We start from the raw sequence: 55,333 nt of genomic DNA, 5'->3' as shown, positions 1-55,333 counted from the left end.
CCAGAACACCAGCGTCAAGAGCATGTCGACCAGCACCACGACGACGATGCTGCAGCGGATGGCCCGGCCGGTCGCCTCACCGACACCCTGTGGTCCCGCGCTGGCCCGGAAGCCGAACCAGCAGTGGATCAGCGCGACCAGGGTGGCGAAGACGACGATCTTGACGATGGAGAGGAAGACGTCACGTCCGTCGATGAACGAGAAGAAGTAGTGCTCGTAGGTGCCGCGCGACTGGTTGAAGATCAGGACGACGGAGGCCTCCGAGGCGGCGTACGCACCGAGCAGGCCGATCAGGTAGAGCGGCAGGATCGCGAACATGCAGGCCAGCACCCGGGTGGTGACCAGGTAGCGCATCGGCTCCACGGCCATCACCTCGAGGGCGTCGATCTCCTCGGAGATGCGCATCGAACCAATCTGGGCGGTGAAGCGGCAGCCCACCTGGCCCCCGAGGGCGAGGGCGGCTACCAGCGGTGCGAGCTCGCGGGTGTTGACGCCGGCGCTGACGAACCCGGTGAGCGGCGCCAGACCCATGATCTCGAGGCCGTTGAAGCCCTCGATGCCGAGCGAGGTGCCCGCGGAGAGCGACAGCAGGATCATCACGCCGACGGTGCCGCCGCCGACGAGCAGGGCGCCGGAGCCCCAGCTGATGTCGGCGAGCTGGCGGAGCACTTCCTTGTAGTAGCGCTGGAGTGTGAAGCGGGTTCCCCTGAACGTCGTCCAGGTGAACCAGATGAAGTCGCTGAACCGGGCGAGGGCGCTTTGCACTCCGGTCATCGTGCCCGCCTCACGCGATCCTGGCCGGGGCCAACATGACGTAGGCCTGGGTCAGCGCGACGTTGACCACGGCCAGTGAGATGACGCTGATGACGACGGCCTCGTTCACCGCATCGGCCACGCCCTTGGCGCCGCCACTGGCGGTGAGCCCCTTGTGACAGGCCACGATCGTGGCGATGAACCCGAAGATGAGGGCCTTGAAGCTGGCGAGGAAGAGGTCGGTCGGTTGCGCGAAGGAGACGAACGCGGCGATGTAGGTGCCCGAGCTGACCTGACCACCGCCGACGTTGAGGATGTAGCCGGTGATGATCGAGGTCGAGGCGACGATGATGTTGAGGAAGAAGGCGACCACGAGTGCGGCCACGACGCGGGGCGCGACGAGGCGCTGCACCGGGTTGATGCCCATGACCTTGAGCGCGTCGACCTCTTCGCGGATCGTGCGGGCACCGAGGTCGGAGGTGATCGCGGCACCGACCGCGCCGGCGATCATGATCGAGGTGACCAGGGGTGCGCCCTGGCGGAGCACGCCGATGCCGTTGACCGCGCCACTGAACGACTGGGCGCCGATCTGGGCCGCGACGCCGCCGACCTGGATCGAGACGATGATGCCGAACGGGATCGCCACCAGGATGGTCGGCAGCACCGACACGCGGGCCATGAACCAAGCCTGGAGGAGGAACTCCGACCACGAGAACTTCCGGCTGACGATGTCCACGGCGGCGCTGACCGACGCCTCGATGGCGAGCACGATCATCGCTCCGGCGGTCTCGATCCCCTTACGGATTCGACCACCCAGGTCACTGGCGATTCGTGCCGGCAATGTGCCAGCCACCCAGCCACCCGCCTGCGAAGCCATGGATTCCCGCTCTCTGAAGTCACCGTTGTTGAACCAAACGCGTGGTGCGGCCACGAAGTTACGCCAAGGTGGACACGAGGTCTACTTGAGTCTCACTACTTGACAGCATGGCTATCCAGGTAAATGGGTGCGAGGAGCCATTCGCGGTCCACGTCGCGGTCGACGGATCGCGTCGAGCCCGAGAAGTGCCTGCACACGGTAGCGATGCCCGGGCCAGTTCTGAAGGATCTCGGCGAGCCCCGTGTCGTCGACGGGCTGACCGGTCAGGGCCCAGCCGACGTCCTTGGCCACGTGGTAGTCGCCGAAGCTCACCGCGTCGGGGTCGCCGTGCGCGCGCACCCGGGTCTCGGCACTCGTCCAGACGCCGACCCCCGGCAACGACCGCAGGCGACGGTCGGCCTCGGGATGGTCGACCCCAGTGGTGCGCTCCAGGGAGCCCGCCACACGCGCGGCGCCGACGAGGGTGCGGGACCGGGCACCGTCGATACGCATGGCCAGCCACTCCCACGACGGCACGGTGGTCAGGGTTGCCGCGTCGGGCTGCACCCAGAGGTCGGGGTGCGGGCCGGGCGCACGCTCGCCGTACCGCCGTACGAGTCGCCGGAACCCGAGGAAGGCCTCCTGGCCGGTGACCTTCTGCTCGATGACGGCCGGCACCAACGCCTCGAGCACCAGTCCCGTGCGGCCGATGCGCCAGTGCGGGTGGTTGCGCCACGCTTGCTCCACGACGGGATGGCGTGCCTCGAAGCCGGTCCAGTCGTCGTCGGCGCCGAGCATCGCGGGCAGGCGCTCCAGGAGCCAGCCGGCGCCGGGCCCCCACGCCGTGGCCTCGACCTCACCGGCCGCGGCACGTGTGACGACGCGGAGCGCGCCGACACCTTCCGGCGTACGGATGCCGCGCCAGTGCGAGCCGTCGTCGTCGACGCGGTACGTCGGATCGCCCGGGCCGCGCCGGTTGGCACCGAGGATCTGCCCGACCGGGCACGGCCAGTCGGGCCGCCAGAGACGTTGCTGCACGGGCTCAACGTATCGCGCGGTCCCGACACCGACGGCGTACGCCGACCGACGAAACGAGACATCCGTCAACAGAGTGTGCGACAGGGAGTTACACCTACGTCTAGACTCATCCCATGAGCGACGGAAAGACCAAGCAGGCCGAGCCACGACGTACGGCGGCGGCAACCCGACGGCGCCGTCGCGAGGCGGAGATCCTGGCCGCCACCCGAGCGCTGTTCGACGAGCGCGGCGTCCGCGACGTGCACATCGACGAGATCGCCAAGACCGTCGGCACCAACCGGGCCATCCTCTACCGCCACTTCTCCGGCAAGGAGGAGCTCTTCGCGCTGACCCTGGTCGGCTACCTCGACGAGCTGCGTGACCGGATGCAGGCGGTGATGGACGCCGGCGGCACCCCGCGTGACCGCCTCGTGGCCCTGGTCGAGGCGTTCGTCGACTACGGCATCGAGTACCCCGCGTTCGTCGACTGCGCGCAGGCGCTGATGCGCCGCCCCGGCCCCGAGCTCCTCGACGAGATCAGCGAGTCGGCCCTGTTCCGGCTCGGGCGCGGCATCGCGGCGTGCCTGGCCATGCTCAGCTCGACCCTCGACGAGGGCGTCGCCGAGGGCACCTTCGCGGTCGAGGACACCAGCCTGCTGGCCAACCACATGTACGCGACCGGCTTCGGCGCCCTCCAGCTGGCCCGCGTGGGCATGCTGATCAAGGAACTGGCCCCCGGCATCCCCACCATCGCGCCGATCTCGGTCGTGCAGGTGCGCCAGTACCTCGTCGACACCAGCCTGGCACTGGCCGGCTGCCCCACTCGCTGACCCGTCGCCAGTTCCGGTCGACCCGTCGCCAGTTCCGGTCGACCTGTCGCCAGTTCCGGTCGACCTGTCGCCAGTTCGGGTCGGCCCTCCGAACAAACGACGGGTCACCTCGAACAAACGACGGGTCGATGACAACGGGCGCCGACCTCCGAGGAGGTCGGCGCCCGTTGCGCGTGACGAGTGGTGCGATCAGGGGCGCTCGAGGATCGCCACGACGCCCTGACCGCCCGCGGCGCAGATCGAGATCAGGCCGCGGCCCGAGCCCTTCTGGGCCAGGAGCTTGGCCAACACGGGCACGATGCGACCACCGGTCGCGGCGAACGGGTGCGCCGCCGCCAGCGAGGAGCCGTTGACGTTGAGCTTGCTGCGGTCGATGGCACCGAGGGGCTTGTCGCGACCGAGGCGCTCCTTGCAGAACACCGGGTCCTCCCAGGCCTTCAGCGTCGAGAGCACCTGGGCCGCGAAGGCCTCGTGGATCTCGTAGTAGTCGAAGTCCTGGAGGGTCAGGCCCTCGCGCTCGAGCATGTCGGAGACGGCGTACGCCGGCGCCATCAGCAGGCCCTCGTCGCCGCCGACGTAGTCGACCGCCGAGGTCTCGTAGGCGGTGATGTAGGCCAGCACCGGGAGGTCGTGCTCCTTGGCCCAGTCCTCCGAGGCCAGAAGCACGGCGGAGGCGCCGTCGCTGAGCGGGGTCGAGTTGCCGGCGGTCATCGTGGCGGCCTCGCCCTTGCCGAACACCGGCTTGAGCTTGGCCAGCTTCTCGACCGTCGAGTCGGGGCGCATGTGGTTGTCGCGCTCGACACCGCGGAACGGGGTGACCAGGTCGTCCATGAAGCCTTCGTCCCAGGCCCGGGCGAGGTTCTGGTGCGAGGCGGCGGCCAGCTCGTCCTGGGCCTCGCGGGTGACGCCCCACTCGAGGGCGGTGATCGCCTGGTGGTCGCCCATCGACAGGCCCGTGCGCGGCTCGATGTTGGCCGGCGGCAGGATGCCGATGTCGCCGGGACGGATCGCGAGCAGCTTCTTGAGCTTGTCCTTGGTGTCGCGCTGCTGGTTGACCTGGATCAGCTTCTTGCGCAGCTTCTCGCTGATCGCGATCGGGGCGTCGGACGTGGTGTCCGAGCCGCCGGCGATGGCGGAGTCGATCTGGCCCAGGGCGATCAGGTTCGCCACGGTGATCACGGCCTGGAGGCCGGTGCCGCAGGCGATCTGCATGTCGACGGCCGGCGTACGGGCGCTGAGCTTCGAGCCGAGCACCACCTCGCGCACGAGGTTGAAGTCGCGCGAGTGCTTGATCACGGCGCCACCGACGACCATGCCGAGCTGCTCGCCCTCGAGGCCGAAGCGCTCGACCAGGCCGTCGACGGCCGCCGTCAGCATCTCCTGGTTGGAGGCCTCGGCGTAGACCGTGTTGGAGCGGGCGAAGGGGATGCGATTGCCACCGATGATGGCCACGCGGCGGGTCTTGGCCTGCATGTGTCTCTCCTGGATTGGTTCGGGTGCCTTCATCCTTGCCTTTGCCGGCTCCGGAGGGAAAGCATTGAGTCGGAGATCACGAAAAGTGGACTCCGAGTTACACCTCTAGTTACATAGAATGACATCAGGCCCTTCCGCGGGCCGCCCCGACCCCAACGTCGACAAGGACAACACCACCCATGAGCGACCGCTACCAGTCCTTCACCAAGTCCGCCATCGGGAAGCTGCTGGTCAAGAACCTCGGCCTGCCCAACCCGGTCGAGCTCGACCGCTGGACCGAGGGTGCTCCCCTGGTCGACGGCACCGTCGTCGTCGGCGGCGCCGGCCGGCTGGCGCTGACCGAGGCGCTCGACCGCCTCGGCATCTCGAACACCGCGGAGTCGGCCGACGGCCAGAAGTACAAGGGCCTGGTCTTCGACGCCACCGGCCTGAAGTCCTCGGCCGACCTGATCGCGCTGCAGCAGTTCTTCACGCCCCTGATGCGCAGCCTCGCGCCGTGCGCCCGCCTGGTCGTCCTCGGCACCGCCCCCGAGCTGGTCGAGGGTGGGGAGAAGGTCGCCCAGCGCGCCCTCGAGGGCTTCACCCGCTCGCTCGGCAAGGAGGTCGGCAAGGGCTCGACCGCCCAGCTGGTCTACGTCGCCCCGGGCGCCGAGAAGGCCATCGACTCCACCCTGGCGTTCCTGCTCTCCCCCAAGTCGGCGTACGTCTCGGGCCAGGTCGTGCGCATCGGCACGCAGGGTGAGAAGAAGGCCGTCGCCATCAGCGACTGGGAGCGCCCGCTGGCCGGCAAGATCGCGATCGTCACCGGCGCCAGCCGCGGCATCGGCGAGCAGATCGCCCGCGTGCTGCACCGCGACGGCGCCACCGTGCTCGGCATCGACGTTCCCCAGGCGGCCAGCGAGCTGCAGGCCGTGATGAAGGAGCTCAACGGCGACAGCCTGACCCTCGACATCACGCACACCGACGCGCCGCAGCGCATCGCGCACTACGTGAAGGAGAACCACGGCGGCGTCGACGTCGTCGTGCACAACGCCGGCATCACCCGCGACAAGAAGCTCGCGAACATGGCCGAGGACCGCTGGTCGTCGGTCATCGCGGTGAACCTGACTGCTCCCGAGCTGATCACCCGCGCCCTGCTCGAGGCCGGCGCGATCAACAAGAACGGCCGCATCATCGGCGTCGCGTCGATCGCCGGCATCGCCGGCAACGTGGGCCAGACCAACTACGCCGCCTCCAAGGCCGGCGTGATCGGCTTCGTGGACTCCCTCGCCGGTGAGCTCAAGGACGGCATCACCATCAACGCGGTGGCTCCGGGCTTCATCATCACCGCGATGACCGCGGCGGTGCCCTTCGCCACCCGCGAGGTGGGCCAGCGGCTCAACGCCATGAGCCAGGGCGGCCTGCCGGTCGACGTGGCCGAGACCATCGCCTGGTACGCCAACCCCGCCTCCACCGCCGTCAACGGCAACGTGGTCCGGGTCTGCGGCCAGATGATGCTCGGTGCCTGACATGGCCACCGAAGTGCGCACGCTCAGCGGCTCCGGCGGCGGCGTGGCCGGCCTGCTCAAGGCGGCGCTGCCGACCCTGCCCGTGGTCAACCAGCTCCCCGGCGTCAAGAAGACCGGGCGCGACCTGCCCGACCTCGCCGTACGCCGCGAGGACGTGCTGATCGAGCGCGACCAGGTCTCGGCGTACGCAGCGGTCTGTGGGTTCCCCACCAAGGACACCGTGCCGGTGCCCTACCTTCACATGGTCGCGTTCCCGCTGCACATGGCGATCATGACCGACCAGGCGTTCCCGTTCCCCGCGATCGGCACCGTGCACCTCGAGAACCGCATCCTCTCCCACCGGCCGGTGGCCATCGGCGAGACGGTGTCGGCGGTGGCGAAGGCCGAGAACCTCCGCACCCACAGCAAGGGCCGGGTCTTCGACATGAACGTCACCGTCGAGGCCGACGGCGAGACCGTGTGGGAGAGCACCTCGACGTACCTCCGCATCGGCAAGGGCGACAAGGAGAACGGCGAGAGGGGCACGGAGTTCGCCCCGGTCACCGGCGGTGCGGCCACCTGGCGGCTCGGCGGCGACCTGGGCCGCCGCTACGCCGCGGTGTCGGGTGACAGCAACCCGATCCACCTCTACCCGCTGACCGCCAAGGCCTTCGGCTTCCCGCGGCACATCGCCCACGGCATGTGGACCAAGGCGCGGGCGATCGCCGCGATCGAGAACAAGCTGCCGTCGGCCGTGCAGATCGAGGTCGGCTTCAAGAAGCCGATCTTCCTGCCCGGCACCGTGACCTTCGGCGCCCGCACCAACGATCACGGACTCGACTTCGCGGTCAACAGCGCCAAGTCCGGCGCACCGCACCTCCTGGGGCGCACCACCGCACTCTGAAGCACGAGGAGAGGGGACGGAACCGCATGGCGGTTCCGTCCCCTCTTCCGTTGCTCAGCGTCGGTTGCCGAACCGCACCGTGGTCAGTGAACGCGCCTTCGCCGTCGTGGCGCTGGTGGCGAAGCGTTGGGTGAAGGTCGCGGTCGTCGGGGTCCAGACGCCCAGGTCCGTGCGACCGTCACCGTCCCAGTCCCCCGCCACCGGCAGGTCTCCGGCCGAACCGAACCGGATCGTCCCGAGCCAGACCGTGCCCTCCTCGTCGACCTTGCGCAACGTGAACGTGGACGTGGTCTGGTCGTAGACGCCGAGGTCGCTCGCCCCGTCACCGTCCCAGTCGCCGATCACCGGCAGGTCGTTCGCGTCGCCCAGGCGCACACTCCTGGTCACACCCGTCGCGGAGCGCATGAGGAACGTCGAGGTCGACGGTCGGCGCAGGCCGACCTCCCAGGCTCCGTCACCGTCCCAGTCGCCGGCGACCGGCTTGTCCGTGGTCGCGCCGTAGACGATCGAGGTGCGCCTGGTGCCGATCTGGAGGCTGAAGGTGCGCGTCGCGGGCGACCACACGCCCGGGTTCGCGACGCCGTTGCCCTCCCAGTCGCCGACCACGGGCTCGTCGGTGGAGGTGCCGAGTCGCTTGACCAGCGTGCTTCCGTCGGGCCTGCGGATGCGGTACTCGGCGACGGTGTTGCGGCGGTAGACACTCAGGGCCGCCGTACGCCGGCTCAGCCACTTCGCGGCCACCGGGACGTCGACACAGTTCGCCGAGGTCGGGGAGCTCCCGAACACGAACTTGACGCCGTGCAGGTACGGCGCCACGACGGTGCGCGACGTGCGCTCCTCGAAGTGCAGGTGGGGTCCGGTGGAGTTGCCCGTCGAGCCGACGGTGCCGATCTGCATGCCCTGGTCGACCCGCTGGCCGACCTTCACCGCGACGGTCTGCATGTGCGCGTAGAGCGAGTCCGTGCCGTTGCCGTGGTCGATGACGACATAACGGCCGTAGCCGCTGTTGTCGACCGTGTCGGCGGTCGTGACCACGCCCGGGGCACTCGCCACCACGGGATCCCCGACGTCGTCGACCCGGTTCCAGTCGATCGCCTTGCTGCTGGGGCTGTGGTTGGCACGCGTGGTGCCCTTCCACACCTGACCGCACGGGAAGGGCATCTCGTAGTCGGTGGCGGCCACGGCGGAGGTCGCGCCGCCGGGCACCATCACCAGGGCCGCGGCGAACAGGCCACCGACCGCCGTCGTCCTGACAGCCGTCGCCATCCCGGGCAGATGCATTTCGGTGACCTTCCGCGAAGTGAGCGTGGCTGGTCACAGAGATCACAAGAGCAACATCAGGTGTCCCCAGCCACAGGAGCGCTCAAAGATAACCGGCGTACGGCGTGTCTGTCTCGAACTACATCGTTGTAATGCTATTGGGGCTCGCCGTGGTAGCGGATCAGGCCCTCCTGGGCGACCGTCGCCACCAGCTCACCGGACTCGGTAAACACCCGGGCCAGCGCCAGCCCGCGGCCTCCCGAGGCCGACGGCGAGTGCTGGTCGTATAGCCACCACTCGTCAGCCCGGAACGGCCGGTGGAACCAGATCGTGTGGTCGAGGGAGGCGACCTGCATGCCCGGCGAGCTGACGTACTTGTCGTGCGGGATCAGGGCCGCCCCGATCAGGGTCATGTCGCTGGCGTAGGTGAACGCGGCCCGGTGCACGAGCGGGTCGTCGGAGAGTTCTCCCCCGATGCGGACCCACAACTGCGCCCGCGCCGGTCGGCTGTCGTCGTCGACGACTCCGCCGACCCTGGTGTTGCCGATGTAGCGCACGTCGATGGCAGCCCACTCGCGCTCCCACTCCTCGCGGTGGCCGACCCCCTGCGTCGTGAACATCTCTGCCAGTCGGCGGCCGTGTTCGGGACCGGGCACGTCGGGCATGGCGTCCTGGTGCTCGAGCCCCTCCTCCTCGACCTGGAAGTTGACCGACATGAGGTAGATCGGGCGCCCGTGCTGGCGACCGACCACACGTCGCGTGGCGAACGAACGGCCATCGCGGAGGTTCTCGACGTCATAGACGATCGGAACGGCGGTGTCGCCGGGGCGCAGGAAGTAGGAGTGCAGCGAGTGGGCGCTGAAGCCCTCCGGCACGGTGCGGGCACCGGCGATCAACGCCTGGGCCGCAACCTGGCCGCCGAAGACACGCTGCAGCTCGGTCTCGGGCTGACGCCCGCGGAACAGGTTGACGTCGATGGTCTCGATGTCGAGGAGCTCACTGAGCTCCTCCGCGGATCTGGGCACCGGCGCTCCTGGGTCAGTTGGTGGGTTCGGGGCCCTCGAGGCCCGCGAGGAACTGTTCGAACTGCGCGCCGATCTCGTCTCCGCTCGGGAGCTCTCCGTCCTCGGCCAGCAGGCTCTGCCCGGCCTCCTCGGAACGAGCGAACGCGTCGTACTGCTGCTCCAGGCCGGCCACGATCTCCGCCACCTCGGGGTTCTCCTCGAGGTAGGTCGTGATCTCACTGGCCTTCTCCTCGGCCGCCACCTTGAGCGCGTCAAGGTCGAAGGAGAGGCCCGTCGACTCCTCCACGCCTTCCAGGAGCCGCTGGGCGGCCAACGGGTAGTCGAACTGCGCGAGGTAGTGCGGCACGTGCGCGACGTACCCGGTCATGTCGTGGCCGTGCTCTGCGAGGCGCAGCTCCAGCAGCGCCTGGGCCGAGGCCGGGACCCGGATCTCGCCGAGCCACGGGTTGCGCCGCATCATCAGCTCGGTGCGGTTGGCGTGCTGGGTGATCGCGAGCGGGCGCGAGTGCGGCGCGGCCATCGGCACCGACCCCATCGCGACGACCAGGTCGACGTCGAACCGCTCGACCACCACACGCACCGCCTCGGCGAACCCCTCCCACCGGGTGTCGGGCTCGGGACCGCTGAGCAGCAGGTAGGGCTGGTCGACGGCGTCGCGCATCAGCCGGACCACCAGCCGCGGGGCGTCGTAGTCCTCGTAGTGGTCGCGCACGAACGTGACCGCCGGACGGCGGGCCCGGTAGTCGTGGAACACGTCCACGTCGAACGTCGCCACCACAGGGCCGGACGAGTGGCTGCCCAGGTGGTCGGAGGCGACCACACTTCCGTTGCCGGCGTCGAGGAATCCGTGGAGGGCCAGCAGCATGGGCAGGCGGACGCCGGGTTCGAGATCGGGCACCTCGTCCACAACGTGTACGAAATTCACGGTTTTCCTTCCCACATCAGCGGTCTTCACGGAGCCTAGTGCCGCAACCTCTCATGCGGGTCATGTGTTCCCCGATCCGCACGTGCCCAGTGCCACACGTCACGCCACGAGTCCGGTCGCCGAATCTGACGAGAAGCGTGCCGAACCATTCTCGCGGCCCGCCTCGTCTGTAAGGGTGTGCCGGACACCAGCACCGGGCCGGCACATGACGAAAGGACCCTCGTGAGCAAGCGAGACAAGGCGTTCGCCGAGTTCGCGCAGTCGCGCGGCGCGGCCCTCCACCGGGCGGCCTACCTGATGGTCGGTGACTCCCAGCTGGCCCAGGACCTGGTGCAGGAGGCGCTCACCAAGACGTACGTCGCGTGGCCGCGCCTGCGCGACACGTCGCGTGCCGAGGCGTACACCCGCAAGGCGATCACCACCACGGCGATCACCTGGTTCCGGCGCAAGGGCTGGAACAACGAGAGACCCACCGACGTGTTGCACGACCGGCGCGACGACGGCGACTCCCACGCGATCACCGACCGGTTGGCGATCTGGCAGGAGGTGCAGGCCTTGCCGCCACGGCAACGCGCCGCACTCGTGCTGCGTTACTACGAGGACCTCACCGAGGCACAGACCGCCGAGGCGATGTCGTGTGCGATCGGCACGGTCAAGAGCCAGGTGTCCGCCGGGCTCCGCAAGCTACGGGAACGACTGGGCAACGACATCGAGCTGGTGTCGCCCGAGGAAGCGGTGATGACCCGATGACGGAAGAACTGAAGACCATGATGACCCGACAGGCCGACGAGCTCGAGCCCTTCTCCCCCGACATCGACGCGATCACCGGGGCCGGTCGGCGGCGTCTCCGGAGTCGTCGCTTCGGCGCGGCGGGCGCGGGTGTGGCCGTCGTGCTCGCGGTGGGGCTCGGCGTGCCGCAGCTCGTGGGCGGCGGCTCGCCGGACGACTCGCGGGACACCAACGTCGCGGTCACCGAGTCTGCCCCGTCCACGTGGGCGCAGGGCTCGGTGATCCACGTCGGTGACGCCACCGTCGACGTGGGACACCCGGTCCACTCGTTCGTCGTGACCACGGCGGGGTTCGTGAGCACCGACCCGGACGGCAAGGTCTGGTCCACCCGGGACGGCAGGACCGAGCAGGTCGGCGAGGGCACCCCCGAATACGGCCGGCAGCTCGTCGCCGACGGCTCATGGGCCGGCTGGATCGAAAGCCAACCGGGGCAGCCGGCGCGGTTCAGCTTCATGGACCAGGCCGGCGACGAGAAGGTCGAGTACAGCGACGGTGTGACACCTGATTCAGCTGGCGAGGACTCCGGGAGCCAGGCCGAGCTGTTCGCGCTGGACGGCGACGGCGCCTACCTGCGAGACAGCAACGGCCTCGTGCGCCTGGATCTCGGCACGCGGACCCCGGAGACCCTTCTCGCCGACCCGGGGATCAGGGACCGGATCGACGACGTCGAGCAGGGCCTGGTGCTGCACACGTTCGACGCCGAGGCGGAGCGTGGTCCGACCGTTGCCAGCGAAGAGGTGACGGAGCGTGAGCCGGCCCTGGCCGTCGACGGTGGCGACCTCTCCCCCGACAAGCGCTTCGTGATGAGCGAGAACAGCGCGGACAGCTCCGACGACTTCACCCTCATCGAGGTCGGCACGGGCGCCGATCTCACGCCGCCGGCCAAGGGCGACTACGCGTTCTTCACCGGTTATGCCTGGATCGACGACTCCTCCTACATGGCGTTCGGGATCAAGGAGCTGCCGCAGGGCGACGGCACCGGAAAGGCGGCCCCGCCCATGCCGACCGACCTGCTGCGGTGCGACGCCGCCGCCCGCACCTGCGACGTCGTGCAGCCCGGCCTGGACTTCTCGAAGGTCGAGCTGCCGGTCGGCGAGAACATCGGCGACTGATCCACGCAACCTTTTGCCCTGATCGAGCGTCACAAGGGGTGTCCGGACTTCCACCGGGCACCCCTTCGACGTCTCCGGGAGTACGCACATGAAGCAGCTCTTCGCCGTACTGGCACTCGTTGTCCTGGCCGGCTTCGTCGGTCCGACGCCCGCCTCCAGCGGCGCTGCCCTGACCGCCACGGAGCGCGCCCAACGCCAGCTCAACTCGCTCGGCTGCAACGCCGGCCCCGTGGACGGCAACGCCGGCAGCTGGACGAAGTCAGCAGTGGTCCGTTTCCAGTCGCGGCACGGCCTGGCCCAGACCGGCACCCTGAACCCGGCCACCAGGACCCGGCTGTACGCCGACAGTGCCCGACGGTGCGACGTACGACCGGTTCCCGCACGCTCGGGCACGGGGCGCCGTATCGTGATCAGCCAGGCGCAGAACTGGGTCTGGCTGGTCGGTCCGGCCGGCCGCACCATCGCCCAGGGCGGCATGATCGACAACGCGGGTGAGCTGGCCCACGGCTCCTACGGCACCGGCTCCTACTGCGGGCGCGCGGCCCGCGTCCGGTTGAACCGGAGCGGCTCGGTCTGGCTCGACAACTTCGTCCGGTTCGCGCCGTGTGGCTTCGGCTTCCACCAGATCCCCCGGTCGATGTCGAGCGGCGCGCAGATCCACGCCGACTGGCTGCTCGGCACCAACATGGCGGCCTCGCACGGCTGCATCCGGCTCAGCCGGGCGATGTCGTTCAAGGTCTGGGACTTCACCGCTGCCGGCCGTACACCGGTGCGCGTGGTCTGACCCCTGACGCACGACGCGCCCCGGTCCGCAGGTGTGCGGGCCGGGGCGCGTTCGTGGGTCTCGGACTGGATCCGGTCTCAGAGGTTCTCAGGTGCCGGGACCGGCGCCGTCTCGCCCTTCGCGACACGGCTGTTGCGGGCGCCGTACGCGAAGTAGACGACCAGGCCGATCAGCATCCAGACCCCGAACCGGACCCACGTGCCGCCGGTCAGGTTGAGCATCAGGTAGAGGCAGAGCAGCACGGCCAGGGTGGCCACGACAGTCACCGCCGGCGTGCGGAAGACACGCGGCAGGTCGGGCCGCTGGCGACGGAGCACGACCACACCGATGCTGACCAGGATGAACGCGAACAGCGTGCCGATGCTGACCAGGTGGCCCAGCGTCTCGAAGGAGACGAAGCCGGACATGCCGGCCACCAGGACGCCGGTGATCATCGTGACGCGGTACGGCGTGCCGTAGGTCGGGTGCACCTTGGCCAGTCCCTGGGGCAGCAGCCCGTCGCGGGCCATCGCGAACGCGACCCGGGTCTGGCCCAGCATCAGGATCAGCACGACGACGGTGAGGCCGATGCAGGCACCGACCGCGATCAGGTCGCCCATCCACGACATGTCGACCGCGTCGAAGGCGGTCGCGAGAGGCGCGGCGTCGGTCGGGTCGATCTCGGTGTAGGGCTGCATGCCGGTGATCACCAGGCTGACCGCGATGTAGAGCCCGGTCACGATGGCGAGCGAGCCGAGGATGCCGATTGGCACGTCGCGCTGCGGGTTCTTGGTCTCCTCCGCGGTGGTGGCCACGACGTCGAAGCCGATGAAGGCGAAGAACACGATCGAGGCACCGGCGATCATGCCGGCCACCCCGAAGACGGCCGGCTCGAGGTTGAACACGCTGGTCACCAGCGGCAGGTCCATGAAGCCGCCCTTGCTGTCACCGGGGTCCTGGGACGCCGGGATGAACGGCGTGTAGTTCGAGACCTTGATGAAGCCGATGCCGACGATGATCACCGCGGCCACCACGACCAGCTTGATGGCCACGACCACCTGGTTGATCCGGCTGGACAGCTTGATGCCCATGATCAGCACCCAGGCCACCAGCAGCGAGATGACCACGGCGGGCAGGTTGACCACGCCGGCGTCGGCGCTGGCGATCTGCTCCGGGATCGCGAACGGGGTGTCGGACAGGACGTTCTGGAGGTAGCCCGAGAAGCCGACCGCCAGCGCGGAGGCCCCGACCGTGAACTCCAGCACGAGGTCCCAGCCGATGATCCAGGCGACCAACTCCCCCAGCGTGGCGTAGGAGAACGTGTAGGCGCTGCCGGCGACCGGCACGGTCGAGGCGAACTCGGCGTAGCAGAGTGCGGCGAGCGCGCAGGCGACACCTGCGATCAGGAACGAGAGCGCGATCGCCGGGCCGGCGTTCGACGCGGCCACCTGCCCCGTGTAGACGAAGATGCCCGCGCCGATGATGACGCCGACACCGAAAACCACGAGGTCAAGGGCACCGAGATTCTTCTTGAGCCGGTGCTCGGGTTCGTCTGTTTCGGCGATCGACTGCTCGACGGACTTGGTACGGAAGACGTTCATGCGGACAAACTATGCGGTGACGGGCGTCACGTCGATTTTGACAGCCGCAGCGGGTCAGCCGAACGTGCTGACGATCTTCTGGCCGGCTCCCCTGGCCAACTCGTGGGAGTCGATGCCGAGCACGGAGCGGAGCACGGCGTCCTGGCCGGCCTCGGCGGTGCCGTTGCCGTGGCGCATCGCGTCGAAGAGTCGCCACAGCGCCTCCTCGCCGTACGTCGCCGCGATGTACTCGCAGGCGTACCACGCGATTCCGTAGTTGGCCCCGGACTCCGCACCGTTGAAGGTGGCGTCGGTGGGCAGGGCTTCCAGGCCGCGGCCAGCCGCGTCGACTGCCTCACGCGAGATCATCCGGTCATAGGTGGCGATCGGTTGCACCGAGACGTATTCGGCGATCCCCTCGGAGAGCCAGGTCGGCACCGAGTCGTCGCGTCGCCCGATGGCCACGTGCGTCAGCTCGTGCCGGATCAGCCGGTCACGGGTGGCGTCGTTGCGGTAGATCATGCGCGGATGCAGCATGAACCGCGTGCCGGCCAGCTTGCGCGATCCCGGGCCGGCGCGCACGGGGAAGGCGACACCGTCGAGACGGTCCGGATCGCCGCCGGGCAGGTTGTCGAGCTCGCGGAGCACGTCGATGTCGGAGAGGGCGTAGACCACGACCTTGCCGGACCACTTCAACGGGACCTCCTGGTCGACCACCGCGATGCCGTCCTCGACCGAGTCCATGATCTGGTAGGCCGCGTCGACGCTGTCCGGGTCGAAGATCCCGAGCACGTGGGGTGTCGACTCCACTTCGATCCGGCCGAGGTCCCAGGGCGCCGGGTCGACGTTGTTCTGCTTCTCCCAGGCACGATCGCGGACGGCGGTGAGCACGAGGCGGCCGTCGTCGGTGTGCCGGAACGAGTAGTGCGCCGGTGTCTCGACCGGCACCGCGTCGAACCCCTCGAGCTCGAGGCTCAGGGCGACGGTTGCCCGGAGCCTGCCCCCGGACGCGTTCGTGACGCCGCCGGCCGGCAGCGCGTAGGCGAAGCGCTCGAGCGGCAGCTCCCGCAGGTTGTCGAAGTAGCGGGACTGCGTGCGCTGGAACGCCTTGCGCCCCGGGTCGACGTCGGCCAGGAACGCCGAACGGTCGCCGGCGTCGACTGCGGCAGCGCGACGGTGCAGCAGCTGCTTGATCTGGGTGACCTGGTCGGCGACCTGCTCGGTCGCTCCGCCCGGCTCCGGTTCGTCCCCTCCCGAGGAACATGCGGCCAGTCCCGCGAACAGGACGACCACCGTAATGATCTGCGCGATTCCCTCCCGGAACGCGCTAGAGACTCCGGTCCGCATCGACCAATGCCCTGCCATGAGTGACCGCGGTGATGTCTTCGACGATCCCGAGGGCCAGCGCCTGTGGAGTGAGACCTATGCGTTCGAGGATCGCGGTGCGTTTCGCATGGTCGAGGAACTCCTGCGGGATGCCGCGCAGCCGGAACGGGGTCTCCACACCGGCGTCGTTGAGCGTCTGCAGCAACACCGCACCGCATCCGCCCACCACACCGTTGTCCTCCACGCTGACGACGAGCCGGTGCTCCCGGGCCAGCTCGACGATCGCCGGATCGACCGGCTTGACCCAGCGTGGGTCGACGACGGTGACGCCGATCCCCTGTGCCACAAGGCGATCCGCAACCTCGACGGCCGTCGCGCACATGGAGCCGACGGCGACGACCAAGACGTCCTTGGTGCCGTTGCGGACCAGGATGTCGGCCCCGCCGGCCCTGCCCACGGCGGGGATGTCATCGGGTGGCGGGCCCTTCGGGAACCGCACCACGGTGGGTGCATCGGTGACCTCGATCGCCTCGTTCAGCAGGTCGCGAAGCCTGGCAGCGTCACGCGGTGCGGCCAGGCGCAGGCCCGGCACCACCTGCAGGATCGACATGTCCCACATGCCGTTGTGGCTGGCGCCGTCGTCGCCGGTGACACCGGAGCGGTCGAGCACGAACGTCACGCCGCACTTGTGCAGCGCGACGTCCATCAGCACCTGGTCGAAGGCCCGGTTGAGGAAGGTCGCGTAGAGCGCCACCACCGGGTGCAGGCCGCCCATGGCCAGGCCCGCAGCAGAGGTCGCGGCGTGCTGCTCCGCGATGCCGACGTCGAAGGTGCGCTCGGGGAAGCGGTCGGCGAAGTGGTGCAGCCCGACCGGGTGCATCATCGCCGCCGTGATCGCGACGACCTCCTTGTGGCGCGCGCCGATCTCGACGATCTCGTCGGCGAACACGTCGGTCCAGATGCGGCCCTTGGGGCGCTCCTCGCCGGACTCGATGTCGAAGGGGCCGGGTGAGTGGAACTGGTCGGCCTCGTGCTGCTCCGCCGCGTCGTAGCCGTAGCCCTTGCGGGTCAGGGCATGGACGATGACCGGTCCGCCGAAGCGCTTGGCCTGGCTCAGTGCCTGTTCCATTGCCGTGAGGTCGTGGCCGTCGACCGGACCGACGTACTTCAGGCCGAGGTCCTCGAAGAGGCCCTGCGGGGCGAGGGCGTCCTTCATCCCCTTCTTGATCGCGTGCAGGGCGTCGTACGCCGCGGGGCCGACGCCGGGGACCGCGGTGAGTCGGCGCTTGACCTGGTCGAGCACGGCCTCGTAGCGGGGGTTGGTGCGCAGCGAGGTCAGCGCGGTGGCCAGCCCGCCGATGGTGGGCGTGTAGGAACGCTCGTTGTCGTTGACCACGATCACCAGACGACTGCTCCTGGCGATCGCGATGTTGTTCAGCGCCTCCCAGGCCATGCCTCCGGTCAGGGCGCCGTCACCGATCACGGCGACCACGTGACGGTTGTCGCCGCGGATCGCGTAGGCCTTGGCCAACCCGTCGGCGTACGAGAGGGCCGTGGAGGCATGGGAGTTCTCGACGATGTCGTGGTCGGACTCGGACTGGCTGGGGTAGCCCGAGAGGCCACCCTCCTGGCGCAGGGTGTCGAACCGCGGGTGACGACCGGTCAGCAGCTTGTGCACGTAGGTCTGGTGCCCGGTGTCGAAGACGATGCGGTCGCGCGGGGACTCGAAGACCCGGTGGATCGCCATGGTCAGCTCGACCACACCGAGGTTGGGGCCCAGGTGTCCCCCGGTGCGGGAGCAGACGCCGACGAGCGTGTCCCGGATCTCCGAGGCCAGCTGCTCGAGCTGTTCGGGGGTGAGGGCACGCAGGTCACTCGGGGTCGTGATCGACTCCAGGTATCCCATGCGGGGGTCCTTACGTCTGTCGGCGATGTGGGCGCGGCACCCGGATGACCGGGTGCCCCCGACGAGTCTAGTCGTGTGCCGTCCCATGTGTGAGTCGGTCGGACTCGGGTAGTTTGACCCGGCCGGGGTGGTGCGCATGACCACCGACCCCACCGACGCCGCGAACTCTCGGAGGAACCATGCAGAAGCGCACCGTGGGCCTGATCGCCGGCGGCGCCGGACTCGCAGTCGTGGGTGGCGGCGTGCTGGCAGTCGTGCTGCTCACCGGCTCCGGTGGTGTCGACGCGGCCCTCGAGGTGCTGCCCGCGGACACGACCAACCTCACGTACGTCGACCGGGACGGGTTCGCGGAGCGGGCCGGAGTCGGCGACATCGGGCACGACGCGTCGGAGAAGGACCTCGACCGCTACCTCGAGGCGACCAGGGACAGTGCGGCCGCGACGCCCCTGTCCCGGTACCTCGTCCCGATGAAGGACGCCGCGATCAACGAGCTCGACGTCGACTGGTACGTCGTCGGGCGCAACAACGACGACGGCTACGGGAACGTCTACCGACTCGACGACGACGTCGACTTCGGCGACCTCGGTGACGACCTCGAGGACGCCGGCTACGACAAGGACGAGGTCTCCGGACACCCCCGCTACACCGCCGACATGGCGGTCGTGGACACCGCGACGGGCATGATCGGCGGGCGCTACCCGCAGGACCTGCGTGACGTGACCTTGCTCGAGGACGAGCACCTGATGATCGCCACGGGCAGCCCCGAGGAGTTCATCGAGGTGATCGACGGTGACGCCGACTCGCTCTCCGACAGTGACGACGTCGCTGACCTGCTCGACCAGGCCGACTCCCCGGAGTTCGCCGAGATCTCGGTCGGTGACGGGGTCCGGTGCGGCCCCGGGCTCGGTCGCAACCTGTCCCCCGAGCAGTTGGAGCAGGTCGCCCGGGAGTCCGGCACGGACGGGCTGGGTCACCCCGAGGCCACCGGCATCTTCGTCGTGGCAGACGGCGACGACGCGACCGCGGTCTCCGCCCTGGTCTTCGGCTCGGACGAGGACGCGGAGGACGACGCGGACGCCCGCAAGGACTGGCTGGAGCACGGCACGGACCCGTTCAGCCTTCGGCCGAACAAGGACTACTTCGATCTCGGCTCGGTCTCCGCCGACGGGAGCATCGTGGTCGTCGAGGGCGACTACGAGAACGGGGCCGCGACGGCGGTCCAGATGGCCGCCCAGGGTTCCGGCCCGGGAGCCTGTTCCGACTGAGCCTCAGGTCGGGCCGGGCCCCGCGTCCGGTCAGAGGTCGACGAACGCCACCGCGGGCTCGTGCAGGCTGCCCAGCCAGACCCGGCCGTCGTGCTCGCGGACCCCGGTGACCATGTGGAAGTCCGGCGTCTCCACGTCCACGTCGTGCACCAGCGCTCCACTGTCGTCGTACGCCTGCACCCGAACGGTGCGCTTCGGCTTGGGCTGCAGCGCCTCGGGCAGTCTGGTCGCCGCGCGACGCAGCATCATCGGCCCGGTCTGCAGTCGCTCGACCAGAGGGTCTGTCGGTGAGGCGATGGTGACCCAGATCAGGCCGTCGCTGCCTCGGGCGATGTTGTCGGGGTAGCCGGGCAGGTCTTGCACCAGGAAGTCGCGCTGCCCGGCCCGCTCCCCCGTCAGCCAGTGGCGTACGACGGTGCGCGCGCCGGTCTCCGCGACCGCGACGAACGACCCGTCGCCGGCCAGGGCGACGCCGTTGGCGAAGGCGAGACCGTCGAGCACCACCTCGAGCGCACCGTCCGCGGAGAGTCGCAGCAGCCGCCCGGTGCGGGTGTCCTGGACGAAGTCGTCCTTCCACCGTTCGACGCCGAAGAGCGTCGAGCTGTCGGAGAACCAGATGTCCCCGTCTGTCGCGACCGCCGCGTTGTTGCAGAAGACGAACGGGAGCCCCTCGACCGAGTCGGCCAGGGTCTCGAGCCCGCCGGTGCGTGGGTCGACCCGCAACAGCCCGGCGTGGGCGTCGCAGACCAGCAGCCGACCGTCGGGCAGCAGCTCGATGCCCAGGGGCCGGCCGCCGGTGTCGGCGACACGGGTGATCTGCCTGCCGTCGTGGGAGATCCGGAAGATCATGCCGTCCTCGGTGCCGGTGAACACGGCTCCCTCGTCCGGACCGGTGGTGCCGACGACGACGTCCTCGGCGCCCGGGCCCGGAACCTGGATCACAGTGATGCTCGTTGGGGTGCTCATGCGGGCTCCTTCGCCGCGGCGGCCAGACGCGCGTGGTCGGGTGAGGCCAGGAAGTCGGGCAGGGACAGGGACGTGGCCGCGGTGAGGGGAAGGTCCGGCACCCGGGTCGGGTCGACGAAGACGATGCGGCGGCCCTCGGCGCAGGTGATGTCGGCGTCGGTCAGCGTGGTGGCGCCGACGAACAGGTGCATGACGTCGTCGCTGGCAGTGGCGGAGTGGAACACCTCGACGTCACGCCAGAGCGCGAGGTCGGCGGCGTCGAGCTGGACGCCGGTCTCCTCGTCGAACTCCCGCAGTGCTCCGGCGAGAGGCTCCTCGTCGCCCTCCATGCCCCCGCCCGGGAAGCCCCAGCACTCCGGGTCGATCACCGGATGCTCGTCGCGCTCCTGCATCAGGATCCAGCCGCGGGCATCGACCAACAGGACGCTCGAGAACTCAGTCATGCAGGCGAGGCTACTGGCCGGTGTCGACCCGACATCGCAGCGATCGGTCACAGGCGGGCCACGAACCGCCTGCCCCGCAGGGCGTCCTCCACGAGCGCCACCTCACGGCGCAGGCGCATCAGTCGCGCGGACTCACGGTGCCAGGTCTCGATGGCGGCCTCGACGACGTCGACGTCCGCGACGTCGCGAAGTTCTGCCCGGGCCTCGCTCAGCCCCCTGTCGCAGGCCAGCTGCGCTCCCGCGACGTGGAGTACGGCGAAGCGGGCGAGCACGACGATGTGGCGGCGCAACGTCGGGTAGCCGCGGTACTCGGGCGGGGAGATGTCGAGCAGCCAGTTCTCCGCGCTGCGCTCCCAGAGTGGGGCATCGGGCGGCCGGACCCGGGCCGGCCAACCCGGTGGTGGAACGTGTGCGGCCATGCGACCAGACTACGCCTGTTCGATCACATGTTCGAACGAGTCCGGACGATTGAGTCGGTCGGATGCGTCACGTCGATCAGGCGCCGGTGCCGTCGTCCTCGAACTTCTCGACGCCGCCGTGGCAGCTCGCCATCGGCTCGGGCGACGTGCTGCCGTCGCCGTACTGCTCGACGAAGAGGGCCAGCCGCGGGTCGTCGACGCCGTCGAGGGCCAGCTGGGCGTTCCAGACGGTCACCACCACGGCCGCCTCCTGCTCGTCGTACGGCGACAGGATGCCCTCGTCAGGCAGCGCGTCCTCGAGCTGGCCGACCTCGTCGTCGGAGAGGTCGGACGTGTAGGTGATCCAGACCGTGCCGTGCTCGAGCGCGTGCACGGCGTTCTCCTCACGCACCTCCCGGTCGTAGACCCCGCACTCGAGCCAGACCTGGTCGTGGGGGCCACCGATCGGCGGCGACTCGTCGTAGTCGATCTCGCCGGTCTCGTGGATCAGCCCCTTGGCCTTGAACGTCTTCACCGCGGAGAGGTTCGCGGACTCCTCCTCGAAGTCCTCGTCGTGGACGCCGTTCGGCGGTCCCATCACCCCGGCGAGGTCGTCACCGGACGCGGAGGAGTCGTCGGCCACGACCAACGGGACCGCGACGGCGCCGAAGACCACCAGGACGGCCACGATCGCGGCCAGCAGCAGGCGGGCAGCCATCACTGGCCCTCGGCCAGGGCCCGCTCGACCCGCTCCACCTTGGCGGTGAGCTGGCCGTCGTAGCCGGGACGAATGTCGGCCTTGAGGACCAGCCCGACCCGCGGGGACACCTCGGCAACGACGTCTACGGCCCGCTTGACCACGGCCATCACCTCGTCCCACTCCCCCGAGTGGCTACTCTGTGACATGAGGGACGGCTCGCATACGGAAGGACTCACACCATGAGGGTAATCGGCTACGCGCGGATCTCGCGGGCGATGGATGACTCGACCTCGCTTGCGAAACAACGGCAGATCATCGAGCGGGCCGCCGAGTCACGCGGATGGGCGCTGGTCGGCATCGCTGAAGACGAGGACGTCTCCGCCACGAAGTCCCGGCTAAACCGTCCCGGGCTGACCGAGGCCCGCGACGCGATCGCCTCGGGCAAGGCCGATGCGGTCCTCTGCTGGCGGCTCGACCGTGTCGCGCGCTCCGTGGTCGACATGGGCCAACTCCTCGATGAAGGCATCGAGATCGTCTCGGCGACCGAGCCTCTCGACACAACTTCTCCCATGGGCCGCGCCATGGTCCAGATCATCCAAGTCTTCGCCGAACTCGAATCGTCGACGACTGGCGAACGGGCCCGCGCAACGAAGGCGTACCTTCGTTCGATGCGTCGTTGGGGAGGCGGGCCGCGCCCGTACGGCTACCGCCCGGAGCCGTCGCCGGACGGCGTCGGCAAGGTGCTCCGCGTCGACGAGGACGAAGCGGCCGTGATCCGTCGTATCTTCTCTGATCTCCTCGAAGGGGTCCCGGCGAACCGCCTCGCTCGGACGCTCAACGCCGAGGGAGTTCCGACCGCGACCGGCCGCGAATGGAAACCCGCGAGTGTGCTCAACATCGCCCGCGCGCTTCACGTCTCCGGATACCTCACCGAGCGTGTTGCCGAGGGGTCTCGCTCCCGGCGCCCCGTCGTCGACGAGAGCGGCTCGCCCGTCATCGCGTGGACTCCGCTCGTCGACGCGGCAACCGCTGACGCCGTCCGCGCTCTCGTGACCTCGGAGGCCCTCGACGAGGCGCGCTCGGCTGCTACGAAGGCCGGACTAGAGGGCCCGCGCTCGCTGCTGTATGGCCTCGCATTCTGCCCGTGTGGCGAGGCGCTGATTCGCCGCGTCCGGAAGGGTACGGCGTACTACGGCTGCCGTGGGATCGGCGAGGGCTCTCACGTCCTCGTCGACGCCGAGAAGGTCGACGCGGAGGCCGTGACTCAATTCCTCGCATCGTTCTCCGGCGTGGAGGTCGTCGAGCGTGTCGTCGAGGTCTCCGTCTCGGAGGCCCTCGCCGAGATCGAAACGGCGCTCGCTGCGGCGTCCGCTGAGACGACCTCGACGGCGACGGCGGATCTCCCGACCCTCTTCGAGCGGATCGCCGCTCTGAGCGCCGAGAAGGACCGCCTGACGGCGTCGGAAGACCGCGTCACCACCCGACGCACGCACACGGCCTACGGCGAGGCATGGGAGGGCTGGACGGTCGAAGAGCGCCGCGAGCACATGGCCGCGCTCGGCGTCCGTGTGGACGTACTGCCCGCTCGGCGTCGCGGCGCGTGGGACCCGGAGCGGGTCCGCGTCGAAGCGGATGCCGACTACCTCACCGGGCAGACCGACTAAACCGTTTACACGCCCCCTCGAAAGCCCCCGCGCCGTACTGGCCGGGGGCTTTCGGCGTTCCTGAGGTGTAGAGGGTGCAGGAATGTAGGCGTTTCTCTGTTACCTCTCAAGGTTTGGTTTCTTGAGGGGTAATAGAGGACTGCCTACAACTTCTACACCCTCTACACCCGGCCGGGCGTTCGCCGAGGAAGCGCCGAGGAGAGGCCGAAAGGGTGCTCTACAGAGTGACGGGTGTAGAAAACCCGTCTTCCTCTATTACCTCTCAAGGTTTTGGTTCTCGAACACAAACAACAGAGGAAGACGGTTTTTCTACATCGTCACTCTGTAGAGCACCTTTCCGCACCGAGCAAAGGCGGGCCGGTAGGCGGACTTCTCCCTCGGGCCGTGAGCAACTCCGCTCGCTATGGCCCCCTCCCCCGATCTGAAGACCCGGCGCGTTCTTGGCGGTCCGTGCCGGGTCTTCACCTTTCGACCGCCAAAACGACCGCCAACGAAAGAGGACCGCCAACCATGCCCCCGACAATCACCCTCAACGCCGACGGGCTCGCGACCATCCGCGCCCGCCTCGGCGCGAGCACCTCGAAGGCAGCGCGCCCGGTCAACTACCGCGCCGACTCCGACGGCACCCCGCTCGCCGTCTCGTTGCCCGGCCCGGCCCGCCTCGCAACGCGGATCCGGCTCGACGACGTCGACGCGTACCGCTCCGGCAGGGCCCTCCTGACGCGCCCTACGGGCTCCGACGAGACTCCGGAGCCCGTGAGCCTCGTCGACGTCGCCGCCGCGCTTACCGACGCGCTCCGCGCCCTCCCGGAGCGCCCGGACGCCGAACAGGCGTATCAGGATCTTTGTCTCGCTGCCGCTTCCGGTGGCGGACTCTTCGCCGGGTACGTCACCGACGTCATCCGGGCCTACGTGAAGGCCCTTTCCCCGTTGCCGAAGGCGGGGGCCGTTCGTGAAGGGCCGAAGGCCGCGCAGACCGGCGCGGAGCGCATGAAAGCGCTTCGGGAACGGCAAAAGGTAAACGCCTTCGCCTCGGTCGCCGACTGGCTAGAGGTGATACTCCTCGACGCGGACACCGCGCGCGGCTGGCGCTCTGGCGACGACTTACACGCGGCATGCCTGACCTACCTAGAGAACTCCTACGAGCCCGGCGAAAGCCTCATGGAAGAACCGGAGCACATCGTCGCCGCGATGCCGTCGCGCCGCGACTTCTACGCCCTCCTCGACGGCGTCCTACGCACGCGGCGCCGGACTAAACGGGGCGTTGCCTACCTAATCCCTGAAGGAGTGACGGCGTGAAGACGTGTGACCGATGCAGGAAGCCGTTCACGCCGAGGAGTAATCGCGCCCGGTATTGCTCGCCGGAGTGTCGTCGCGCTGTCCGGCGTGACCGGCAACGCATCCCGGCGCCTGTCCCGGTCGGGTCCCGGCGTGACGGGTATCGCGTTGTTATCAACGGCGTTGAGGGCACATGGAAGCCGCGCTACCTCCGCGACTCCGCAGACCGGGACCGCTTCCCGTACCTCGACCGCGCGACGGACGCAACGGAGGATCTCGCCGGTATGGGCACCTTCGAGGGCTCCCGTCACGGCGGCGTGATCCGAGCGGTCTCGCTGCGCGATGACGAGCCTCGACGCTGGGTAATCGAGGTTCACGGCGTCGATATCGGCCCGGGCTTCTAACGGGTGAGCACCGCCCCTAGTTAGTGAGAGGGAGCGGCTCGGGCCGCTTCTCTTTCCCATGGGTGCATGGGTGGTTCCGGCCCCTGTTCTTCCGTGGCCTCTCCGGAGTCCCACGGCCGGGCAGGGGCTCCTCCTATGCCCTATCCCGTCCCGTCACGTCTTCGTAAGGAGGGCCCGCCCGTGGCCGTCATGAGTCGTCTATGCGCCGTCTGCGGCGCGCCGTTCACCGCTACCCGCACCGACGCCGAGATCTGCTCCGGCGCTTGCCGTAAGAGGCGCTCTCGCGCGGTGACGAAGGCGCGCGAAGAGAAGGCGGCCGCCGACCTCGCCCGCCTGCTTCACCTCGTGAGCGCCGCGCTCGACGAGTCCCCCTCAACCAAAGGAATGAACTGATGAGCACCGCTAACGAACTGTCCCGAATCCTCGCCCGTATGGAGGCCCGCCAACAGGCCGACCTCGGCGAGAAGTTCGCCGACGCGCTGGCCCCGGCGATGAGCGCGGACCGCGAGAAGGCCCTCCGGGACATGTCCGGTAGTACGGACTTCGACCGGCAGAGGGCCGAGCTTCAGCAGGAGATGCAACGCGTACGCCGATCGGAATTGACGTTCCTCAAGGCTCTGAACGGCGAACTGTCCGCCGACGAGGAGACCGAACTCGCCACACTCGATGAGGCATTCGGCACTGACCCGACACGGATGCTGATGGGCGGCAACTGATGGGCGCGGATAGTCGGTCCGCTACGGCTGCCCTCGCGACGTACGCGGCCGGGCAACACGATCGCGACCTCGACACGCTCGCTGAATTGTCGGGCCCTTCCGCCGTCGCGGATCTCGCCCGGTCCCGGGCCGTCGCCGTGCTCGGTACGGATGACGTCGAGGCGGCCGACTGGTCGCGGGTGCTGCTTCTTCGCGACGCTCGGCGTACGGGCACGATCGCGCCGGAAGATGCACGGCGCCTGCTGGCCGCTGAGTTGCTGACCGGGAAGCGGTCAGACATTGGCCGGGAGGTCGAGGCTCTGCTCGCCGATGGAGGTACCTCGTGATCTGGATCGGAACTCCGACGAATGACGGGCCCGCCCCGTCGTCGAGGCCGACGCCGAGGAACCCGGCACGGGACACGCGCGGGCGCCTGCTCGACGTCGAGGCAGACGCGAGCCCTGAGGAGATCGCGGCGGCCGTGGTCCGACGTGACGAGGCGGACACGCGGAACCTCGCCGAGTTGCGTCGGCTCGGTCGCTTGGGCAACGGCTGGTGAGCCCCTAGGCCCCTGCCTGCCCCGCTTCGCTCGTTCGCTTCGTTCGTTCGTCGTGCTCTCGCGCGGCGTCCGTGCGAAGCGTTCGTGCGTCGAGGGGGTGGGCGGGGGGTCCCCCTCGACCCGATCTCAGTCTCACCCCCGGCGTTGAGCCCTCTCCCCGTGACGCTCAGAGCCCAAGCGCCGGGCAACAACAACTGACCCTGAAGGAGTGCCCCCTCGTGGCCCACCTAGACGACCTGACCGGCACCGATCGCCGGGCACAACTCTCCGCGCTTCGTGACTTGCTCGCGGACGCGATCACCTCGACCGGCGCGCGCGATCTCCCCGCGCTAACCGCTCGCTATCTCCAGGTCGTCGACGAACTCGCCGACCTGCCAGACCCGAAGAAGGAGAAGACCATCAGTGAACGTATCGCCGCTCGTGCGTCACGCCCCGGCCGCTGAGGATTTATCCCTCGCTGACGATGCGATCTCACTCGCTTCGTCCGTCGGCCTGACCGCTGACCAATGGCAAGCGGACGCCGTCCGGATCACCCTGAGCCTGTCGGCGGACGGCCGCTGGACCTCCCCCCGCGTCGGGCTGTCGGTCCCGCGTCAGAACGGCAAGGGCGCGATCCTCGAAGTGATCGAACTCGCCGCCGCACTGGCGGGTTACCGGGTCATTCACACGGCGCACCTCGTGGCGACGTCGCTCGCTCACCTTCAGCGGGTCCTCGCCCTTTGTGAACACCCGGACGTCTCCCCGCTCGTGAGGCGGATCATCCGCACGAACGGCAAGGAAGCGGTCGAGTTCACGACGGGCGGACGTATCGCGTTCGTGGCCCGCTCGAAGGCATCAGGCCGTGGGCTCTCCGCCGACGTCCTCGTTTGCGACGAGGCGCAGATCCTCCCAGAGGACGTCTTCGCCGCGCTGCTGCCGACGATCTCCGCGTCCCCGAACCCCCTCACGATCTTGACTGGCACACCGCCCGGCCCGCTCGACGACGGAACCGTCTTCTCGAGAATCCGCGACGCCGGACTTCTCGGCGAAGACGTACGCCTCGCGTGGATCGAGTACGCGGCCCCCGCCGACGCCCCGCCCGGCGATCCGGCGACGTGGGCGAGAGCAAACCCGGCTATGGGCGTCCGTCTCGCTGAGGACACCGTCCGCGACGAGTTTGCCGCGATGGATCTCGCAACGTTCGTCCGCGAGCGGCTCGGTGTGTGGGTCGAGTACGGCGCTACGGCGTCCGTGTTCGACCTCGACGCGTGGGCCGCGCTCGTCGACGGCGCGAAGTTCCTCGACGGCAAGCGCGTCTTCTTCGGCGTCGATGTCGCCCCGGACCGCTCCCGCGCGGCGGTGGTCGCTGTAGGGCGCGTGAAGGGCGGAATGCCGTCTATCGCCCTCGTGGAGTCCGCGCCGGGCACCGGATGGGTTTCGCCGTTGCTCCGTGAGCAATTGACGGCGCGACCGACGGCGAAGGTCGTCCTCGACGAACTGGCCGTGACGTCGCTCGACCTGAAGGCAGCCGGGATCCGGAAGGCGAAGGTCGTCGAGGTTGGCTTCGGCGACGTGAAGGCCGGAGCCGCGATGATGCTCGACGCCGCCGTGAACGGCACTGTCCGACACCGGGACCAACCGGCAATGAACGAGGCAGTCCGGGCCGCTCGGGTGCGCACGGACTCGACCGGATTCCGGTGGATCCGCTCGGACACATCGGGGCCTCTGGTGGCCGCGTCTCTGGCGCTCTGGGCCGCGATGACGAAGACGACGGCCGTCGAGGTCGAGGGCCCGAAGTTCACCGGCATGGTCCTGTGAGTAGGACCTCTACCGCCGCATGGAAGCGCGTACGCCGGGCCGTGATCTACAGGGCGAAACGGGCGGGCCCGCTCCGGTGTCACTGGTGCGGCGTGGCCCTTCCGGATGAGTCCCTCGTCGATGTCGACCACCTCGACCCCGTCGGTAGTGGCGGGGCCGTCGTGCCCTCCCCGGACCGCTGTGTCGTCTCGTGCCGACGTTGTAACCGCTCGGCGGGCGGGCGGCTTGGCCGTGCGAAGCAACTCGCCGCCGCGCACACCGCAGGAACCAACCTCACCCGCTCGCCTGAGTGGCTCTGAGACCAACCAACCGAAAGAAGGCACCATGAACACCCTCACTGATTCCGCTGCACGTGTCCTCGCGGCCCTCGAAGGTTCGAAGTACGGTCGCAAACTCGGCGGGACCGCTACTCGCGCCGGGCTGTCATACGACGAGGCGGGTGCGGCCGTTCGTGAGTTGATCGCGGCTGGCCGTGTCGTCCGCTACGGAACTAACTATGTCCTCGCGGAGGAGGCCGCGCCTGCTGCTGCCCCTGCCGCTCGCACGAGGCCCGCTCCGACTGCTCCGAGTCGTCGGCGCACGTACGTTGAGACGCTGCGCGCTCAGCGTGACATCCTCGCCCGCCCTCGCGGCCACTGGCACGGGACGATCTCGGAGCCGTTGCCTATGTTCACGCCGTCTCGCGCGAAGGTCGTGAATGTTGCGGAGGTGGTCGGGCGATGACGCCGGAGGAGGTCCGAGAGGCGACCCGGCAATACGCCGCCCGTGTCATGGCCGCGAAGGTCCGGGGGATGGATCGGCCGCCGCTGCGCGTGCGCCGTGTGGAGGGCCGAAGGCCGCCCGAAGCGCGGGAGGTCGACGGTTTCGAGGATTGGCGCGTCTGAGCGACGAAGAGCCCCGGTTCTGGACTTCGGTCCGGGGTCGGGCTTTCTTGCGTTTACACGTCGGCCCCGCCCTAACAACCCCACACTGAGAGCATGACGAGCACCTCCGAGACTGTGGCCGCTTGGATAACGGCACTAGCAACCGTTGTCGCCGTCCTTGCAGCGATCTACGCGGGTCACTATGCGAAGCGAGCGCACGACATAGAAGTTCGCCGCGACGAGGATCGCGAAGAAGACCGGCGACAGGCTCAGGCGGAGTTGGTGGCCGCTTGGTGCCCAGTGTTCGACTACCGTCCGGCCGTTCCGGGGAGTGTTACCTCCGTGAGCGGCGGGACGTTCATCAAGCAGGGCAGGCGGTTACCGACGTGGACGTACTTCCTTCGTAATGCGTCGTCTGTCCCGGTCTATGACGTAGTCCTCCACTTCAGGCAAGGCGCCGAAGGGCTCGGGACCGATGCTCTCGACACGTTGCCGCCTGACTCCGAACCGCTGACGCGCGAGGTACCTAGCCACATCGCAAACACGGCTCGCCTCGGAGCACATGAACACGGTGAGGTGATCCGCGTTCTTGTGTCCTTCCGAGACGCCGCCGGAAGACGGTGGACACGCCGATGGAACGGCGTTCTTAGCCTCGACGAGGAAGGTCAGGACTGACGCGCGGCATTCTGTGAGTGCGTGACCAAGTAGCCCCCGTTCTCTTCTCGAAGAGGGCGGGGGCTTTCGGCGTTTACACGGTCTCAGCGAACGCCTAGAGGTGCCGCTCGACGGCCTCGTCTACGAGGTCCGCGAATCCTCGACACTCCTCGGTTGGCGGGGCAAGGTTCGGGGTCAGTCTCCGAAGAAGCCGTTGGCCTTGCGCTTATTGATCCGCTGGATCTCCTTCTTCACGTCCGGCATTGTAAGTAGGCCCGCATGCCAGTCGGCGTGATTCTTCAACTGGCTCGGCTTGACGTGCGCGAAGCAGATTGTGCAAAAGTCCTCGACGTTGTCGGTCATGGATGGGTCTCCTCCCGTTGCGACGGCCTAGCGCCGTCGGTCTCGCCACGATAGGGCCCACGGCCGGGCCTCAACGGCGAAACGGCGAGACCCGCAACGCGCGATGCTCGTTCGGCGCTTGCGAAGCGCCGGAAGCCGTCGAGAGCGCCGAAGCCCGGCGTCGCGTGGAGTTTTGCCGTTTCCACTGTCCCGCCCGGTACGGGGGCTTAGCCTGACGACGGTCGTACTCAACCGAGTACAAGGAGGGGAACCGATGCCAGACCTTTGCGTTTGCGGGAAGTCGAAGTCTTCGTCTCACTACTGGGCAACGAACGGATACGCGACCTGTCGCGCGAAAGAGCAACAGAAGGCGGCGGCGGCGCAGCAGTCCAAGATCGTCTGCCCTCACTGCCAGACTGCGGGAGGCGTCACGCGCCGCGATGTCCGCAAGAAGAAGGGCGTTAGCGGCGGCAAGGCCACGGCGGCGCTCATGACTGGCGGCGTCTCGATGCTTGCAACCGGGCTCTCCCGCAAGGAAGGCACCGCCGTGCTCAGTTGCTCGAACTGTGGCATGGAGTGGGCAATAGGAAACTGACGCGGCGCCGCCGCACCTGCACTCACCTTCGATGACCCGGACGCTACCGGAGCCCTCACTCGATCGCCGGAGAATCGAAGTCTGTTTCGAAGCGCTCCAACTTCGCGACGCGACACGGTCGCGTGGCTTGTCTGAAACCGAAAAAGCCCCCGCTCCTCTTCGAGAAGAGAGCGGGGGCTTGCGGCGTTTACACGGTCTCAGCGAACGCCGAGAGGTGTCGCTCGACGCACGCGTCTACGAGGTCCGCAAACTCGGTATCAGCAATCTCCGGGTAAGCCTCGTTGAGGATCTCGGCGAAGCGGTAGTGAATGGCGCTGGTCATGGTGGAGGCTCCTTCGTTGGTGTCTGAGACGCCGACGCTAGGCCGCTCTTCGGCGCTTGTGAAGCCGTTCGTAAGACCCCACGTAAGACGCTTTGGGTGTGACCTGCGGGAATGCTCTCGAAAGTCATTGCGGCCGTTTCGCTGCGCCGATCGCCGACACCGTGCCAACCTCGCAACCATGAAGTTTCGCGAGATCGTGAACCGTGTCAACGGCCTCAGTTGCCCGATCTTCGGAGTCTCGTGGGACCCGGGGACGGCAGACGTTGAGGTCGCCCGTCGGGTGATCGCATTCGTTGAGACGAGGCGTGTCCTCTTCTCGACGTACACGAACGAAGTTCCTGAAGAATGTGTCGCTTCGGTGCTCGCGATCCGGGAAGTCCTGACGGAGGTACTCGGCGCTGGGCGCGTCGCCGACGAACTTTCGGAACCACTCCGGATCATGCGTCGCTACTGCGTCCGCTTCCTCCAGCGGGTCGGCGCGATCGAGCGCCCGGAGGGTGCGAAGCGGCACCTCTTCCGGGACGCCCAATGGCGCATGAATGACTACTGGTTCGGCGAGGCTCTCGGCGAACTCCGCTCCGGCGTCGGGATGCAAGTCGCAATCGTCGCGGCATCCTTCGGCCTCGACGTAGAGGACGATCTCGCAAGCACGCTTCCGGATCCTGAGCCCTCTTCGTGAGGCGGTTGCCCGTTGCGTCAGTCGTCGAGGGCCGCTTCGAGCCGCTCCAACTTCGCGTCTAGTTCGCCGTCGTACCCCGGCCGTATGTCTGCCTTGAGCACAAGCGACACTCGCGAGCCGTACGGCGCGACGGCTTCGGTTGCGCGCTTCACGACGTCGAGGCAGGAATCCCAATCGCCCTCAACCGTCGTAAACATCGCGTCGGTTCGGTTCGGGAGCCCGGACTCGCGAACGACCTTCACGGCTGCCGCCACGGCGTCGCTCACGGATCCGTCTTCGCGGCCGGAGCCGCTCGGCGCAACGCTGAACGCTACGAGCACGAGACCACCTCACTCATGTCACGTTGTAACCACTCCCCCTCGATGTTGGTGAACATCGCATTGGTCTCGTTGGGCAGGCCGGACTCGCGGACCACGCGAACGGCGGCGGCGACGGCCTCGGCCACGCCACCCGTCTCGTCGCCGGTCGTCGGGGAGATGCTGAACGCCACGATCATGGCGTCAACCTACCCGTCCGTCGGGCTGCCAATCCCCAGTGCCGCCTCGACGTCGGCCAGGTGCTCCCCTCGGAGCCCGACACAGTCGAGCTCCCAGAAGGCGTCGCAGTAGACCAACCGTCCGCTCATCCACGGCTCGAAGGCGGCCAGGGTCACCACCTGAAAGGCAGGCTCCGGGATGCGTGTGGACGGTCGCTCGAAGCCGGCCTCACCGGCCGGTTCGAAGCCGAGGCGGCCGTAGTACCCCGGATCGCCCTCGAGGAAGACAGCCGCTTCCCCCGCGGCCTGCGCCTGCGCCAATGCCGCGTGCACGAGAGCGCTGCCGACACCGGCACGCTGCGCGGTCGGGTCGACCGACAGCGGGCCGAGCACGAGCACCGGGGCCAGTCGCTCGGGGGCGTCGACCCAGCCGCGACTCAGCAGCACATGGCCCACCACAGCGCCTCCGGGTTCGGCGACCAGCTCGTGCTCGACCCTGCCGGTGGCGTGCAGCAGGTCGATCAGCTCCGCGATCACCGGCCCCTCGTCACCGAAGGCGGCCGCCGCCACCCGGCGTACGGCGTCGCGGTCGGCCTGCTGCACCGGTCGGGTCTCGATCTGCTCCACGCGTCTCTCCCAGGGACTCCAGGCCTGCCAATGGTCGTCCTACCGCACTCCGGTCCGCGCACCGAGTACCGTGAGCGGGCTCGTCAGCGAAGGAGAGGACCTCGATGGCACCGACCGATGTCTCCGCACTGGCCGAACGTCTCGGCATCAGCGCGGAACGAATTGCCGGCCTCAGCGTATGCAACCAGGCGGACGTGACGCACCTGGATTCCCTGGTGGCGGCTGCCTTCACGGCCGAGCACGAGGCGGTCGAGTCCGGCCTGCGGGCCACCCTCGGCGCGGTCCCACGTCCCCTGCGTGGCCGGGCGAAGGCACTGCTGTTCCCGGAGGACGACGCATGACATCGCTGGCCAACCGCGTGGAGATCATCAAGCTCGCGCACGCACTCGACGTACCGGACACGGATCTCGCGATCCTGGCGCCCGTCCCGGCGGACGACATCCGCACCGTTCGCCAGTCGCTGGGCGAGGCGATCTTCGCGCAGCACGAGCCGCGGTTCCGCCGGATCGCCAAGCTGGCCTCGATGGTGCCACCCCAGCTCAGCGCCCGCATCGCGCAGATGGCGCTCTCGCCGTTGCTCGGCGCCCGCGTCGCCGCGGTCATGGACCCCGCCCTTGCAGTCAAGCTGGCCGGCAGCCTGAAGACCACCTACCTCGCGGACCTGAGCACCGCGCTGGACCCTGTGCGGGCCGAGCCGATCCTGAGCCGCATCGAGGCCGATCTCATCGTCGAGGTGGGCCGACTCCTGGTCGAGCGCAAGGAGTATGTCGCGCTGGGCCGGTTCGTGTCGGTGATCGAGCCCGACACCGCGCTCAAGGTGATCGCCTCGGCGACCGGGCGCGACCTGCTGCAGGTGGCCCTGTTCGCCGAGGACCCGATCGCCCTCGACGAGCTGGTCCGTCGCATCGACGACCAACGCCTGGTCGACGCGATCCGCGCCGCCGACGAGGACGGCCTGTACGACGACGCGGTGACCCTGATCGCGTCGGTCTCCCCGACCAGCCGCGCCCGCCTGGTCCCGCTGATCACCGCCCTGGACCAGGCCGGCCTCGACGCCTTCGCCACGTCGCTGCACTCCTACGACGCCTGGCCCGCAGCGCTCCCCGCACTCGCCGGCCTGGACGACGCAGCACTGGCGGCGCTGGCCAACTGTTCCGCGACCCTCACCCCGGGCATGCTTCCGCGCATGGTCGAGGTGGCCCGCGAGCTCGAGCTGGGTGCCCTCGTCGACCGACTGGCGACGCTTCTCGATGCCGACCACCGGAAGGCAGCGGGCAAGGCCTTGACTTCAAGTTAACTTCAACTTGCAGGCTTGTGGAGTCCGATCAACTCGATCAAGGAGACCACGAGCACCATGCCTGTCGCACTCATCACCGGAGCCTCACTCGGCTTGGGTCACGCCCTGGCCCGGGAACTCTCGGAACAGGGTTGGACCCTGGTCCTCGACGCCCGGCACGCCGCCGCACTCGAGGCCGCCACGCACTCCCTGGCCGGCACGGGACACGTCGCCGTGGCCGGTGACGTGGCGGACCCGCGCCACCGCACTTCCCTCGTCGAGGCAGTCGAGGCGGCCGGTGGACTCGACCTGCTGGTCAACAACGCCAGCACCCTCGGCACAAGCCCGCTCCCCCGGTTCGCCGACCTCGAGGAGGCCACGTTCTCCCGCATCCTGGAGGTCAACCTCGTCGCACCGTTGGCCCTGACCCGGGCGCTTCTCCCCACCCTGCGCGCCCGCCGTGGAACGGTCGTGAACATCACCTCCGACGCCGCCGTCGAGGCCTACGAGGGCTGGGGCGGCTACGGGAGCGCGAAGGCCGGGCTCGAGCACGCGAGCCGGATCCTGGCCGCCGAGGAACCTGACCTGCGCGTGCTGGCCGTCGATCCCGGAGACATGCGCACCGCCATGCACCAGGCGGCGTTCCCGGGCGAGGACATCAGCGACCGGCCCCTGCCCGACTCCGTGGCACCGCGGCTGGTGAGCCTGGTCCTCGGGGATGCACCCAGCGGCCGCCACCAGCTCGCCGTGGAGGTGCCGGCATGAGCGCGCAGCCCACCGAGCGTTTCCACGTGCCGAGCAGCCACGAGGCCGCCGTACCTCCGGAGCTGCGTGGCCTGGCCCGCGACGCCGTACGGCTGGCGGAGGTCACCCGTGACGGCGTACGACACCTGAAGGCCGGGGCCCTCCCGGACCTGCTGCACCCCGGCGACCTCCTCGTCGTCAACACGAGTGCCACCCTCCCGGCCGCGGTCGACTTCCGGCGTCGCGGCCATGAGGCCGTGCTGCACGTCTCCACCGAGCTCGACGACGGGACGTGGGTGGTCGAGGTGCGACGCCCGGACCAGTCCGGACCCGATCTGGTCTGCGCAGGCGAGACGTTGAAGCTGCCCGGCGGGATCCGGCTGCAGCTGGTGGCACCCCATCCCGACGGTCAGTCGCGTCTGTGGCGCGCCGTGCCCACGCCCACGGTGGGCCGGGTGGACTACCTGTGGGAGCAGGGTCGGCCGATCCGCTACCCCTACGTCGAGGGCGCGTGGCCGCTGTCGATGCTGCAGAACTCGTACGCCGAGCAGCCCGGGAGCGCCGAGATGCCGAGCGCGGGTCGACCTCTGACCGCGGAGCTCCTGGTGCGCCTGATGGCCCATGGAGTCGCGGTGGCGCCGATCGTCCTGCACACCGGGGTGTCGAGCCAGGAGACCCACGAGCCGCCCCAGCCGGAGCGGTTCGTGGTGCCCGAGGCGACCGCGCGACTGGTGAACAGCACCCGCTCGGTCGGGCGCCGCGTCGTCGCGGTGGGCACGACCGTCGTCCGGGCGCTCGAGACCGCGGGTTCGTCGGGTCGGGTGGTGCCCACCGACGGCTGGACCGACCTCGTGCTCGGGCCGCGGCGACCTGCCCGCGTGGTCGACGGACTGCTCAGCGGGTTGCACGAGCCCGAGGCCAGCCACCTCGACCTGCTCGAGGCGGTCGCCGGCCGACCCCTCGTCGACGCGGGCTACGCCGCGATCACCGCTCCCGGCGCACCCCGCTACCTCTGGCACGAGTTCGGCGACGTGATGCTGCTGCTCCCCTGAGGGCGGCCACTCGTCGGGAGAGCAAATGCGGCCAAGCGACGGAGCCCCTCCCCGGCGTACGGTCGGCCACATGGATGCCGACGACGTCGCCGAGTTCGTCGAGTCGCTGCCGCGGTGCCGCCGCAAGGGCACCGCGGCACGACCGGCGTGGTACGTCGACAACCGGCTCGTGGCTCGACTCGAGGACCGGACCACCCTGACCATCCGGTGCGCGCCGGCATTGCGCGAGGAGCTGACCGCCGCGCACCCGGAGACGTTCGGCGTGCCGCCCGCGATGGAGGCGCACCACAAGGTGCAGGCCTCGTTGGCGCACGGAAACGACGAGGCACTGCGTCGCGCCCTCGAGGCCGCGCACCGCATGCAGCGCAAGACCTGAGCGACAGCAAATGCAGCGACCCGTCGTGAGTTCTTCCCGGTAGGGGCGAACTCACGACGGGTCGATGGGTCAGAGGTCAGGCCTTGAGCAGGTTCCGCAGGACGTACTGCATGATGCCGCCGTTGCGGTAGTAGTTCGCCTCACCGGGGGTGTCGATGCGGACCACCGCGTCGAACTCGACACTCTGCCCGTCTTCCTTGGCGGCCTTGACCTTGACAGTCTTCGGCGTGCTGCCGTCGTTGAGCGCGGTGATGCCGGAGATCGCGAACGTCTCGTCACCGGTCAGGCCCAGGGACTCGGCGTTCTGGCCCTCGGGGTACTGCAGCGGGATGACGCCCATGCCGATCAGGTTCGAGCGGTGGATCCGCTCGTAGGACTCGGCGATGACCGCCTTCACACCGAGCAGCGAGGTGCCCTTGGCCGCCCAGTCACGCGACGAGCCGGAGCCGTACTCCTTGCCGGCCAGGACGACCAGCGGGACGCCTGCCGCGATGTACTTCTCCGACGCCTCGAACACCGTGGTGACCGGCGTGCCGTCGGCGAGCAGGTCGCGGGTGAAGCCACCCTCGGTGCCCGGGGCCATCTGGTTGCGCAGGCGGATGTTGGCGAAGGTGCCGCGGATCATGACCTCGTGGTTGCCTCGGCGCGAGCCGTAGGAGTTGAAGTCACGCGACTCGACGCCGTGCTCGGCGAGGTACTTGCCCGCGGGCGAGTCCTTCTTGATCGCACCGGCCGGACTGATGTGGTCGGTGGTGACCGAGTCGCCCAGCTTGAGCAGCACGCGGGCACCCTCGATGTCGGTGACCGGGGTCGGCTCGTCGGGCATGCCGTCGAAGTACGGCGCCTTGCGGACGTAGGTGCTGTCCTCGCCCCACGCGAAGGTCTTGCCCTCGGGGGTGGGCAGCGAGCGCCACCGCTCGTCACCGGCGAACACGTCGTCGTAGCTGTCGAACATGTCGGCGGTCAGGGCACTGGCGATGGTCTCCTCGACCTCGGACGGCGAGGGCCAGATGTCCTTGAGGAACACGTCGTTGCCGTCGGCGTCCTGGCCGAGCGGGTCGGTGAACAGGTCGACGTCCATCGAGCCGGCCAGGGCGTAGGCCACGACCAGCGGCGGGGACGCCAGGTAGTTCATCTTGATGTCCGGGTTGATCCGGCCCTCGAAGTTGCGGTTGCCCGAGAGCACCGAGACGACCGAGAGGTCGTTCTCGTTGACCGCGGCGGAGACCTCGGGGATCAGCGGACCGGAGTTGCCGATGCAGGTGGTGCAGCCGTAGCCGACGAGGTTGAAGCCGAGCTTGTCGAGGTACGGCGTCAGGCCGGCCTTCTCGTAGTAGTCGGAGACCACCTTCGAGCCGGGGGCCAGCGTCGTCTTGACCCACGGCTTGCGCTGCAGGCCCTTCTCGACGGCCTTCTTGGCCAGCAGCGCCGCGCCGATCATCACCGACGGGTTGGACGTGTTCGTGCACGACGTGATGGCGGCGATGGTGACCGCACCGTGATCGAGGGTGAACTTCGTGCCGTCGGCCAGCGTGACGTCGATCGGGTCGCTCGGGCGGCCACCGTCCCTCGGTGCGGCCGAGAGGTGGTTGCTGGGAGCCTCCGAGCCGTTGGTGCCGTGGTACGCCGGGGCGTCCGAGGCCGGGAAGGACTCGGCCGAGGCCTCGTCGTACCCCTTCTCGTCCTCGTCGACGTAGTCGGCGAGCGACGCACGGAACGACTGCTTGGCGTCGGTGACCTGGATGCGGTCCTGGGGCCGCTTCGGGCCGGCGATCGACGGGACGACCGTCGACACGTCGAGCTCGAGCCGCTCGGAGAAGCGCGGCTCGGCCGACGGGTCGTGCCAGAGGCCCTGCTCCTTGGCGTAGGCCTCGACGAGCGCGAGCTGCTCCTCGGTGCGGCCGGTGAGGCGCAGGTAGTTGACGGTCTCCTCGTCGATCGGGAAGACCGCGATCGTGGAGCCGAACTCGGGGCTCATGTTGCCGATCGTGGCACGGTTGGCCAGCGGCAACGCCGAAACGCCCTCGCCGTAGAACTCCACGAACTTGCCGACGACGCCGTGCTTGCGCAGCATCTCGGTGATGGTGAGCACCAGGTCGGTGGCGGTGGTGCCCTCGGGCAGCTCGCCGGAGAGCTTGAAGCCGACCACGCGCGGGATCAGCATGGAGACGGGCTGGCCGAGCATGGCCGCCTCGGCCTCGATGCCGCCGACGCCCCAGCCGACGACGCCGATGCCGTTGACCATGGTGGTGTGGGAGTCGGTGCCGACGCAGGTGTCGGGGTAGGCCTGCAGCACGCCGTCGACCTCACGCGTGAACGCGACGCGGGCGAGGTGCTCGATGTTGACCTGGTGGACGATGCCGGTGCCCGGGGGGACGACCTTGAAGTCGTCGAAGGCGCCCTGGCCCCAGCGCAGGAACTGGTAGCGCTCGCGGTTGCGCTCGTACTCGATCTCGACGTTCTTCTCGAACGCACCGGGGGTGCCGAAGACGTCGGCGATGACGGAGTGGTCGATGACCATCTCGGCCGGCGCGAGCGGGTTGATCTTCGACGGGTCTCCGCCGAGGTCGGCCATCGCCTCACGCATGGTGGCGAGGTCGACGACGCAGGGAACGCCGGTGAAGTCCTGCATGATCACGCGCGCCGGCGTGAACTGGATCTCCTTGGACGGGTCGGCGTCCGCGTCCCAGCCGGCGAGCGCCTTGATGTCGTCGGCAGTGATGTCCGCGCCGTCCTCGGTGCGAAGCAGGTTCTCGAGCAGCACCTTGAGGCTGAACGGGAGCGAGTCCACGTCCAGGCCGTCACCGGTGACCGCGTCGAGGCGGAAGATCTCGTAGGACTTCCCGTCCACGTCCAGGGTGCTCTTGGCACCGAAGCTGTCCTGACTGGCCATCAGCCACATCTCCTCAGAAGTCTTTGGTTCACTCGCGCCCATCTTGCCGCCGTGCGCAACCCCCTGGGAAGAAAGGGTTGCCTAACCACGACGTCGAGGCCGAATGCAATGTCTCTTGATGTCAAGATACATGACGTCAAGTGGAAGATCCAGCAGAAACGCCCACTCAGCGGACGAACAGCGCGACGCACTCCACGTGGTGCGTCATCGGGAAGAGGTCGAAGGCGCGCAGCTTCTCCAGGCGGTAGCCGGCCTCGACGAACGTCGCGGCGTCACGGGCCAGTGAGGCCGGGTCGCAGGCGACGTAGGCGACCGCACGCGGGGCCCTGTCCACGATCTGCAGGACCACCTTGCGACGCGCGCCCTCACGTGGCGGGTCGAGGACGACGACGTCGAACGGCTCGTCGTACGTCGTGGCCAGCACGCGGTCGACCGTGCCGACCCCGACGACGGCCTTGCGGTGCTCGGCGAGGTTGTCGCGCGCGTGGCCGCAGGCCTGCTTGTTGCCCTCGATGGCGACGACCCGGCCGCCCTCCCCCACCCGCTCTGCGAGGAACCGGGCGAACAGCCCGACGCCGGAGTAGAGGTCGAGCGCCTTCTCGCCGGGCTGTGGGTCGAGGTAGTCGAGCACGGTGTCGACCAGCTTCTCGGGAGCCCCGGGATGAACCTGCCAGAACCCGTCGGCGGCCACCGCGAACTCGCGTCCGTGCACGGACTCGATCACGGGCGCGCTGCCCGAGACGCTCGTGTCGATCGCACCGGGCGCGGCGATCAGGCAGGTGTCGATCGGCACGACGCCGTGGGAACGGTGCTTGCGCATGCCCCTGTGTCCGTCGGGCGTGGCGGCGTACTCGACGCGGGTGCGCCACTCCAGGCCGGCCTTGTCGCCGGGCACCTGCTCCACGACGACGTCGACCTCCATGTGGGCCAGCCGGCGGAACTGCTCCTGCACGACCCGCGCCTTCAGCGCACGCTGCTCACCGGGCGTGACGTGCTGGAAGTCGCAGCCGCCGCACAGTCCCGGGCCGGCGACGGGGCACGGTGGTGTCACACGCTTCGGGGACGGCGTCGCGACGGAGACGGCGTCCCCGCGCCAGAACCGGTCGCCCTCGGTGCCCTCGGTGATCTCGACGGTCACCACCTCGTCGGGCAACGCGTGGCGGACGAAGACGACGCGGGTCTCCCCCTCGGTGCTCCCGGCGACAGGGATGCGGGCGACGCAGTGGCCGCCGTGGGCGATCGGCCCGACGGTCACCTCGTGCCGCTCACCGACGTGCGAGGCGCCCTTGGCTTGTCGTGCTCGTGTGTTGCGGGGAGACATGGCTAGTCCTGTCGGTCGTTGTGGGGGCCGCGCGGGTTGCGCGTCGTGGACCCGATCGCGCCCCGGCGTACGTCGCCGGCCCTGGTGCGGGTCAGGTCACGCTGCTCACGCTCGAGGGCCACCACCGAGGAGCGGAGCTGGTAGGGCACCGACGTCACCATCACGCCGGGCGTGAAGAGCAGGCGACCCTTGAGGCGCAGGGCCGTCTGGTTGTGCAGCAGCTGCTCCCACCAACGGCCCACGACGTACTCGGGGATGTAGACGGCCACGACGCCGCGCGGGTTGGCCCGCCGGATCTCGATGGCGTAGTCGACGATCGGCTTCACGAGCTCGCGGTACGGCGAGTAGAGGACCTTGAGGGGTACGTCGATGCCGCGCTCGTCCCACTCGGCGAGGAGCTTGTCGGTCGCCTTGGTGTCGGTGCCGACGTAGACCGCCTCGAGGACGTTGGGCCGGGTCGCCTTGGCGAAGGCCAGCGCCCGCAGGGTCGGCTTGTGCAGCTTCGAGGCCAGCACGATCGCGTGCACCCGGGTCGGCAGGATCTTGTCCTGGTCGTCGGCGGCGAGCTCCTCCTCGACCAGGTCGTAGTGCTTGCGGATCGCCTTCATCAGGATGAAGAAGACGATCATCGCCAGGATCGTGATCCAGGCACCCTGCAGGAACTTGGTGATCAGCACGACGACGAGCACGGCGCCGGTCATCGCCAGGCCGATGGTGTTGATGATCCGCGACTGCTGCATCTTGCGCCGCGCGGCGGCGTCGGTCTCGGTCAACAGGTGGCGGGTCCAGTGCCGGATCATGCCGAGCTGGCTCAGCGTGAACGACACGAAGACGCCCACGATGTAGAGCTGGATCAGCCGGGTCACCTGAGCGTCGAAGGCCCAGATCAGGATCATCGCCACGACGGCCAGGAACACGATGCCGTTGCTGTAGGCCAGCCGGTCGCCGCGGGAGCCGAGGGCCCGGGGGGCGAGCCCGTCGCGGGCGAGGATAGAGCCCAGCACCGGGAAGCCGTTGAACGCCGTGTTGGCGGCGAGCACCAGCACGATGCCGGTCATCGTCACCACGAAGTAGAAGCCCGGTGAGAAGTTGTCGAAGACGGCGCGGGCGATCTGGGCGATCACGGTGTGCTGGTCGTAGTCGGCCGGCAGGGCCTTGCCGTCGGCGGTGGAGAGCCGGTCGAGGTCGTGCGGGTCGACGTACTTCAGCCCCATCTCGCGGGCCAGCAGGATCACGCTGAGCATCATCGTGATCGCGATCATGCCCAGCAACAGCAGCGTCGTCGCCGCGTTCTGCGACTTCGGCCTGCGGAACGCGGGCACGCCGTTGGAGATCGCCTCGACACCGGTCAGCGCCGCACAACCGGAGGAGAACGCCCGAGCCAGCAGGAACACCAGCGCCACCGTGGTCAGCTGACCCTCGTAGCCCGAGGACTCGGTGATCCGCAGGTCGGCACTCTCCACCTGCGGGAGGTCGCCGATGACGAAGCGGAGCAGGCCGTAGGCACACATGCCGAGGATGGCCAGCATGAAGGCGTACGTCGGGATCGCGAACAACGTGCCCGACTCGCGGATGCCGCGCAGGTTCAGCGCGGTGAGGATCACGACGAGCACCACGGCCGCCGTGGCCTCGTGGCCCGACAGCACAGGGAACGCCGAGGCGGCGTACTGCGCGCCGGACGAGATCGACACCGCCACGGTGAGCACGTAGTCGACCAGCAGCGCGGCCGCGACGGTCACCCCGGCGTTGCGGCCGAGGTTCTCGGTGGCGACCTCGTAGTCGCCGCCACCACTGGGGTAGGCGTGCACGGTCTGCCGGTACGACGCGACCACGGCGATCATCACCAGGGCGACGGCCAGCCCGATCTTCCATGACCACGTGTACGCCGTGGCGCCGGCCAGCGAGAGCATGATGAAGATCTCGTCCGGCGCGTAGGCCACCGACGACAACGCGTCGCTGGCGAACACGGGCAGGGCAACACGCTTGGGCAGCAGGGTCTCACCCAACTGCGAGCTGCGGAGCTTGCGGCCCAGCAGGATCCGTTTGGAAACGTCACCGACACCCACGAGCGAACAGGCTAGCCCCATCCGGGGCCACATGACGCACCGCCGCACCACGCGGCCCTCGCTGCGGTAGCGTCTGCGCTGTGCATGTCGTGATCATGGGTTGTGGCCGGGTGGGCTCCACGCTTGCCCGCAGCCTCGAGGACCGCAACCACACCGTGTCCATCATCGACAACAACCCCGATGCGTTCCGACGCCTCGGACCATCGTTCAACGGCGACAAGGTCACCGGCTACGGCTTCGACCAGGCGGTGCTTGCGAAGGCCGGCATCGCCCGGGCCGACGCGTTCGCCGCGGTCTCCAGTGGTGACAACTCCAACATCATCGCCGCGCGTGTGGCCCGTGAGAGCTTCGGCATCCAGCAGGTCGTCGCCCGCATCTACGACCCCGGCCGCGCCGAGGTCTACCAGCGCCTCGGCATCACCACGGTCGCCACCGTGAAGTGGACCGCCGACCAGGTGCTGCGACGCATCCTCCCGGCCGGCGCCGAGCCCGACTTCCGCGACCCGTCGGGGACTATCCGCGTCGACCAGCTGCCGGTCAGCGAGCCCTGGATCGGCCACCGCACCATCGACCTGCAGGAGCAGGCGCGGGTCCGGATCGCCTGGATCGACCGGCTCGGCGAGGGCATGCTGCCCAACAAGGACACCGTTCTCCAGGAGGGCGACCTCCTCCACGTGGTGATCCGCGAGGAGAACGCCGCCGCGGCGTACACCGTGATCGAATCCGGCCCGGAGGACAAGAACTGATGCGTGTTGCCATCGCCGGAGCCGGCGCAGTCGGCCGCTCCATCGCCCGGGAGCTCATCGACAACGGCCACGAGGTGCTGTTGATCGACAAGAACGCCGGATCGATCAAGCCCGAGAGCGTCCCCGACGCCGAGTGGCTGCTCGCCGACTCGTGTGAGCTGAGCTCGCTCGAGGAGGCCCGCCTGCAGCACTGCGACGTGGTGATCGCGGCGACCGGTGACGACAAGGCCAACCTGGTCACCTCGCTGCTGGCCAAGACCGAGTTCGGGGTCCCCCGCACCGTCGGCCGGGTCAACCACCCCAACAACGAGTGGCTGTTCACCGAGGCGTGGGGCGTCGACGTCAACGTGTCGACCCCGCGCATCATGTCGGCCCTCGTCGAGGAAGCCGTGTCGGTGGGCGACCTCGTGCGCCTGTTCACCTTCCGCCGGGGCAACGCCAACCTCGTCGAGATGACCCTGCCCGAGGAGTCGCCGTACGTCGGCGAGCCGACCGGCCTCATCCCGTGGCCCGAGAACTGCGCCCTCGTCTCGATCCTGCGCGACGGTCAGGTCTACACGCCCGACGCCGAGCAGCCGCTCGAGGCCGGTGACGAGCTGCTGTTCGTGGTCTCCGCGGAGGTCGAGGAGCGGCTCGAGCGGATGCTGGTCCCCCGCCCCGACTGACCCGTCGCCAGTTCCGGTTGACCTGTCGCCAGTTCAAGTCGACCCGTCGCCAGTTCAAGGCGCGTAGAAAAACTCACGACGGGTCGAGCGAAACTCACGACGGGTCGGGCTGGGGCTCCCGCATCGGCGTTGCGTTGCGGGCCAGCAGCCACACCATCAGCGCCAGGGCGGCCAGCTGGAGCGGCCAGCCCATCGCGATCTTGGCGATGCCGAGGGCCGCGATCGCGGCGTCCTTGTCCATCGACCCGCTGCGTCCGGCCAGGTAGAACGGCGACTGGACGACGACGCGCAGGATGCACGGCGCGACGAGCACCCAGGTGAGGCGGCTGCAGAGCTTGACGATCTGGGGGTCCTGGCGCCAGGCCGTCGGATCACCGGTCACGCTGCCGACCATGAACCCCATCAGGGGCCAGCGGGTCAGGCACGACAGGGAGAGCACGACGGCGTAGCCGGCGTTGTAGAGCAGGCCCGGCAGGAAGTAGGCCAGCGCCTGGTCGTTCGCGTCGCCGCCGGCCCGCGCCGCACGCAACGCGAAGAGGGCGCCGATGCCGATCCCGACCAGGGCGTTGACCACGAACTGGATCGAGGAGCGCTGCACCAGGCGCACCACCAGCGCGACCAGTGCCGCACCGACACTCACCCCCAGCGCGAGCTGGAGGTTCTTCGTGGAGAGGAACACGGCCGTGAACAGGATCGTGGGCACGGCGGCCTCGACCATGCCGCGTCGGCCACCGAGGGCGGTCGACAGTTGCCTGCGCACCAGCGCCTCGACGGTCTCGGTCGTGGGCCGGGAGGCCTGGCCCTCCGGCGCTGCGGGCTGGCTGTCGTTCACGGTGCCAGTTCGTATCGCGGGTTGTACATGACGCGGGTGCGCTCCTGGAGTCCGATGCGACCCTCGACGGTGACGGATCGGCCGGGGTCGATGCCGGTGATCCGGCGACGGCCCAGCCAGACGAGCGTGATCACGCCGGTGCCGTCGTACAGCTCGGCCTCGAGGGCGGGGACTCCGCCACGGGGTCGCAGGGTGACCGTGCGCAGGGTGCCGGTGAGCCGGATCCGCTCGCGGTCCGGCGCGTTCTCGATCGTGGTCAGGCCGGACGTGGCGACGCTCTCACGCAGGTCACGGGCGTGCTGGTCCGTGCTGTTCGCCCAGCTGCTGATCGCGCGCCGGAGTCGGCTGCGCTCCTTGCCTTCGGCCATGGGAACAGGCTACTGACTCAACCGACCCGGCGTGCCTGCGGAGGCACCACGATCGGCAGTTGGTCACCCGGAGCCATCGGCCCGTCACCGCGGCGTACGACGAGCGAGGCCACGGCGGCCTCCCACGCGCCCGCCAGCTGGCCGTTGACCGCCGGGGTGCCGAGATACGTCGCGCGGAGGAACCAGCGGGGCCCGTTGAAGCCCACGACCCGCGAGGGCTGCTGGCTGGTGGTGCCGTCGGAGGCGCGGACGCTGCGCCGGCACACCAGCTCGGTGCCGTGCGGGCCTTCCTGCTCGGTGGCGGTGCCGCCCTGACGCGCGGTCTCGGAGGCGATCTGGCGGCGTACGTCGGTCCACAGGTCGCCGTTGCGCGGAGCCGCGAAGGCCCGCACCTCGACGGCGCCGGTGGGCCCGGCGATCAGCACGCTCTGGACCTCGCCCGAGGCCTCCTCGACCTGGAGCCGGAGCTCGAGGCCCTCCGCGGGGGCGACCAGCATGCCGCCGAGGTCGATGCGGTCGACCCCGTCGTTCTCGACGTCGACCTCACTGATGTCACGCGGCGCGCCCGCCGGGTCAGGGGTCTCCGCGTCGGCCGTGGCGTCCGCGTTCTCGTCAGCGGTCGCGTCAGACTTCTCGTCGACGTCCGCTCCGACCTCGGTGCCCGACTCCGCAGCCTTCTCCTCGGCTGCGGGCGACTCCTCGGTCGTGCGGGACTTGCGTCCGAACTTCACTGGGCACTCCTCTGTGCGTCTGCGGTGGCGAAACCACCCGTGGAACCGTAGCCCCCCGCTCCACGCGCCGTGTCATCGAGCGTCTCCGACTCGATGAAGTCGGCGCGCTCGAAGCGCTGCAGCACCAGCTGGGCGATGCGGTCGCCACGGCGCAGCGTGACGGCCTCGTGGGGGTCGAGATTGATCAGCATCACCTTGACCTCGCCTCGATAGCCCGCGTCGATGGTGCCGGGGGCGTTCACGATCGAGAGGCCGTGGCGCGCCGCGAGACCGGAACGGGGATGGACCAGTCCGACGTACCCGTCGGGCAGGGCGAGCGCGATCCCGGTCGGGACCATCGCCCGCTCCCCCGGCGCCAGGGTCACCTCGACGGTGGTCATCAGGTCGGCGCCGGCGTCGCCGTCGTGGGCGTAGGACGGTAAGGGAAGGTCCTGGTCGAGACGCATGATGCGGACCGGGACCGGTGCAACTGACATGTGACCGACCCTACCTGCGTGTCATGGGCACCGGGATGAAAGGCTGGTCCTCGTGCAGTACGTCGAACAGCTCACCGTGTCGCTGCGCTGGTGGGTGCAGGGAACCATGCTCGTGGCGACCCTCTGGTTCGCGATCGCGGTGGCGATCCCCTCCATCCTGGCCGCCGCCCTGATCAGCTTGGGGGCGCTGGCGCTCATGGCCACGTGCCTGCTGATGTACGGCGCCGCGCGCATCGTCGTCGGCGACGGCCAGCTGCGCGCCGGGCGAGCCCGGATCGACCTCTCGTACGTCGGTGCGGCCGAGGCGCTCGACGCCGAGGGGACCAGACGCGTGGCCGGCGTGGACGCCGATGCCCGCGCCTACCTGCTGTTGCGGCCCTACCTGAAGCGTTCCGTGCGGATCGAGATCACCGACCCCTCGGACCCCACGCCGTACTGGCTGGTCTGCACGCGTCACCCCGACCGACTGGTCGCCGCGCTGGCCGCGGTCACGACACCGTAGGCCTTTGCTCCAGGCATCTCGTCCAGACGAGATGCTCCAAGGGGTGCCGGATCAGCTCGCGGGGNGCAAGGCGGACGAGCGAAGGCGGGACGGAGTCCCGTCGAGTCGAGGACAACGCCGCCGGTCGGAATGCGGGGCACCGTGAGCCCGGCAGGTCCCCTCCAGGCATCTCGTCTAGGGTGAGGACGCATTCCAACCCCCAGGAGGATCTGATGGCATCCGGCTCCAAGGCATGGTCGGCACTCTCCCTCGGCGCCGCGCTCGGTAGCGCGGCGGTCGCCAAGAAGGCGCTCAACGGCGGCTGGAAGGCAGCGACGGGAAAGACTCCCCCGGCCAATCCGGCGGACCCCGACGTGGACCTGTGGGAGGCCGTGATGTGGGCGGCCGTGAGCGGTACGGCGGTCGCCATCGTCAAGATGCTGGCCACCCGCAAGGCCGCGAACTACTTCACCAAGTCGACCGGCCACCTGCCGCCCGGCCTCGAGGCCGACGGCAAGGCGTCGTCCTCGCGCAGCTCCGACGCGGGCGACGTCCTGGCGTCAGGGATCAACGACTGACCGGTCCCCCGGCCAACGACAAGAGCCGCAACCCCGCGTCGGGGTTGCGGCTCTTCGTGTGTCGGGGCTGTCGCCTTACGCGCAGTCCTTGCAGATCAGCTTCTTGGCATCGGCCAGCTGGCTGCGGTGATGCACGAGGAAACAGCTCATGCAGGTGAACTCGTCATCCTGACGGGGCTTGACCTCGACGGCCAGCTCTTCGTGGGACAGGTCTGCTCCGGGCAGCTCGAAGGACTCTGCCGCCTCGGCCTCGTCCTCGTCGACCTTGCCGGAGTTCTTGTCGTGGCGTCGGGCCTTGAGCTCTTCAATGCTCTGTTCGCCCTGGTCTTCTTCGTTCTTGCGGGGTGCGTCGTAATCGGTCGCCATCAACTTCTCCAGTCAATCAACTGCGGTCGCGTCGTCGTCTGTTCGCGCGAGTCCCGGCGCCAGATTGTGCACCATCAACCGGGAACATGCACGCGCATTCCACACGATGTCTCGGCTGCAACGATCACCGGGGTCCACCTATTCCCGATCGAGGGCCAGGAACCCGCACGAAACCACGGCCTCCCGGAACTCCTCGAAGCCGTGCGCAGGGGCACACAGGAGGGCCTCCTTGCCGTCCCTACCGACCGTCACCTCGGTCCGGGCACCGGCCTCACGGGCGATCAGTGCGCCCGCGGCGTAGTCCCACTCGGCGACACCTTCCTCGACGTACGCATCGGCGGATCCGGAGGCCACGTGGCACAGGTCGAGGGCACAGGAACCCATCCGTCGGATGTCGCGCACCAGGGGCAGCAGCTTCGCGACCGCCGCGGCCTGCACCCTCCGGGTCCCGGCCTGGTAGTTGAAACCGGTCAGCACCAGGCGCTCGGCCAGCGGCGCCGGGCCACGCACCCGGAGGCGTACGCCGTCACGCCAGGCCCCGCCCCCGAGGGAGGCGAAGCACTCCTCACCGGTGGCGGCGTTGACCACGACACCGGCCACCACCCGGCCGTCCTGCTCGGCGGCGATCGAGACGGCGTACTGCGGGAGGCCGTAGAGGAAGTTCACCGTGCCGTCGATCGGGTCGACGATCCACCGGACCCCGGTCTCACCGCCGGCTCCGCCGCCCTCCTCGCCGAGGAACGCGTCCCCCGGCCGCGCGGCCAGCAGCCGCTCGCGGACCAGCGCCTCGCAGTCGCGGTCGACCTGGGTGACCACGTCGACGGCGCTCGACTTGGTGGCGGCGACCGAGACCCCACCGGCCCGCTGCGCCGCGACGAACGCGGCCGCTTCGCCGGCCACCCCACGGGCCAGGTTCAGCAGGTCGGTGTTCAATCGAGGCCGCCGAGGGCGGGCACGGGCCCGCGGGCGTTGGCGCAGCAGCCGGCCGCGCAGACGTCCCAGCACGCCGGGAGGCTGCCCTCCGCGGCACGGGTGACGTCCTCCCCGCGCTCGGCTGCCGCGCGCTCGAGCAGGAGGTCACGGACCATCGCCACGAACCGCGGGTCGATCCCGGCGGTGGCGGCGCGCACGAAGCTGAGCCCGAGCTTCTCGGCGGTCGCGGCCGCCTCGGTGTCGAGGTCGTAGACGACCTCCATGTGGTCGGAGACGAACCCGATCGGCACCACCACCACGGGCACCGACCCCTTGGCCGCCAGACGCGCGAGATGGTCGTTGACGTCGGGCTCCAGCCACGGGACGTGCGGGGCACCGGAGCGCGAGCAGTAGACCAGCTCGTGGGCGTGGCGATGGCCCGTCTCCAGGCGCACCCTCTCGACGATCTCCTGCATGACGCTGCGGTGCTGGGCGACGTACGCCCCGCCCTGGGGTCCGCTGGCGTCGTCCATGGCGATCGGGATGGAGTGCGTGACGAAGACCAGGTGGGCATCCTCGCGCTCGGTGTCGCGCAGCTCGGCCAATGCGGCCAGGGTGCTGTCGACCATCGAGGTGAGGAAGCCCGGGTGGTTGAAGTAGTGGCGCAACCGGTCGAGTCGCGGCGCGCCCTCGACCGCGGCACTGGCCTCGGCCAGGTTCTCGCGGTACTGGCGACAGCCGCTGTACGACGAGTAGGCCGAGGTGACCAGGCAGGCGGCCCGGGTGATGCCGTCGGCGGCCATCTGTGCGAGTGCGTCGGTCAGGTAGGGGTCCCAGTTGCGGTTCCCCCAGTAGACCGGGAGGTCGAGGCCGGCCCCGGCGAAGTCCTCACGGATGGCGGCCAGCAGCTCACGGTTCTGGTCGTTGATCGGCGAGCGGCCGCCGAACTCGAAGTAGTGCTCGCCCACCTCGACCAGGCGCTCGCGCGGGATGCCGCGGCCCCGGGTCACGTTCTCGAGGAAGGGCACGACGTCCTCTGGCTTCTCGGGTCCGCCGAAGGAGACCAGCAGCAACGCGTCGTACGGACCGGGATCGGAGTGCATGCAGACCATCCTAGGAACCACCTGCACACCCGCCCCGACCGACCGCGCGAACCGTGCGTTCTTGATGCGCGAACCGCGGATCATTGACGTCCGAGCCGTGGATCCTTGACGTCGCTGCATCAAGGATCCACGGCTCGGGGCGCAACAATCCACGGTTGGCGTCAGCCTGCCGGCAGCAGGCAACCCTCCTTCGCCAGGTCGAGCGAGTTGTCGTCGGCCAGGCAGGTGTAGAACCACGAGGTCTGCTGCGCGTAGGCAGCGCCCTTCTCGACGGTGACGTTGCCCTCCTCGTCAACCTCGCACGGGTTGTTCATCGTGCACTTCTCGCCGTCCTCGTTGCCGGTGTTGTTGGCAGCGACGACCTCGTGGGTCTCGGTGTCGACCACCGGCGACCCGGAGGTGCCGCCGATCGTCTCGCAGCCGGGCTGGCGGTACTTCACGGAGTCCTCCATGGTCCAGTCCGCTTCCTTGAGCTGCGGGATGGTGGAGTCGACCGAGCAGTCGTAGACCTTCTGCCAGTAGCCGGAGACGACCGCGATCGGCGTGCCGTCGGCCGGCGACTCCTTGGCCAGGGTGAGCGGCGTGAAGCCGTCGAACTCGTCGGCCAGCTCCTGGTAGGTCTTGTCCAGCCGGTAGAGCGACACGTCGGTCTTGGTCATCGTGGAGTAGAGGACGTCGGTCGCGCTGACGTCACCGGCCTCGTTGCCCTCTGTGTCGAGCAGCGTGAAGGTGCGGTTCGACGGCTGGTCGACGATGACCTCGCCGGCCTCGGGCATGCCGCCCTCGTAGCAGTGGCCGTTGGTCAGGCCCAGGGCCTTGTCCGTCGGCTCCGAGTCGTCGAAGCGGACCACGGAGGCCGAGCAGTTGTCGAGCGCGGCGATGCCGGTGAAGTCGACGCCCTCGGCCGGCGGGTCAGTCGGATCCGTCGGGTCGGTGGGATCCGTCGGGTCCGTGTCACCGCCACCCTCACAGGTGGGCTCGTCGGACTGGGCCGGTACGTCGACCGCGTCCCACGCCGCCTTGACCGCGTCGAACTCGGTGCAGCTGTCCGGGTAGAGGTTCTTCGCCGCGGTCAGCGTCCAGGTGCGGTACTTCAGGTACGAGCTGTCCGAGGTCTTCAGCAGCATCGCGTTGTAGACGATCTTGCCGGCCTTCTCGATGCCGATCCCGCTCACGTCGGAGTCGTTGCAGGTCGGGCTCTCCGGACCCTCGGCGGGCTTGTTGCCCTGCGACAGCAGGTAGAACCAGTGGTTGCCCGGTCCGGCGGTTGCGTGAACCTCACCGTTGGGGATGTCGTCGGTGTAGCAGTTCGGGTCACCGCTGACCTGCGACGGGTCGTACATGTTGCGGATCGGGCCCGACCCGACGAGGTCGATCTCCTCGCCGACCAGGAAGTCCGGCTCGTCGAACTCCTCCGGCTGCGCTGCGTAGGCCTCGGTCAGTGCGCCGAAGACGTCACCGATGAACTCCTGCGTGCCGTTTCCGGAGATGCCACCGGGCGTGTGGTCGTCGATGCCGTGGCCGAGCTCGTGCGCCATGACGTCGATGGAGGAGATCCAGTCCCCTGCCTGGTTGTGCCCGATCTGCACCTGGGTGCCGTCGTAGTAGGCGTTGAGGTCGTCGAGGCCGACGCGGATCGGCAGGAAGCCGCCCTCGCCGTCCATGCCGTCGCGGCCGAGCCACTCCTCGAGCATCTTGTTCTGGGTCTGGGCCGCGAAGAGCGCGTCGACGCAGCCGGTCTCCTTGTTGGTGGCGTCGCCGTCACCCCAGGCGTCGTCGGGACCGGTGAAGGTCTTCTCGGTCGCGGAGTCCTGGCAGGTGAGGCCGGAGACCGCGGGGTCGGTCATCTCGAAGGCCCCGTCGGAACCTGACGTGTCCAGCGCCAGCGGCGACGGGCCGTTGTAGGCACCCGTGCCCTCACCGGCCACGACGTGCTCGGTGCTGTCGATGAACTTCCCGGTCAGCGCGTCGACGTACACCGTCTGTCGCGAGGGTGCACCCGACTTCGTGCCGGCCACGGTGGTCGACCACGCGAGGCGGGGCGTCCTGCCCAGTGCGTGCACGACCAGGGTCGGCGCCGAGTCGGAGGTGACCTTCGAGAGTCGGGCCTTGGCGGTGTCGAGGGCGGAGCTGGAGCTGACCTTCGGCTGTACCGCAAGGCTCGAGATCTTGCGGTCCTGCGCGACGGACGTGCCCTGCACGTTGCCCTGGAGGTCGGTCATCACGACGAAGTCGCCGCCGACGACCGGCAGCCCCTTGTAGGTGCGCTCGTAGGGGACGTACTGCGTCTTGCCGGACCGGATCACGGTGCCGGCGTCGAACTTGTCCGACGCTCCCGCGTGCAGCGCTGCGGGTGCTCCCTTGACGAACTGGCTGGCGCCGCTGGCAGCCATGGCACGCGGCGTGGGATCGGCCTTCTGGTCCGACGAGGACGAGGCGCTGGCCCCTGCGATCGCGAGGCTCGACAGGCTGAGCGCCGCGACCACGGAGAGCGTCGTCGTCATCGCCACCTTGCGGATGGAGGATGCGGACACGACCATATTTGTTCCCTTCGGATGGGGTGTGGTGCACGACATCTTGTGGCGGCACCCACCACGAGGGGAACGATCTCCGGCTGGCCGAGAAGCGCCATGGCCGCGATCAGTCAGTGTCGAGGGAGGGTCAGACGAGACCTCGGCGTACGGCCTGCACGCCGGCCTGGAAGCGTGACTCGATGCCGAGCTGCTCGAAGAGCAGGCGGGTCTTGCGGGTGAAGGTGCGTGGCGCGACGCCAAGCTGGCGGGCGATGGCCTGGTCCGTGAGCCCGTCGGCGAAGAGTCGCAGCATCAGCCGCTGCTCGTCGTCGAGGTCGGGCCCGTTCGTGCGGACCGGCCGGCCGATCGTGGCCTCCATCGGCGTCGCCTCGGCCCAGCAGAACTCGAACATGCGGGTGAGCAGCTGCACGTAGGCACTGCCGCGTACGACGACCGCACCGGAACGCCCCTCGGCCCACTTCATCGAGCACACCGCGATCACGCCGTCGGCCAGCACCATGCGGAAGGGCAGGGTGTCGCGGATCCGCACCTGGGCACCGGCCTCGGTCAGCTGCTCGAGGTAGCGAAGGGTCGGCAGGCTGCGCACTGCGCTGGTCAGGTAGATCGTGCGCACCTCGACCCCACGCTCGAGCACCGCGAGGTCCTGGGGCAGGGCCGCGTCGATCGCCTCCTGGGGCAGGGCGCCCCCCGAGTGCGCGGTGAGGAGCTGGTGCTGCAACGAGTCGCCGAGCTCGGCCAGGAAGGCACGCGCGGTCTCGTTGCCCTCGAGGACGGTGTTCATCGCGTCGTCGTCGACCACCACACGCAGCGCGGGCAGCAGCGCGGCCATCGACTCGATGTCGGCGGCCAGCCGGCTCGCCGTCTCCGACCAGTCGGCCACCGAGCGGCCGTGGTCCTGGAGCACCTGCTCGGCGGCGCGCATCGGGTCGACGACGGTCCAGCGTTCACCGGCGGTGCCTCGCACCAGGCCGAGCTGCACCAGCTCCTCGCGCGCGGCCGCCAGGGCCTCGGGCGTCACGCCCAGCGTCTCGGTCATGCGGTCGTCGGACCAGTCGCCGTTCTGTCGGGCAAGTCGGTAGAGGCTGATCGCGAGGTCGTGGACTGAGTCGGGCACGAGGAACACCTTTGCGGGTTCCCCCCGGCGTTGTCGAGCGCACCGGGAGCCCCGACCGTGCATCTGTGTTGGACTCGGTCAACGACATGGCCGATCATGGCCGTGGCCACGATCGGCCACCGTGGAGGCGTAGCCCGAGCCGTCCGTCAAGGGTGATCCTTCGGGCACCGCCCGTCCCACCATTTGGACTTCAAGGGGTTTCCAGCATGCGCGCGTCCCGGCTCATCACGCCGCTCGTCTCCGTCGCCGTCACCACGGCAGCACTCTGTGTCATCAGCTCCCCGCCCTCCGTCGCCAGCCTCGCCTGGGCCGACGATCCGTGCGAGACCAACGGCGGCCAGGTCGCCGTCGCGCCCGACATGTCCGCGGCCCCCTCGGTCGAGCATCCGATGGCGTACGTCGCCTGCGCCGACGGAGCCCTGCTCTACCACGGCGCCTACGGCCGCGGCACCAACGAGCGGATCCCCGGCGTCGAGGCCGACACCTTCGTCGACGTGGTCTCCGCGCCCGGTCACAGCATGTACGCCGTGACCAGCTACGGCCGGATCACCACGGTCGGCGCCGACGCCGAGTTCTACGGAGACATCTACCCCACCGCAGGTGTGGTCGCCGTCGAGGTGACCGAGTCCGGTGAGGGCTACTGGATCGTGACCCGCAACGGCGAGGTCTTCGGCTTCGGCGACGCCACCGACATGGGTCCGGCAGAGGACACGGTCGTCGACGCGCCCATCGTGGCCTTCACCGCCGACGGGTCCGGTGGCGGCTGGGTCGTCACGGCGGCCGGCCAGGTGGTGCCCCTCAACGGCGCCACCGACCACGGGTCCGTGCGCAGCCGCGTGGCCGCCGACGACCGGGTGGTCGGCATCGTCTCCGACCGACGGTCCGGCGGATTCTGGGTGGTCACCCGCGAAGGACGCGTCATCGAGACCGGCGGCGCCCCCGCCGAGACCGAGCAGGCCACCTGCCAGGACAACCCCGGTGGCCAGCCGCCGTTCAGTGGCGCGGTCGGCGACTACCACCCCGACGCATCGGCCCGCCTGTGGATCTACAGCGTCAACGGCGGCATCTGCGGGTTCAACCCCGGGGAGTGACGCCCCGGCTGGTGACGCCGGTGACGCCGGGTGACCTCACCAGCCGAACCACCCCTCAGCGCGTGGCGTCGAGGAACGCCTCCGGCCCGCCGACGAACGGCAGCCCGAACGTGGTCCGCGACATGTCGAGGGTCAGCTCGTTGCCCGCCGGCGGCAGGATCGTGTAGTCCAGCTCGGACTGCATGACCACGACACCGACACGGTGCCCCGGCGCGAAGACGTAGTCGTTGGCCTGCAGCGTCACGTCCATCGCATAGGCCTGGCCGGGCCTGACCCTCAGGGTCCGGTCGATGCGCCGCCGGTTCTGCGGGTCGCGCCACCCCTCGGAGATGACCCGCGCGACACTGCCGTCGGGGGCGATGTCGACGACACCCACGGTCACGTTGGCGGCGCCCTGCCCGAGGCTGAACCGCAGTTCGGCCGTGGGCGTGCCGCTCAGGTGCAGCGAGCCGGTGAGCGGTGCACTGGTGAAGACCAGGCCGTGCTCACTCGACCCGGACTCGACGAGGTCCTCGACGGTCTGGGTCGGGATGTCGGAGAACGTGGCGTACGACGAGCGCCCGTGGCCGCGCACGGTCGACAGGTCGCCGGTGGCGTCGTCACCTGGTGCCGAGCCACGCAGCACGACGTCGCCAGATCCGGGCACCGGCCAGTCGGCGTACGTCACGTCGTTGCCGTCCTCACGCTCGATGATCGCGTGGGGCGCGGTCTCGGCATCGTTGTCGACGTCGAAGAGGAAGTGGGTGAACCACTTGTTGAGGTCGGTGGCCGGTGCCGCTCCCCCATGACCGCCCTGGTGCCAGTAGATCCGGTGCGGCACGCGGCGCGACACCGCGGCGTACCACTCGGCGGCCTGCCGGGTCTTGACGTTGTTGT

At 69.1% G+C, this 55,333-nt stretch carries 59 protein-coding genes (2 of these 59 running past the window's edge); 26 read left to right on the top strand and 33 right to left on the bottom strand.

All coding sequences use genetic code 11. The features are described from left to right. The 3 genes from ASH02_RS10220 to ASH02_RS10210 all read right to left on the bottom strand — a co-directional run. A protein-coding gene (locus ASH02_RS10220; protein WP_082599441.1) for an ABC transporter permease crosses the window boundary here: on the bottom strand, positions 1-774 show its 5' portion. It extends 33 nt beyond the left edge of the window; only the first 774 of its 807 coding nucleotides appear in the window; its start codon is at positions 772-774; its stop codon lies beyond the left edge, outside the window. 10 nt (positions 775-784) lie between these two features. Further along, positions 785-1,630, bottom strand: coding sequence for an MlaE family ABC transporter permease (locus tag ASH02_RS10215; protein ID WP_056677160.1), 846 nt, complete (start codon positions 1,628-1,630; stop codon positions 785-787). Positions 1,631-1,741: 111 nt separating this feature from the next. Further along, on the bottom strand, positions 1,742-2,647 hold the full coding sequence (locus tag ASH02_RS10210; protein WP_056677159.1) for a DNA-3-methyladenine glycosylase family protein: 906 nt from the start codon (positions 2,645-2,647) through the stop codon (positions 1,742-1,744). A gap of 113 nt (positions 2,648-2,760) precedes the next feature. Here ASH02_RS10210 and ASH02_RS10205 point away from each other — a divergent pair, with 113 nt between their 5' ends. Continuing rightward, positions 2,761-3,456: a TetR/AcrR family transcriptional regulator gene (locus ASH02_RS10205; RefSeq protein WP_056677157.1), complete on the top strand. Its 696-nt coding sequence runs from the start codon at positions 2,761-2,763 to the stop codon at positions 3,454-3,456. Between the two features lie 189 nt (positions 3,457-3,645). On the opposite strand, the gene ASH02_RS10200 is transcribed toward ASH02_RS10205, so the two are convergent. Then, positions 3,646-4,929, bottom strand: a complete 1,284-nt coding sequence (locus tag ASH02_RS10200) for an acetyl-CoA C-acetyltransferase (protein ID WP_056677153.1) — start codon at positions 4,927-4,929, stop codon at positions 3,646-3,648. Between the two features lie 179 nt (positions 4,930-5,108). On the opposite strand from ASH02_RS10200, the gene ASH02_RS10195 reads away from it, so the two are divergent. Next, entirely contained in the window at positions 5,109-6,437 is a 1,329-nt protein-coding gene (locus ASH02_RS10195) for a 3-oxoacyl-ACP reductase (RefSeq protein ID WP_057294687.1), read from the top strand. Position 6,438: 1 nt separating this feature from the next. After that, positions 6,439-7,320, top strand: coding sequence for a MaoC family dehydratase (locus ASH02_RS10190; RefSeq protein ID WP_057294686.1), 882 nt, complete (start codon positions 6,439-6,441; stop codon positions 7,318-7,320). Positions 7,321-7,374: 54 nt separating this feature from the next. Here the strand turns inward: ASH02_RS10190 and ASH02_RS10185 are convergent, their stop codons facing one another. The 3 genes from ASH02_RS10185 to ASH02_RS10175 form a co-directional block, all read right to left on the bottom strand. Continuing rightward, positions 7,375-8,601, bottom strand: coding sequence for a peptidoglycan DD-metalloendopeptidase family protein (locus ASH02_RS10185; RefSeq protein ID WP_057294685.1), 1,227 nt, complete (start codon positions 8,599-8,601; stop codon positions 7,375-7,377). Positions 8,602-8,735: 134 nt separating this feature from the next. Continuing rightward, the gene (locus ASH02_RS10180) at positions 8,736-9,605 is read right to left on the bottom strand and encodes an acyl-CoA thioesterase (protein WP_056890916.1); all 870 of its coding nucleotides are present in this window, start codon (positions 9,603-9,605) and stop codon (positions 8,736-8,738) included. 13 nt (positions 9,606-9,618) lie between these two features. Beyond that, on the bottom strand, positions 9,619-10,530 hold the full coding sequence (locus ASH02_RS10175) for a PAC2 family protein (RefSeq protein ID WP_235530046.1): 912 nt from the start codon (positions 10,528-10,530) through the stop codon (positions 9,619-9,621). Between the two features lie 222 nt (positions 10,531-10,752). On the opposite strand from ASH02_RS10175, the gene ASH02_RS10170 reads away from it, so the two are divergent. The 3 genes from ASH02_RS10170 to ASH02_RS10160 all read left to right on the top strand — a co-directional run bounded on the left by ASH02_RS10170 (position 10,753) and on the right by ASH02_RS10160 (position 13,215). Next, positions 10,753-11,280 (top strand): SigE family RNA polymerase sigma factor, encoded by a 528-nt coding sequence (locus tag ASH02_RS10170; RefSeq protein WP_056677141.1) that lies wholly within the window; start codon positions 10,753-10,755, stop codon positions 11,278-11,280. Further along, a complete protein-coding gene (locus ASH02_RS10165) occupies positions 11,277-12,431 on the top strand; it encodes a hypothetical protein (RefSeq protein ID WP_057294684.1) in 1,155 nt (384 codons plus the stop codon). Before ASH02_RS10170 ends, ASH02_RS10165 begins: the two co-directional genes overlap by 4 nt. A gap of 88 nt (positions 12,432-12,519) precedes the next feature. After that, entirely contained in the window at positions 12,520-13,215 is a 696-nt protein-coding gene (locus ASH02_RS10160) for a L,D-transpeptidase family protein (protein ID WP_057294683.1), read from the top strand. A gap of 77 nt (positions 13,216-13,292) precedes the next feature. Here the strand turns inward: ASH02_RS10160 and ASH02_RS10155 are convergent, their stop codons facing one another. From ASH02_RS10155 to dxs, 3 genes are read right to left on the bottom strand one after another with little or no spacing between them, the layout of a single operon-like run. After that, the gene (locus ASH02_RS10155; RefSeq protein WP_057294682.1) at positions 13,293-14,795 is read right to left on the bottom strand and encodes an amino acid permease; all 1,503 of its coding nucleotides are present in this window, start codon (positions 14,793-14,795) and stop codon (positions 13,293-13,295) included. A 54-nt stretch (positions 14,796-14,849) separates the two neighbouring features. After that, positions 14,850-16,067, bottom strand: coding sequence for a hypothetical protein (locus ASH02_RS10150; protein ID WP_057294681.1), 1,218 nt, complete (start codon positions 16,065-16,067; stop codon positions 14,850-14,852). Between the two features lie 34 nt (positions 16,068-16,101). Then, positions 16,102-18,006, bottom strand: a complete 1,905-nt coding sequence (gene dxs, locus ASH02_RS10145; protein ID WP_057294680.1) for a 1-deoxy-D-xylulose-5-phosphate synthase — start codon at positions 18,004-18,006, stop codon at positions 16,102-16,104. 179 nt (positions 18,007-18,185) lie between these two features. Here dxs and ASH02_RS10140 point away from each other — a divergent pair, with 179 nt between their 5' ends. Continuing rightward, the gene (locus ASH02_RS10140) at positions 18,186-19,271 is read left to right on the top strand and encodes a hypothetical protein (RefSeq protein WP_057294679.1); all 1,086 of its coding nucleotides are present in this window, start codon (positions 18,186-18,188) and stop codon (positions 19,269-19,271) included. 30 nt (positions 19,272-19,301) lie between these two features. Here the strand turns inward: ASH02_RS10140 and ASH02_RS10135 are convergent, their stop codons facing one another. The 5 genes from ASH02_RS10135 to ASH02_RS10115 form a co-directional block, all read right to left on the bottom strand. Further along, positions 19,302-20,237 carry an SMP-30/gluconolactonase/LRE family protein gene (locus tag ASH02_RS10135; RefSeq protein ID WP_057294678.1) on the bottom strand — a complete coding sequence of 312 codons (936 nt, stop codon included), beginning with the start codon at positions 20,235-20,237 and terminating at the stop codon, positions 19,302-19,304. Further along, positions 20,234-20,680, bottom strand: a complete 447-nt coding sequence (locus tag ASH02_RS10130) for an NUDIX domain-containing protein (protein WP_057294677.1) — start codon at positions 20,678-20,680, stop codon at positions 20,234-20,236. The genes ASH02_RS10135 and ASH02_RS10130 overlap by 4 nt, the downstream gene beginning before the upstream one ends. 47 nt (positions 20,681-20,727) lie before the next feature. Next, positions 20,728-21,099 (bottom strand): hypothetical protein, encoded by a 372-nt coding sequence (locus ASH02_RS10125; protein WP_057294676.1) that lies wholly within the window; start codon positions 21,097-21,099, stop codon positions 20,728-20,730. Positions 21,100-21,175: 76 nt separating this feature from the next. After that, on the bottom strand, positions 21,176-21,796 hold the full coding sequence (locus ASH02_RS10120; RefSeq protein WP_057294675.1) for a DUF3105 domain-containing protein: 621 nt from the start codon (positions 21,794-21,796) through the stop codon (positions 21,176-21,178). Then, positions 21,796-21,984 carry a thiamine-binding protein gene (locus ASH02_RS10115; protein WP_057294674.1) on the bottom strand — a complete coding sequence of 63 codons (189 nt, stop codon included), beginning with the start codon at positions 21,982-21,984 and terminating at the stop codon, positions 21,796-21,798. The genes ASH02_RS10120 and ASH02_RS10115 overlap by 1 nt, the downstream gene beginning before the upstream one ends. 33 nt (positions 21,985-22,017) lie before the next feature. Between ASH02_RS10115 and ASH02_RS10110 the strand changes: the two genes are divergently transcribed. From ASH02_RS10110 to ASH02_RS26060, 7 genes are all read left to right on the top strand, one after another. Continuing rightward, positions 22,018-23,442 carry a recombinase family protein gene (locus ASH02_RS10110; protein WP_082620846.1) on the top strand — a complete coding sequence of 475 codons (1,425 nt, stop codon included), beginning with the start codon at positions 22,018-22,020 and terminating at the stop codon, positions 23,440-23,442. Positions 23,443-23,952: 510 nt separating this feature from the next. After that, positions 23,953-24,741 carry a hypothetical protein gene (locus ASH02_RS10105; protein WP_057294672.1) on the top strand — a complete coding sequence of 263 codons (789 nt, stop codon included), beginning with the start codon at positions 23,953-23,955 and terminating at the stop codon, positions 24,739-24,741. A 563-nt stretch (positions 24,742-25,304) separates the two neighbouring features. Next, a complete protein-coding gene (locus tag ASH02_RS10100; RefSeq protein WP_057294671.1) occupies positions 25,305-25,517 on the top strand; it encodes a hypothetical protein in 213 nt (70 codons plus the stop codon). Next, a complete protein-coding gene (locus ASH02_RS10095; RefSeq protein WP_057294670.1) occupies positions 25,517-25,840 on the top strand; it encodes a hypothetical protein in 324 nt (107 codons plus the stop codon). The genes ASH02_RS10100 and ASH02_RS10095 overlap by 1 nt, the downstream gene beginning before the upstream one ends. 756 nt (positions 25,841-26,596) lie before the next feature. Continuing rightward, the gene (locus tag ASH02_RS10080; protein WP_057294667.1) at positions 26,597-26,821 is read left to right on the top strand and encodes a hypothetical protein; all 225 of its coding nucleotides are present in this window, start codon (positions 26,597-26,599) and stop codon (positions 26,819-26,821) included. Between the two features lie 304 nt (positions 26,822-27,125). Next, on the top strand, positions 27,126-28,175 hold the full coding sequence (locus tag ASH02_RS10075) for a terminase TerL endonuclease subunit (protein ID WP_327152812.1): 1,050 nt from the start codon (positions 27,126-27,128) through the stop codon (positions 28,173-28,175). Between the two features lie 977 nt (positions 28,176-29,152). Further along, complete coding sequence (locus ASH02_RS26060; protein WP_156409745.1) at positions 29,153-29,713, top strand: hypothetical protein; 561 nt, start codon at positions 29,153-29,155, stop codon at positions 29,711-29,713. A gap of 174 nt (positions 29,714-29,887) precedes the next feature. Here the strand turns inward: ASH02_RS26060 and ASH02_RS26055 are convergent, their stop codons facing one another. Continuing rightward, positions 29,888-30,055 carry a hypothetical protein gene (locus ASH02_RS26055; protein ID WP_156409744.1) on the bottom strand — a complete coding sequence of 56 codons (168 nt, stop codon included), beginning with the start codon at positions 30,053-30,055 and terminating at the stop codon, positions 29,888-29,890. A 253-nt stretch (positions 30,056-30,308) separates the two neighbouring features. On the opposite strand from ASH02_RS26055, the gene ASH02_RS26050 reads away from it, so the two are divergent. Continuing rightward, entirely contained in the window at positions 30,309-30,629 is a 321-nt protein-coding gene (locus ASH02_RS26050) for a hypothetical protein (protein ID WP_156409743.1), read from the top strand. Positions 30,630-30,816: 187 nt separating this feature from the next. Here the strand turns inward: ASH02_RS26050 and ASH02_RS27275 are convergent, their stop codons facing one another. Further along, positions 30,817-30,951: a hypothetical protein gene (locus ASH02_RS27275; protein WP_268793377.1), complete on the bottom strand. Its 135-nt coding sequence runs from the start codon at positions 30,949-30,951 to the stop codon at positions 30,817-30,819. A 178-nt stretch (positions 30,952-31,129) separates the two neighbouring features. Here ASH02_RS27275 and ASH02_RS10070 point away from each other — a divergent pair, with 178 nt between their 5' ends. Further along, entirely contained in the window at positions 31,130-31,630 is a 501-nt protein-coding gene (locus tag ASH02_RS10070) for a DUF6650 family protein (RefSeq protein ID WP_057294665.1), read from the top strand. A 17-nt stretch (positions 31,631-31,647) separates the two neighbouring features. Here the strand turns inward: ASH02_RS10070 and ASH02_RS10065 are convergent, their stop codons facing one another. The 3 genes from ASH02_RS10065 to ASH02_RS10055 are packed head-to-tail and all read right to left on the bottom strand — an operon-like array spanning position 31,648 to position 32,732. Next, on the bottom strand, positions 31,648-31,950 hold the full coding sequence (locus ASH02_RS10065) for a thiamine-binding protein (protein WP_057294664.1): 303 nt from the start codon (positions 31,948-31,950) through the stop codon (positions 31,648-31,650). Continuing rightward, positions 31,941-32,126, bottom strand: a complete 186-nt coding sequence (locus tag ASH02_RS10060) for a thiamine-binding protein (RefSeq protein WP_057294663.1) — start codon at positions 32,124-32,126, stop codon at positions 31,941-31,943. Before ASH02_RS10060 ends, ASH02_RS10065 begins: the two co-directional genes overlap by 10 nt. A 9-nt stretch (positions 32,127-32,135) precedes the next feature. Beyond that, positions 32,136-32,732, bottom strand: a complete 597-nt coding sequence (locus tag ASH02_RS10055) for a GNAT family N-acetyltransferase (protein WP_200959114.1) — start codon at positions 32,730-32,732, stop codon at positions 32,136-32,138. A 104-nt stretch (positions 32,733-32,836) separates the two neighbouring features. Between ASH02_RS10055 and ASH02_RS10050 the strand changes: the two genes are divergently transcribed. The 5 genes from ASH02_RS10050 to ASH02_RS10030 all read left to right on the top strand — a co-directional run bounded on the left by ASH02_RS10050 (position 32,837) and on the right by ASH02_RS10030 (position 36,180). Beyond that, a complete protein-coding gene (locus ASH02_RS10050; RefSeq protein WP_056677117.1) occupies positions 32,837-33,073 on the top strand; it encodes a hypothetical protein in 237 nt (78 codons plus the stop codon). Beyond that, the gene (locus ASH02_RS10045; RefSeq protein WP_057294662.1) at positions 33,070-34,029 is read left to right on the top strand and encodes a hypothetical protein; all 960 of its coding nucleotides are present in this window, start codon (positions 33,070-33,072) and stop codon (positions 34,027-34,029) included. The genes ASH02_RS10050 and ASH02_RS10045 overlap by 4 nt, the downstream gene beginning before the upstream one ends. 57 nt (positions 34,030-34,086) lie before the next feature. Continuing rightward, positions 34,087-34,773, top strand: coding sequence for an SDR family oxidoreductase (locus tag ASH02_RS10040; protein ID WP_056679238.1), 687 nt, complete (start codon positions 34,087-34,089; stop codon positions 34,771-34,773). Further along, positions 34,770-35,804, top strand: coding sequence for an S-adenosylmethionine:tRNA ribosyltransferase-isomerase (locus ASH02_RS10035; protein ID WP_057294661.1), 1,035 nt, complete (start codon positions 34,770-34,772; stop codon positions 35,802-35,804). Before ASH02_RS10040 ends, ASH02_RS10035 begins: the two co-directional genes overlap by 4 nt. 70 nt (positions 35,805-35,874) lie before the next feature. Beyond that, entirely contained in the window at positions 35,875-36,180 is a 306-nt protein-coding gene (locus tag ASH02_RS10030; protein ID WP_056677112.1) for a hypothetical protein, read from the top strand. Positions 36,181-36,256: 76 nt separating this feature from the next. Here the strand turns inward: ASH02_RS10030 and ASH02_RS10025 are convergent, their stop codons facing one another. The 3 genes from ASH02_RS10025 to ASH02_RS10015 all read right to left on the bottom strand — a co-directional run bounded on the left by ASH02_RS10025 (position 36,257) and on the right by ASH02_RS10015 (position 42,460). Continuing rightward, positions 36,257-39,073 carry an aconitate hydratase gene (locus tag ASH02_RS10025; RefSeq protein WP_056677110.1) on the bottom strand — a complete coding sequence of 939 codons (2,817 nt, stop codon included), beginning with the start codon at positions 39,071-39,073 and terminating at the stop codon, positions 36,257-36,259. Positions 39,074-39,239: 166 nt separating this feature from the next. Then, positions 39,240-40,394, bottom strand: coding sequence for a class I SAM-dependent RNA methyltransferase (locus ASH02_RS10020; RefSeq protein ID WP_057294660.1), 1,155 nt, complete (start codon positions 40,392-40,394; stop codon positions 39,240-39,242). 2 nt (positions 40,395-40,396) lie between these two features. Next, positions 40,397-42,460 (bottom strand): APC family permease, encoded by a 2,064-nt coding sequence (locus ASH02_RS10015; RefSeq protein WP_442938213.1) that lies wholly within the window; start codon positions 42,458-42,460, stop codon positions 40,397-40,399. A gap of 80 nt (positions 42,461-42,540) precedes the next feature. On the opposite strand from ASH02_RS10015, the gene ASH02_RS10010 reads away from it, so the two are divergent. Beyond that, a complete protein-coding gene (locus ASH02_RS10010; RefSeq protein ID WP_056677104.1) occupies positions 42,541-43,206 on the top strand; it encodes a potassium channel family protein in 666 nt (221 codons plus the stop codon). Next, positions 43,206-43,871, top strand: a complete 666-nt coding sequence (locus tag ASH02_RS10005) for a potassium channel family protein (protein ID WP_057294659.1) — start codon at positions 43,206-43,208, stop codon at positions 43,869-43,871. The genes ASH02_RS10010 and ASH02_RS10005 overlap by 1 nt, the downstream gene beginning before the upstream one ends. 94 nt (positions 43,872-43,965) lie before the next feature. Here the strand turns inward: ASH02_RS10005 and ASH02_RS10000 are convergent, their stop codons facing one another. Genes ASH02_RS10000 through dut form a run of 4 tightly spaced genes read right to left on the bottom strand, consistent with a single transcriptional unit; the run spans position 43,966 to position 46,278 of the window. Beyond that, positions 43,966-44,703: a DUF3159 domain-containing protein gene (locus tag ASH02_RS10000; RefSeq protein WP_057294658.1), complete on the bottom strand. Its 738-nt coding sequence runs from the start codon at positions 44,701-44,703 to the stop codon at positions 43,966-43,968. Beyond that, positions 44,700-45,071 carry an OB-fold nucleic acid binding domain-containing protein gene (locus tag ASH02_RS09995; RefSeq protein WP_056677098.1) on the bottom strand — a complete coding sequence of 124 codons (372 nt, stop codon included), beginning with the start codon at positions 45,069-45,071 and terminating at the stop codon, positions 44,700-44,702. Before ASH02_RS09995 ends, ASH02_RS10000 begins: the two co-directional genes overlap by 4 nt. A 17-nt stretch (positions 45,072-45,088) precedes the next feature. Then, entirely contained in the window at positions 45,089-45,802 is a 714-nt protein-coding gene (locus ASH02_RS09990) for a DUF3710 domain-containing protein (RefSeq protein WP_056677096.1), read from the bottom strand. Further along, entirely contained in the window at positions 45,799-46,278 is a 480-nt protein-coding gene (dut, locus tag ASH02_RS09985; RefSeq protein WP_057294657.1) for a dUTP diphosphatase, read from the bottom strand. The genes ASH02_RS09990 and dut overlap by 4 nt, the downstream gene beginning before the upstream one ends. A gap of 52 nt (positions 46,279-46,330) precedes the next feature. Between dut and ASH02_RS09980 the strand changes: the two genes are divergently transcribed. Together ASH02_RS09980 and ASH02_RS09975 are read left to right on the top strand one after the other, a co-directional pair. Continuing rightward, positions 46,331-46,780, top strand: coding sequence for a DUF3093 domain-containing protein (locus tag ASH02_RS09980; RefSeq protein WP_235530044.1), 450 nt, complete (start codon positions 46,331-46,333; stop codon positions 46,778-46,780). Positions 46,781-46,992: 212 nt separating this feature from the next. After that, on the top strand, positions 46,993-47,337 hold the full coding sequence (locus tag ASH02_RS09975; RefSeq protein WP_057294656.1) for a DUF4235 domain-containing protein: 345 nt from the start codon (positions 46,993-46,995) through the stop codon (positions 47,335-47,337). Between the two features lie 75 nt (positions 47,338-47,412). Here the strand turns inward: ASH02_RS09975 and ASH02_RS09970 are convergent, their stop codons facing one another. The 5 genes from ASH02_RS09970 to ASH02_RS09950 form a co-directional block, all read right to left on the bottom strand. Beyond that, complete coding sequence (locus ASH02_RS09970) at positions 47,413-47,703, bottom strand: DUF4193 domain-containing protein (protein WP_056677086.1); 291 nt, start codon at positions 47,701-47,703, stop codon at positions 47,413-47,415. A gap of 138 nt (positions 47,704-47,841) precedes the next feature. Continuing rightward, the gene (locus ASH02_RS09965; protein WP_156409742.1) at positions 47,842-48,636 is read right to left on the bottom strand and encodes an inositol monophosphatase family protein; all 795 of its coding nucleotides are present in this window, start codon (positions 48,634-48,636) and stop codon (positions 47,842-47,844) included. Continuing rightward, positions 48,633-49,718 carry a ferrochelatase gene (locus ASH02_RS09960; protein WP_057294792.1) on the bottom strand — a complete coding sequence of 362 codons (1,086 nt, stop codon included), beginning with the start codon at positions 49,716-49,718 and terminating at the stop codon, positions 48,633-48,635. The genes ASH02_RS09965 and ASH02_RS09960 overlap by 4 nt, the downstream gene beginning before the upstream one ends. 161 nt (positions 49,719-49,879) lie before the next feature. Beyond that, complete coding sequence (locus ASH02_RS25620; RefSeq protein WP_082620844.1) at positions 49,880-52,258, bottom strand: M4 family metallopeptidase; 2,379 nt, start codon at positions 52,256-52,258, stop codon at positions 49,880-49,882. Between the two features lie 121 nt (positions 52,259-52,379). Next, positions 52,380-53,366 carry a helix-turn-helix domain-containing protein gene (locus ASH02_RS09950; RefSeq protein ID WP_156409741.1) on the bottom strand — a complete coding sequence of 329 codons (987 nt, stop codon included), beginning with the start codon at positions 53,364-53,366 and terminating at the stop codon, positions 52,380-52,382. A gap of 206 nt (positions 53,367-53,572) precedes the next feature. Here ASH02_RS09950 and ASH02_RS09945 point away from each other — a divergent pair, with 206 nt between their 5' ends. Continuing rightward, positions 53,573-54,457 (top strand): hypothetical protein, encoded by an 885-nt coding sequence (locus ASH02_RS09945; RefSeq protein WP_057294654.1) that lies wholly within the window; start codon positions 53,573-53,575, stop codon positions 54,455-54,457. Between the two features lie 55 nt (positions 54,458-54,512). On the opposite strand, the gene ASH02_RS09940 is transcribed toward ASH02_RS09945, so the two are convergent. After that, a protein-coding gene (locus ASH02_RS09940; RefSeq protein WP_057294653.1) for a Xaa-Pro dipeptidyl-peptidase crosses the window boundary here: on the bottom strand, positions 54,513-55,333 show its final stretch. Its footprint extends 994 nt past the window's final position; 821 of the gene's 1,815 nt are visible here — the last part of the coding sequence; the start codon falls outside the window, past its right edge; the stop codon is at positions 54,513-54,515.

Origin of the sequence: Nocardioides sp. Soil796, from assembly GCF_001429525.1 — a bacterium.
GTDB lineage: Bacteria > Actinomycetota > Actinomycetes > Propionibacteriales > Nocardioidaceae > Nocardioides.
This window is presented reverse-complemented; position numbering and strand designations above follow the sequence as displayed.

Bases quoted from the DNA above. Each gene is read 5' to 3' on its own strand.
- ASH02_RS10215 (WP_056677160.1), bottom strand. From the start codon at position 1,630: ATGGCTTCGCAGGCGGGTGGCTGGGTGGCTGGCACATTGCCGGCACGA.
- ASH02_RS10205 (WP_056677157.1), top strand. From the start codon at position 2,761: ATGAGCGACGGAAAGACCAAGCAGGCCGAGCCACGACGTACGGCGGCG.
- ASH02_RS10200 (WP_056677153.1), bottom strand. From the start codon at position 4,929: ATGCAGGCCAAGACCCGCCGCGTGGCCATCATCGGTGGCAATCGCATC.
- ASH02_RS10195 (WP_057294687.1), top strand. From the start codon at position 5,109: ATGAGCGACCGCTACCAGTCCTTCACCAAGTCCGCCATCGGGAAGCTG.
- ASH02_RS10190 (WP_057294686.1), top strand. From the start codon at position 6,439: ATGGCCACCGAAGTGCGCACGCTCAGCGGCTCCGGCGGCGGCGTGGCC.
- ASH02_RS10185 (WP_057294685.1), bottom strand. From the start codon at position 8,601: ATGCATCTGCCCGGGATGGCGACGGCTGTCAGGACGACGGCGGTCGGT.
- ASH02_RS10165 (WP_057294684.1), top strand. From the start codon at position 11,277: ATGACGGAAGAACTGAAGACCATGATGACCCGACAGGCCGACGAGCTC.
- ASH02_RS10160 (WP_057294683.1), top strand. From the start codon at position 12,520: ATGAAGCAGCTCTTCGCCGTACTGGCACTCGTTGTCCTGGCCGGCTTC.
- ASH02_RS10155 (WP_057294682.1), bottom strand. From the start codon at position 14,795: ATGAACGTCTTCCGTACCAAGTCCGTCGAGCAGTCGATCGCCGAAACA.
- dxs (WP_057294680.1), bottom strand. From the start codon at position 18,006: ATGGGATACCTGGAGTCGATCACGACCCCGAGTGACCTGCGTGCCCTC.
- ASH02_RS10140 (WP_057294679.1), top strand. From the start codon at position 18,186: ATGCAGAAGCGCACCGTGGGCCTGATCGCCGGCGGCGCCGGACTCGCA.
- ASH02_RS10135 (WP_057294678.1), bottom strand. From the start codon at position 20,237: ATGAGCACCCCAACGAGCATCACTGTGATCCAGGTTCCGGGCCCGGGC.
- ASH02_RS10130 (WP_057294677.1), bottom strand. From the start codon at position 20,680: ATGACTGAGTTCTCGAGCGTCCTGTTGGTCGATGCCCGCGGCTGGATC.
- ASH02_RS10125 (WP_057294676.1), bottom strand. From the start codon at position 21,099: ATGGCCGCACACGTTCCACCACCGGGTTGGCCGGCCCGGGTCCGGCCG.
- ASH02_RS10120 (WP_057294675.1), bottom strand. From the start codon at position 21,796: ATGGCTGCCCGCCTGCTGCTGGCCGCGATCGTGGCCGTCCTGGTGGTC.
- ASH02_RS10115 (WP_057294674.1), bottom strand. From the start codon at position 21,984: ATGTCACAGAGTAGCCACTCGGGGGAGTGGGACGAGGTGATGGCCGTG.
- ASH02_RS10110 (WP_082620846.1), top strand. From the start codon at position 22,018: ATGAGGGTAATCGGCTACGCGCGGATCTCGCGGGCGATGGATGACTCG.
- ASH02_RS10105 (WP_057294672.1), top strand. From the start codon at position 23,953: ATGCCCCCGACAATCACCCTCAACGCCGACGGGCTCGCGACCATCCGC.
- ASH02_RS10095 (WP_057294670.1), top strand. From the start codon at position 25,517: ATGAGCACCGCTAACGAACTGTCCCGAATCCTCGCCCGTATGGAGGCC.
- ASH02_RS26060 (WP_156409745.1), top strand. From the start codon at position 29,153: ATGACGAGCACCTCCGAGACTGTGGCCGCTTGGATAACGGCACTAGCA.
- ASH02_RS26055 (WP_156409744.1), bottom strand. From the start codon at position 30,055: ATGACCGACAACGTCGAGGACTTTTGCACAATCTGCTTCGCGCACGTC.
- ASH02_RS26050 (WP_156409743.1), top strand. From the start codon at position 30,309: ATGCCAGACCTTTGCGTTTGCGGGAAGTCGAAGTCTTCGTCTCACTAC.
- ASH02_RS27275 (WP_268793377.1), bottom strand. From the start codon at position 30,951: ATGACCAGCGCCATTCACTACCGCTTCGCCGAGATCCTCAACGAGGCT.
- ASH02_RS10070 (WP_057294665.1), top strand. From the start codon at position 31,130: ATGAAGTTTCGCGAGATCGTGAACCGTGTCAACGGCCTCAGTTGCCCG.
- ASH02_RS10060 (WP_057294663.1), bottom strand. From the start codon at position 32,126: ATGATCGTGGCGTTCAGCATCTCCCCGACGACCGGCGACGAGACGGGT.
- ASH02_RS10050 (WP_056677117.1), top strand. From the start codon at position 32,837: ATGGCACCGACCGATGTCTCCGCACTGGCCGAACGTCTCGGCATCAGC.
- ASH02_RS10045 (WP_057294662.1), top strand. From the start codon at position 33,070: ATGACATCGCTGGCCAACCGCGTGGAGATCATCAAGCTCGCGCACGCA.
- ASH02_RS10040 (WP_056679238.1), top strand. From the start codon at position 34,087: ATGCCTGTCGCACTCATCACCGGAGCCTCACTCGGCTTGGGTCACGCC.
- ASH02_RS10035 (WP_057294661.1), top strand. From the start codon at position 34,770: ATGAGCGCGCAGCCCACCGAGCGTTTCCACGTGCCGAGCAGCCACGAG.
- ASH02_RS10030 (WP_056677112.1), top strand. From the start codon at position 35,875: ATGGATGCCGACGACGTCGCCGAGTTCGTCGAGTCGCTGCCGCGGTGC.
- ASH02_RS10025 (WP_056677110.1), bottom strand. From the start codon at position 39,073: ATGGCCAGTCAGGACAGCTTCGGTGCCAAGAGCACCCTGGACGTGGAC.
- ASH02_RS10020 (WP_057294660.1), bottom strand. From the start codon at position 40,394: ATGTCTCCCCGCAACACACGAGCACGACAAGCCAAGGGCGCCTCGCAC.
- ASH02_RS10005 (WP_057294659.1), top strand. From the start codon at position 43,206: ATGCGTGTTGCCATCGCCGGAGCCGGCGCAGTCGGCCGCTCCATCGCC.
- ASH02_RS09995 (WP_056677098.1), bottom strand. From the start codon at position 45,071: ATGGCCGAAGGCAAGGAGCGCAGCCGACTCCGGCGCGCGATCAGCAGC.
- dut (WP_057294657.1), bottom strand. From the start codon at position 46,278: ATGTCAGTTGCACCGGTCCCGGTCCGCATCATGCGTCTCGACCAGGAC.
- ASH02_RS09975 (WP_057294656.1), top strand. From the start codon at position 46,993: ATGGCATCCGGCTCCAAGGCATGGTCGGCACTCTCCCTCGGCGCCGCG.
- ASH02_RS09970 (WP_056677086.1), bottom strand. From the start codon at position 47,703: ATGGCGACCGATTACGACGCACCCCGCAAGAACGAAGAAGACCAGGGC.
- ASH02_RS09960 (WP_057294792.1), bottom strand. From the start codon at position 49,718: ATGCACTCCGATCCCGGTCCGTACGACGCGTTGCTGCTGGTCTCCTTC.
- ASH02_RS25620 (WP_082620844.1), bottom strand. From the start codon at position 52,258: ATGGTCGTGTCCGCATCCTCCATCCGCAAGGTGGCGATGACGACGACG.
- ASH02_RS09945 (WP_057294654.1), top strand. From the start codon at position 53,573: ATGCGCGCGTCCCGGCTCATCACGCCGCTCGTCTCCGTCGCCGTCACC.